This is a genomic window from Streptomyces sp. WMMC500 (assembly GCF_027497195.1).
GTDB lineage: Bacteria > Actinomycetota > Actinomycetes > Streptomycetales > Streptomycetaceae > Streptomyces.
Window position 1 is genome coordinate 461,374 of record NZ_CP114905.1, and the last position, 56,272, is coordinate 517,645.

General features: G+C 73.3%; 51 protein-coding genes (1 of these 51 cut by a window edge). 19 read left to right on the forward strand and 32 right to left on the reverse strand.

From position 1 onward, the window contains the following. Window positions 1–204: 204 nt before the first annotated feature. A complete protein-coding gene (locus O7599_RS01850; protein ID WP_281623245.1) occupies window positions 205–1,431 on the forward strand; it encodes an alginate lyase family protein in 1,227 nt (408 codons plus the stop codon). A gap of 153 nt (window positions 1,432–1,584) precedes the next feature. Here O7599_RS01850 and O7599_RS01855 read toward each other — a convergent pair whose 3' ends face one another. Further along, a complete protein-coding gene (locus O7599_RS01855) occupies window positions 1,585–2,049 on the reverse strand; it encodes a DNA starvation/stationary phase protection protein (protein WP_281620289.1) in 465 nt (154 codons plus the stop codon). Between the two features lie 230 nt (window positions 2,050–2,279). On the opposite strand from O7599_RS01855, the gene O7599_RS01860 reads away from it, so the two are divergent. The 9 genes from O7599_RS01860 to O7599_RS01900 all read left to right on the forward strand — a co-directional run bounded on the left by O7599_RS01860 (window position 2,280) and on the right by O7599_RS01900 (window position 11,737). Next, window positions 2,280–3,416: a M23 family metallopeptidase gene (locus O7599_RS01860; protein WP_281620290.1), complete on the forward strand. Its 1,137-nt coding sequence runs from the start codon at window positions 2,280–2,282 to the stop codon at window positions 3,414–3,416. Window positions 3,417–3,518: 102 nt separating this feature from the next. Next, complete coding sequence (locus tag O7599_RS01865) at window positions 3,519–4,529, forward strand: LacI family DNA-binding transcriptional regulator (RefSeq protein ID WP_281620291.1); 1,011 nt, start codon at window positions 3,519–3,521, stop codon at window positions 4,527–4,529. A 59-nt stretch (window positions 4,530–4,588) separates the two neighbouring features. Beyond that, window positions 4,589–5,890 carry a sugar ABC transporter substrate-binding protein gene (locus O7599_RS01870; RefSeq protein WP_281620292.1) on the forward strand — a complete coding sequence of 434 codons (1,302 nt, stop codon included), beginning with the start codon at window positions 4,589–4,591 and terminating at the stop codon, window positions 5,888–5,890. Between the two features lie 6 nt (window positions 5,891–5,896). Then, complete coding sequence (locus tag O7599_RS01875) at window positions 5,897–6,835, forward strand: sugar ABC transporter permease (RefSeq protein ID WP_281620293.1); 939 nt, start codon at window positions 5,897–5,899, stop codon at window positions 6,833–6,835. Further along, window positions 6,835–7,653 (forward strand): carbohydrate ABC transporter permease, encoded by an 819-nt coding sequence (locus O7599_RS01880; RefSeq protein ID WP_281620294.1) that lies wholly within the window; start codon window positions 6,835–6,837, stop codon window positions 7,651–7,653. Before O7599_RS01875 ends, O7599_RS01880 begins: the two co-directional genes overlap by 1 nt. A 30-nt stretch (window positions 7,654–7,683) precedes the next feature. Beyond that, a complete protein-coding gene (locus O7599_RS01885) occupies window positions 7,684–9,081 on the forward strand; it encodes a sulfatase-like hydrolase/transferase (RefSeq protein WP_281620295.1) in 1,398 nt (465 codons plus the stop codon). A 206-nt stretch (window positions 9,082–9,287) separates the two neighbouring features. After that, window positions 9,288–9,941: a class I SAM-dependent methyltransferase gene (locus tag O7599_RS01890; RefSeq protein ID WP_281620296.1), complete on the forward strand. Its 654-nt coding sequence runs from the start codon at window positions 9,288–9,290 to the stop codon at window positions 9,939–9,941. Window positions 9,942–9,989: 48 nt separating this feature from the next. Continuing rightward, on the forward strand, window positions 9,990–10,712 hold the full coding sequence (locus tag O7599_RS01895) for a transketolase (protein WP_281620297.1): 723 nt from the start codon (window positions 9,990–9,992) through the stop codon (window positions 10,710–10,712). A 98-nt stretch (window positions 10,713–10,810) separates the two neighbouring features. Beyond that, window positions 10,811–11,737 (forward strand): transketolase, encoded by a 927-nt coding sequence (locus O7599_RS01900; protein WP_281620298.1) that lies wholly within the window; start codon window positions 10,811–10,813, stop codon window positions 11,735–11,737. Between the two features lie 18 nt (window positions 11,738–11,755). Here the strand turns inward: O7599_RS01900 and O7599_RS01905 are convergent, their stop codons facing one another. From O7599_RS01905 to O7599_RS01920, 4 genes are all read right to left on the reverse strand, one after another. Continuing rightward, window positions 11,756–12,112 (reverse strand): MmcQ/YjbR family DNA-binding protein, encoded by a 357-nt coding sequence (locus O7599_RS01905; RefSeq protein ID WP_281620299.1) that lies wholly within the window; start codon window positions 12,110–12,112, stop codon window positions 11,756–11,758. Window positions 12,113–12,129: 17 nt separating this feature from the next. Further along, complete coding sequence (locus O7599_RS01910) at window positions 12,130–13,053, reverse strand: alpha/beta hydrolase (RefSeq protein WP_281620300.1); 924 nt, start codon at window positions 13,051–13,053, stop codon at window positions 12,130–12,132. Between the two features lie 85 nt (window positions 13,054–13,138). Beyond that, window positions 13,139–13,987 (reverse strand): GNAT family N-acetyltransferase, encoded by an 849-nt coding sequence (locus O7599_RS01915; protein WP_281620301.1) that lies wholly within the window; start codon window positions 13,985–13,987, stop codon window positions 13,139–13,141. A gap of 55 nt (window positions 13,988–14,042) precedes the next feature. Next, window positions 14,043–15,647, reverse strand: a complete 1,605-nt coding sequence (locus O7599_RS01920; RefSeq protein ID WP_281620302.1) for an alkaline phosphatase D family protein — start codon at window positions 15,645–15,647, stop codon at window positions 14,043–14,045. 352 nt (window positions 15,648–15,999) lie between these two features. Here O7599_RS01920 and O7599_RS01925 point away from each other — a divergent pair, with 352 nt between their 5' ends. Beyond that, entirely contained in the window at window positions 16,000–16,965 is a 966-nt protein-coding gene (locus tag O7599_RS01925) for a hypothetical protein (protein ID WP_281620303.1), read from the forward strand. Window positions 16,966–16,972: 7 nt separating this feature from the next. Here the strand turns inward: O7599_RS01925 and O7599_RS01930 are convergent, their stop codons facing one another. The 7 genes from O7599_RS01930 to O7599_RS01960 form a co-directional block, all read right to left on the reverse strand. Then, window positions 16,973–18,412: a cytochrome P450 gene (locus tag O7599_RS01930; RefSeq protein WP_281623246.1), complete on the reverse strand. Its 1,440-nt coding sequence runs from the start codon at window positions 18,410–18,412 to the stop codon at window positions 16,973–16,975. Between the two features lie 119 nt (window positions 18,413–18,531). Then, window positions 18,532–19,152: an ATP/GTP-binding protein gene (locus tag O7599_RS01935; protein ID WP_281620304.1), complete on the reverse strand. Its 621-nt coding sequence runs from the start codon at window positions 19,150–19,152 to the stop codon at window positions 18,532–18,534. Beyond that, the gene (locus tag O7599_RS01940) at window positions 19,133–19,486 is read right to left on the reverse strand and encodes a DUF742 domain-containing protein (RefSeq protein WP_281620305.1); all 354 of its coding nucleotides are present in this window, start codon (window positions 19,484–19,486) and stop codon (window positions 19,133–19,135) included. Before O7599_RS01940 ends, O7599_RS01935 begins: the two co-directional genes overlap by 20 nt. After that, window positions 19,483–19,869 carry a roadblock/LC7 domain-containing protein gene (locus O7599_RS01945; RefSeq protein ID WP_027770884.1) on the reverse strand — a complete coding sequence of 129 codons (387 nt, stop codon included), beginning with the start codon at window positions 19,867–19,869 and terminating at the stop codon, window positions 19,483–19,485. Before O7599_RS01945 ends, O7599_RS01940 begins: the two co-directional genes overlap by 4 nt. Window positions 19,870–19,888: 19 nt before the next feature. Further along, window positions 19,889–21,577, reverse strand: a complete 1,689-nt coding sequence (locus O7599_RS01950) for an ATP-binding protein (protein WP_281620306.1) — start codon at window positions 21,575–21,577, stop codon at window positions 19,889–19,891. Between the two features lie 166 nt (window positions 21,578–21,743). Continuing rightward, window positions 21,744–22,400, reverse strand: coding sequence for a phosphoribosyltransferase family protein (locus O7599_RS01955; protein ID WP_281620307.1), 657 nt, complete (start codon window positions 22,398–22,400; stop codon window positions 21,744–21,746). Window positions 22,401–22,530: 130 nt separating this feature from the next. After that, window positions 22,531–24,657, reverse strand: coding sequence for an alpha-galactosidase (locus tag O7599_RS01960; RefSeq protein ID WP_281620308.1), 2,127 nt, complete (start codon window positions 24,655–24,657; stop codon window positions 22,531–22,533). 115 nt (window positions 24,658–24,772) lie between these two features. Between O7599_RS01960 and O7599_RS01965 the strand changes: the two genes are divergently transcribed. Continuing rightward, a complete protein-coding gene (locus O7599_RS01965; RefSeq protein WP_281620309.1) occupies window positions 24,773–25,564 on the forward strand; it encodes a tyrosine-protein phosphatase in 792 nt (263 codons plus the stop codon). 32 nt (window positions 25,565–25,596) lie between these two features. On the opposite strand, the gene O7599_RS01970 is transcribed toward O7599_RS01965, so the two are convergent. The 10 genes from O7599_RS01970 to O7599_RS02015 form a co-directional block, all read right to left on the reverse strand. After that, window positions 25,597–26,976, reverse strand: a complete 1,380-nt coding sequence (locus O7599_RS01970) for an aspartate aminotransferase family protein (protein ID WP_281620310.1) — start codon at window positions 26,974–26,976, stop codon at window positions 25,597–25,599. Beyond that, complete coding sequence (dxs, locus tag O7599_RS01975) at window positions 26,973–28,904, reverse strand: 1-deoxy-D-xylulose-5-phosphate synthase (protein WP_281620311.1); 1,932 nt, start codon at window positions 28,902–28,904, stop codon at window positions 26,973–26,975. The genes O7599_RS01970 and dxs overlap by 4 nt, the downstream gene beginning before the upstream one ends. Before the next feature lies 1 nt (window position 28,905). Further along, complete coding sequence (gene hpnH / locus O7599_RS01980; RefSeq protein WP_281620312.1) at window positions 28,906–29,955, reverse strand: adenosyl-hopene transferase HpnH; 1,050 nt, start codon at window positions 29,953–29,955, stop codon at window positions 28,906–28,908. Then, complete coding sequence (locus O7599_RS01985; protein WP_281620313.1) at window positions 29,955–30,665, reverse strand: 1-hydroxy-2-methyl-2-butenyl 4-diphosphate reductase; 711 nt, start codon at window positions 30,663–30,665, stop codon at window positions 29,955–29,957. Before O7599_RS01985 ends, hpnH begins: the two co-directional genes overlap by 1 nt. Continuing rightward, window positions 30,665–32,698, reverse strand: coding sequence for a squalene--hopene cyclase (shc, locus tag O7599_RS01990; protein WP_281620314.1), 2,034 nt, complete (start codon window positions 32,696–32,698; stop codon window positions 30,665–30,667). The genes O7599_RS01985 and shc overlap by 1 nt, the downstream gene beginning before the upstream one ends. A gap of 49 nt (window positions 32,699–32,747) precedes the next feature. Further along, window positions 32,748–33,842: a polyprenyl synthetase family protein gene (locus O7599_RS01995; RefSeq protein ID WP_281620315.1), complete on the reverse strand. Its 1,095-nt coding sequence runs from the start codon at window positions 33,840–33,842 to the stop codon at window positions 32,748–32,750. Window positions 33,843–33,865: 23 nt separating this feature from the next. After that, complete coding sequence (gene hpnE, locus O7599_RS02000; RefSeq protein WP_281620316.1) at window positions 33,866–35,311, reverse strand: hydroxysqualene dehydroxylase HpnE; 1,446 nt, start codon at window positions 35,309–35,311, stop codon at window positions 33,866–33,868. A gap of 217 nt (window positions 35,312–35,528) precedes the next feature. Next, window positions 35,529–36,464, reverse strand: a complete 936-nt coding sequence (hpnD, locus tag O7599_RS02005) for a presqualene diphosphate synthase HpnD (protein WP_281620317.1) — start codon at window positions 36,462–36,464, stop codon at window positions 35,529–35,531. Window positions 36,465–36,471: 7 nt separating this feature from the next. Then, window positions 36,472–37,368, reverse strand: a complete 897-nt coding sequence (hpnC, locus tag O7599_RS02010) for a squalene synthase HpnC (protein WP_281620318.1) — start codon at window positions 37,366–37,368, stop codon at window positions 36,472–36,474. A 321-nt stretch (window positions 37,369–37,689) separates the two neighbouring features. Next, window positions 37,690–38,349: a TetR/AcrR family transcriptional regulator gene (locus tag O7599_RS02015; protein ID WP_281620319.1), complete on the reverse strand. Its 660-nt coding sequence runs from the start codon at window positions 38,347–38,349 to the stop codon at window positions 37,690–37,692. Between the two features lie 85 nt (window positions 38,350–38,434). Here O7599_RS02015 and O7599_RS02020 point away from each other — a divergent pair, with 85 nt between their 5' ends. Then, on the forward strand, window positions 38,435–40,654 hold the full coding sequence (locus O7599_RS02020) for an MMPL family transporter (RefSeq protein ID WP_281620320.1): 2,220 nt from the start codon (window positions 38,435–38,437) through the stop codon (window positions 40,652–40,654). A gap of 64 nt (window positions 40,655–40,718) precedes the next feature. On the opposite strand, the gene O7599_RS02025 is transcribed toward O7599_RS02020, so the two are convergent. The 7 genes from O7599_RS02025 to O7599_RS02055 are packed head-to-tail and all read right to left on the reverse strand — an operon-like array spanning window position 40,719 to window position 47,774. Continuing rightward, window positions 40,719–41,531, reverse strand: a complete 813-nt coding sequence (locus O7599_RS02025; protein WP_281620321.1) for an ABC transporter ATP-binding protein — start codon at window positions 41,529–41,531, stop codon at window positions 40,719–40,721. Beyond that, entirely contained in the window at window positions 41,518–42,429 is a 912-nt protein-coding gene (locus O7599_RS02030) for an ABC transporter permease (protein ID WP_281623247.1), read from the reverse strand. The genes O7599_RS02025 and O7599_RS02030 overlap by 14 nt, the downstream gene beginning before the upstream one ends. Before the next feature lie 58 nt (window positions 42,430–42,487). Then, window positions 42,488–43,411: a glycosyltransferase gene (locus tag O7599_RS02035; RefSeq protein WP_281620322.1), complete on the reverse strand. Its 924-nt coding sequence runs from the start codon at window positions 43,409–43,411 to the stop codon at window positions 42,488–42,490. Window positions 43,412–43,416: 5 nt separating this feature from the next. Continuing rightward, the gene (locus tag O7599_RS02040; RefSeq protein WP_281620323.1) at window positions 43,417–44,196 is read right to left on the reverse strand and encodes a CDP-alcohol phosphatidyltransferase family protein; all 780 of its coding nucleotides are present in this window, start codon (window positions 44,194–44,196) and stop codon (window positions 43,417–43,419) included. Continuing rightward, a complete protein-coding gene (locus O7599_RS02045; RefSeq protein WP_281620324.1) occupies window positions 44,174–45,238 on the reverse strand; it encodes an iron-containing alcohol dehydrogenase family protein in 1,065 nt (354 codons plus the stop codon). Before O7599_RS02045 ends, O7599_RS02040 begins: the two co-directional genes overlap by 23 nt. Further along, on the reverse strand, window positions 45,226–45,963 hold the full coding sequence (locus tag O7599_RS02050; RefSeq protein WP_281620325.1) for a phosphocholine cytidylyltransferase family protein: 738 nt from the start codon (window positions 45,961–45,963) through the stop codon (window positions 45,226–45,228). The genes O7599_RS02045 and O7599_RS02050 overlap by 13 nt, the downstream gene beginning before the upstream one ends. Continuing rightward, complete coding sequence (locus O7599_RS02055; RefSeq protein ID WP_281623248.1) at window positions 45,960–47,774, reverse strand: DUF5941 domain-containing protein; 1,815 nt, start codon at window positions 47,772–47,774, stop codon at window positions 45,960–45,962. Before O7599_RS02055 ends, O7599_RS02050 begins: the two co-directional genes overlap by 4 nt. Window positions 47,775–47,962: 188 nt before the next feature. Between O7599_RS02055 and galE the strand changes: the two genes are divergently transcribed. From galE to idi, 3 genes are all read left to right on the forward strand, one after another. After that, window positions 47,963–48,949: a UDP-glucose 4-epimerase GalE gene (gene galE, locus O7599_RS02060; protein WP_281620326.1), complete on the forward strand. Its 987-nt coding sequence runs from the start codon at window positions 47,963–47,965 to the stop codon at window positions 48,947–48,949. A 158-nt stretch (window positions 48,950–49,107) separates the two neighbouring features. Next, window positions 49,108–50,037: a cation diffusion facilitator family transporter gene (locus O7599_RS02065; protein ID WP_281620327.1), complete on the forward strand. Its 930-nt coding sequence runs from the start codon at window positions 49,108–49,110 to the stop codon at window positions 50,035–50,037. Between the two features lie 108 nt (window positions 50,038–50,145). Next, a complete protein-coding gene (idi, locus tag O7599_RS02070; protein WP_281620328.1) occupies window positions 50,146–50,706 on the forward strand; it encodes an isopentenyl-diphosphate Delta-isomerase in 561 nt (186 codons plus the stop codon). Here idi and O7599_RS02075 read toward each other — a convergent pair. After that, window positions 50,639–51,169 (reverse strand): ATP-binding protein, encoded by a 531-nt coding sequence (locus O7599_RS02075; protein ID WP_281620329.1) that lies wholly within the window; start codon window positions 51,167–51,169, stop codon window positions 50,639–50,641. The genes idi and O7599_RS02075 overlap by 68 nt on opposite strands. 404 nt (window positions 51,170–51,573) lie before the next feature. Between O7599_RS02075 and O7599_RS02080 the strand changes: the two genes are divergently transcribed. Together O7599_RS02080 and O7599_RS02085 are read left to right on the forward strand one after the other, a co-directional pair. Continuing rightward, window positions 51,574–53,199, forward strand: coding sequence for an ABC-F family ATP-binding cassette domain-containing protein (locus tag O7599_RS02080; RefSeq protein WP_281620330.1), 1,626 nt, complete (start codon window positions 51,574–51,576; stop codon window positions 53,197–53,199). A 37-nt stretch (window positions 53,200–53,236) separates the two neighbouring features. Then, the gene (locus O7599_RS02085) at window positions 53,237–54,028 is read left to right on the forward strand and encodes an enoyl-CoA hydratase/isomerase family protein (RefSeq protein WP_281620331.1); all 792 of its coding nucleotides are present in this window, start codon (window positions 53,237–53,239) and stop codon (window positions 54,026–54,028) included. A 36-nt stretch (window positions 54,029–54,064) separates the two neighbouring features. Here O7599_RS02085 and O7599_RS02090 read toward each other — a convergent pair whose 3' ends face one another. Further along, on the reverse strand, window positions 54,065–54,712 hold the full coding sequence (locus O7599_RS02090) for a DJ-1/PfpI family protein (RefSeq protein ID WP_281620332.1): 648 nt from the start codon (window positions 54,710–54,712) through the stop codon (window positions 54,065–54,067). Between the two features lie 55 nt (window positions 54,713–54,767). Further along, on the reverse strand, window positions 54,768–55,718 hold the full coding sequence (locus O7599_RS02095; RefSeq protein WP_281620333.1) for a GlxA family transcriptional regulator: 951 nt from the start codon (window positions 55,716–55,718) through the stop codon (window positions 54,768–54,770). 115 nt (window positions 55,719–55,833) lie between these two features. Between O7599_RS02095 and O7599_RS02100 the strand changes: the two genes are divergently transcribed. Next, window positions 55,834–56,272: the 5' portion of a hypothetical protein gene (locus O7599_RS02100; protein ID WP_281620334.1), read on the forward strand. Its footprint extends 425 nt past the window's final position; the window shows 439 of its 864 coding nt (coding positions 1–439); the start codon lies at window positions 55,834–55,836; its stop codon lies off the right edge, out of view.

Genomic DNA, 56,272 nt, shown 5'->3' on the forward strand with positions numbered 1-56,272 from the left:
GACGCCGGATCCGCCGGGCGGATCCGGCCGCGGACGCGAACCTGGACCGGGACGGGGCGGGACGTGCGCCCCCTCCCGGTCCTTCGCGTGTACGGGTCATGTCCCGGCCCTTGACGCACCGTTGGTACGTACCTAAGGTCACGGGCTGTCACGGTGTTCATGTGAACACTCGCAGTTCATATACGCGAACGGATGGACCCCACCATGCAGGGCACCCCCACACCCGCACGCCATCGGCGCAGACCGCGCGCCGCGCTGTTCGCCACGCTCGTCGCGGCCGTCACGGCCCTGGTGGCCTCGCTCCTCGGCTGGCCGGGCAACGACCGCGCCGACGCGGCCCCCGCGAACTTCACCCACCCGGGAGTCACCGTCTCCCGGGGCCAGTTGGACTTCACCCGGGAGAAGGTCAACGCCGGCGCCCAGCCCTGGAAGGGCGCGTACGACCAGATGATGGGCAGCAAGTACGCGAGCCTCAGCCGCACGCCCAAGCCGCGCGCGATCGTCGAGTGCGGCTCGTACTCCAACCCCAACCACGGCTGCACGGACGAGCGCGAGGACGCGATTGCCGCGTACACCACCGCGCTCGCCTGGTACTTCACCCACGACGAGCGCTACGCGAGGAAGTCCATCGAGCTGATGGACGCCTGGTCCGCCACCATCCGGGACCACACCAACAGCAACGCGCCGCTGCAGACCGGCTGGGCCGGCTCGTCCTGGCCGAAGGCCGCCGAGATCATCAAGTACACGTACGACGGCGGCTGGGCGAACGAGGGGCGCTTCGCGACCATGCTGCGCAACGTCTACCTGCCGAAGATCATCGGCGGCTCCAACTCCAACGGCAACTGGGAGCTGACGATGATGGAGGCGGCCGTCGGCATCGCCGTCTTCCTGGAGGACAAGGGCGCGTACGACCGGGCGATGCAGACCTTCAGGACCCGGGTGCCCGCGTTCATCTACCTGGAGTCCGACGGCGCGCTGCCCCGGACCGTGCCGAAGCAGAACCTCGACACCCGGCAGAAGATCATCAACTACTGGCAGGGGCAGTCCACCTTCGTCACCGGGCTGACGCAGGAGACCTGCCGCGACTTCACCCACACCGGATACGGCCTGGCTTCGATCTCGCACGTCGCGGAGACCGCCCGGATCCAGGGTGAGGACCTCTACCGGACCGACGTCGGCGAGCGGCTGCGGCACGCGCTCGGCTTCCAGTCGCGTTACGAACTCGGCGAGGCACCGCCCGGCTGGCTCTGCGGCGGCAGCGTCGACCGCGGCCTCGGCTCGGTCACCGAGATCGGCTACAACGCCCTGCACCACCGCATGGGCATCGCCATGACCAACACCGGCCGCTACACCGAGCAGAGCCGGCCCGCCGGGTCGAACAACCTGTTCGTCGCCTGGCAGACCCTGACCCACGCGGAGAACCCGGCCTGACACGCCACCGGCCCGCACGCGCGGGGGACGCGTGCGGGCCGGTTCGGGGGGCGGCCGTGGCGGGCGGCGGCGGTGACGGAGCCGCCCGCCGCGGCCGGGATGACCGCGGACCCGACGGGGGAGGCGGATCCGCGGCCGGCCGGGTGGCCGGGGTCAGCCGATGCGGTGCGAGCGGAAGAACCACGCCTGCTTCTCGAGGTCCTGCGTCGCGCTGATGAGCATGTCCTGCGTCATGAGGTCGGTGTCGTCGGTGTCCGCCACGCGCTGCCGCATGCGCGCCGAGGCCTTCTCCAGCATGTCGGTGACGTCGTCGATCACCTTCTGGTCGGAGATCTTCCCGGGGCCGATGTCGGGCAGCGGGCTGCTCCCGGCGATGGTCTTCGCCCTGCCGTCCGGGCTCAGGCCCAGGGCCGCGGCCCGCTCGGCGAGCGTGTCCGCGTGCTCGCGGGCCAGCTTCACCATCTTGTCGAGCTGCAGGTGCAGCTCCCGGAAGAGCGGCCCCGTGAGGTTCCAGTGCGCCTGCTTGCCCTGCAGGGACAGGTCCAGCAGATCGACCAGCGCGCCCTGCAGCGCCTCGCCGGTGACGTCCAGAGCCTTCTTGTCGAGGATCGTGGTCATGTGTGGGCGCCTCCTTGCCTCGTAGCTATGGACCCCATCCTACATTAGACTTTGTCTAACGTCCTGTCGGGCTAGGCCATCCGGGGAGCGGGCGCGGCGGGGCCCGGGAAGCCGTCCGGGGCGGCTGCGGCGTACGAGGTCACGGAGATGGCGGGATACGCCCTCTTGTCCAACCGCATGGGCACTTCTATCGTTCGCTCAGGTCTCGGCGCACGGAAAGTGACTCAGCCATGTCAGAGCGCACAGGGCGCGGACGGCACCGCCGCTACCGCCCCGGCCCGGTGTCGCGGGCCTCCCTCACAGTCACCGCGAGCGGCGCGGGACTCGCACTGCCGCTGGTCGCCGGCGCCGCCACGCCGGCCGCGGGCGCGCCCGCGGACTCCGTGCACAGCCCGGCGAAGGGCCGGGCGCAGGAAGGTCTGACGCCGCCGACCGACGGCGCGTTATCCGACCGCGGTGACGCACGGACGGCGGCCGGAGACGGCGGCACCGCGCCGCAGGGCGGGCGGGCCGGCACGGTCGGCCGGAAGCCCGGGCACCACGAGGTCGTGGCCGGGGAGACCCTCTCCGGCATCGCCGACCAGCACCGCCTGCGCGGCGGGTGGCCCGCGCTGTACGAGCGCAACCGCGGCGTCGTCGGCGCCGACCCCGACCTCATACTCCCCGGCCAGCGCCTCACCCTCCGCGGCGGGGCCGCGGCCCCGCCCGAGCCGCGCGCGGACTCCCCCGCCCCCGGCGCGCAGAAGTCCGGGAACGACGAGGCGAAGCCGGACGGGACGAAGTCCGCGAAGACGCCGGCCAAGGCGAAGACCGGCGCCAAGTCGAAGCCCGAGAAGAGCAAGCCCCGCAATGCCAAGCCGGAGCGGACGAAGCCGGACGCGAAGAAGCGCGCGCCCGCGCCGCAGGCCGAGGCCAGGCCGAAACCCAAGCCGAAGCCCAAGCCGGAGCCCAAGCCCGCCGCGGACTACACCTCGCCGCTCGCCGGCGCTCCCGTCGGCACCCCGTACGGCGCCAGCGGCAGCAGTTGGTCCAGCGGCTACCACACCGGGGTCGACTTCCCCGTCTCGGTCGGCACCGGGGTGCGCTCCGTCGCGGACGGCGAGGTCGTCAGCGCCGGCTGGGCGGGCGCGTACGGCTACGAGGTGGTCATCCGGCACCGCGACGGCCGCTACAGCCAGTACGCGCACCTCTCCGCGATCACTGTGAGCGCCGGCCGGCCCGTCAACGCCGGGCAGCGCATCGGGCGCTCCGGATCCACCGGGAACTCCACGGGTCCGCATCTGCACTTCGAGGTCCGCACCGGGCCCGGCTACGGGTCCGACGTCGACCCGTTGCGCTATCTGCGCGGGCACGGGGTGCGCATCTAGCCCACACGCGCACCGCGCTGACCTGGGACTTGACGATTCGTCACGAGACTTCACGCGCGAAGGCTTGACCCTGCCGCGCCCCGGGTGCTTAAACGTATCATCATGCCGAAGAAGACGCGTCCCACGGTCCGCGACGTCGCCGCCCTCGCCGGGGTGTCCGTCGCGACGGTGAGCTACGTGGTCAACGGGCGGGACAACCGGATCGGCGCCGACACCCGGGAACGGGTGCTGGCGGCCGTGCGGGATCTGGGCTACGTGCCCAACAGCTCCGCGCGCGGACTGCGCAAGCGCCGCACCGAGCGGGTCTGCCTGGTGATCGGCTCGCTGGGCAGCCCGGTGCAGGAGCAACTGGTACGGGACCTGCACGCGGCGGCCGACGCCGACGGCCACGGCGTCCTCACCCTCATCGTCGACTCCCCCGCGCATGCCGCGCACGCCACCCGGCTGCTCCGCCAGGGCCTGGCGGACGGCGCGGTCTTCTTCGACTCCGCCCGCCACTTCGGCGACTTCGGCGAGCTGGCCCGCGGACTGCCGGCGATGGTCGTGGTCGACAACTCCGTGATGCCGGACGGCTTCGACGTCGTGCGCACCCCGGAGTACGAGGCGTGCGGCGAGGCGCTGGACCACCTGCTGGCGGCGGGCCGCCGGCGGGTCGCCTTCCTCGGCCACCGGCACGACCTGGAGCTGGGCGACCGCTCCGCCCGGCTCACGGCCTACCGGGACGCGCTGCAGCGGCACGGCCTGCGGCAGGACGGCCGGCTCGTCGGCGCCGGCGCCGACAGCCGGGTCGAGGGCTACCGCGCCACCGCCGCGCTCATGGCCCTGCCGGAGCCGCCGGACGCGCTGTTCGTGGCCTCCGACCGGGCGGCCATCAGCGCGATATGGGCGGTCCGCGACACCGGCCGCACGGTGCCCGCGGACGTGGCCGTCCTCGGCGTCGGCAACCTGGAGGAGGGGTCGGTGATCCGGCCGGCCCTGAGCACGGTGGGGCAGCGCCAGATCGACTTCAGCCGCGTGGCCGGGCTGCTGTTCGAACGGCTGGCGGCGGCGGAGCCGCCGGCGGCCCGCGAGATCGTCCTGCCCTGGTCCTTCATACCCAGGGAGTCGACGTGAACGAGCGCGTGTCCGGCGAGCGCGTGACCAACCGAATGCACGGCGAGAGGAGCACCCGCATGTCAGCAAAGCCAGCCATCAACGGTCAGTGGATGACCCGGCGCAGGATGCTGGGCGTCGCCGGCGGCGCCGCCGCGGCGCTCCCCCTGGCCGCCTGCGGCTCGGGCGCGCCCGAGGCCGAGTCGGGCGGCGGCGGGGGCGGCGGCACGTTCCTCGCGTACTGGAACAACGCGCACGAGTACGAGGCGTACAAGACCGTCGTGGGGCAGTTCGAGAAGGACCACGGGGTCACCGTGGAGCTGCAGAAGTTCCAGTGGGAGGACCTGCGCACCAAGCTCGTCTCCGACTTCCAGTCCGGCAACGTGCCGGACGTGGTGGAGGAACCGGGCAGTTGGGTGCAGGAGTTCGCGCTCAGCGAGGACGCGCTGTCGCTGCAGAAGTACCTCGACAAGGACGGCGCGAAGATCGGCTTCCCGGACGACTGGCTGGACGTCGCCGTCGCGGACAACACCCACGAGGGCCAGGTGTACGGCATCCAGATGCACTACACCTGCACGCTGCTCTTCTACAACCGCAAGATGCTCGACGACGCGGGCATCGAACCGCCCGCCACCTGGGACGACTTCCTCTCCGCCGCCCGGGAGCTGACCTCCGGCGACGTGACCGGCACCGTACTCAACGACGGGCTCAGCTACTCCTACCCCTGGATGCTGCAGAACGGCGTGCACGAGTACGACGCGGACAGCGGCGAGCTGCTGCAGCCGCGCGCCGCCGCCATGGAGGCGATGGAGTTCCAGCGCGACCTGGTGCACAAGCACAAGGTCTCCCCCAAGCCGACGACCGCGCTCGACGTGACGCGCGCGGCGAAGTTCTTCGCGGCCGAGCGCACCGCCATGATCCTCACCGGCCCCTGGGACATTCCGATCATCAAGCAGTCCAACCCCGATCTGGAGTACGGGATCGCTCCGGCGCTGACGGGCAAGCGGCAGTCGACGATCGCCGGCGGCACCACGCTGTTCATCCCCGCGAAGGCCGGGCGCCCCGACCTGTCCTGGGACTTCATCAAGCGGATCACGGCGCTGAAGACCGAGACGGCGGCGACCGAGGAGGCCAGCATGCTGATGCCGCGCAAGTCGTGGGCGAAGGAGCCGGCCGTTCTGGAGAACCCGGACGTCAAGCCCTTCACCGAGGGGCTCCCGTACGCCGAGGAGTTCCGCACCGGCGTCTACACCACCGGCAAGGCGGGCGAGCTGGAGGACATCTACAAGACCCTGTACGAGAGCATGCTGATCGAGGGAAGCGACGCGGAGGAGGCGTTCGCCGCCTACGACGACGCGGCCGAGAACATCCTCAAGGACTAAGTGCACATGGCAACGCCGGCAGAACTCACCAAGGGCCCGGGGCCCGTGGAGCTCCCGAAGCGCACCAAGCGCACGAAGCGCTCCCCGATCGCCCGGCGCCAGGCACGGACCGCCTATCTGTTCCTGGCGCCGGCGCTCATCTTCTTCGGGATCTTCTTCTACTATCCGATCGCGGACATCCTCAACACCAGCATGCTGACGGGCCAGCGGACCGACGAGTTCGCCGGGGCCGAGAACTACACCAACGCCTTCCGGGACCCGCAGGCGCGCAACGCCTTCACGGTCACCCTGCAGTTCGCCGCGGCCACCACGATCGGCGCCATCGTGCTGGGCATGGGTCTCGCGGTGCTCATCAACCAGCGGCTGCGCGGCAGCCTGGCGTTCAAGCTGGCGCTGCTGGTGCCGTACCTCACCTCGATCGCGGTCGTCGGCCTGATGTGGCGCAACATCCTCGACCCCGAGCTCGGCATCCTCAACCGGGTCCTGTCTGATCTCGGCCTGCCCACCCAGGAGTGGCTGAACACCCACCCGGTGGCCACGATCGTCGCGGTGACGCTGTGGATGACCACGGGCCACACGATGATCCTCTTCCTGGCCGGGCTCCAGGGCATTCCCGACGTGTACTACGAGGCGGCGAAGGTCGACGGCGCCAACCGCTGGCAGCAGTTCCGGCGGATCACGGTGCCGCTGCTCACCCCGACCACCTTGTTCGTCTCCGTGATGGCCGTGATCACCGGGCTGCAGGCGTTCGGGCAGGCGTACATCATCACCCGCGGCGGGCCCGGGGAGGCGTCCGACCTGATGGTCTTCCACATCTTCGAGCTCGCCTTCCGGGCCCGCAACTTCGGCTACGCCTCCGCGCTGTCGGTGCTCCTGCTGTTCGTCATCGTGGCGTTCACGCTGCTGCAGTTGCGCATCGGCCGGAAGCGGGAGGTGCAGTACTGATGACCGCCAGGACGTCCAAGGCCATCGCCTATCTGCTCCTCACCATCGCCAGCCTCATCACGATCGTGCCGCTGGTCTACATGGTCTCGCTGTCGCTGCAGACCGAGACCGAGATGCTGTCCGCGGAGTCGGTGCTGTGGCCGGACTCGCCGCAGTGGGGGAACTACACCACGCTGTTCGAGGAGGCGCCGTTCGGCAACTTCATCGTCAACAGCCTGGTGGTCGCGGGTGCGATCACGGTCTCGCACCTGATCTTCGATCCGCTGGTGGGCTACGTCTTCGCGAAGTTCGACTTCCCGTTCAAGAACACGCTGTTCGTGGCGATCCTCGCCACGCTGATGATCCCGCTGTTCGTCCGCATGATCCCGCTGTACGTGATGATGTCGGACCTCGGCTGGCTGGACAGCTACCAGGGGCTCATCGTGCCGTTCCTGATGGACGGCTTCGGCATCTTCCTCATGCGGCAGTTCATCCAGCCCATCCCCGACGACCTCATCCACGCGGCCCGGGTGGACGGTGCGAACGAGTTCGCCATCTACTGGCGGATCATCCTGCCGCAGTGCAAGCCCGCGCTGGCGGTGCTGGGCCTCTTCACGTTCGTCTTCCAGTGGAACGAGTTCCTCTGGCCGCTGGTGGTGACGACCTCGGAGCGGATGCGGACGATCCCGGTGGGGCTCACCCAGTTCAGCCAGGAGCAGTTCCAGCTCTGGCACCTCACCGCCGCGGGGTCGGTCATCATGTTCGTGCCGACGGCCCTGCTGTTGATCTTCAGCCAGCGCTACTTCGTCCGCGGCATCACCCTGACCGGCCTGAAGTGACCCCCACCCCACCGTGCGGAAAGGACCCCGATGCCCGACCGGCGTCCCCATGTCATCGTCGTGTTCACCGACCAGCAGCGCTGGGACACGACGGGCGCGGGCGGCAACCCGCTCGACCTCACGCCCGCGTTCGACCGGATGGCCCGCTCGGGCACGTACGCGGCGGCGGCGATCACCCCGCAGCCCGTCTGCGCGCCCGCGCGGGCGGCGCTGCAGACGGGCCGGTGGCCCACCGACACCGGCTGCTACCGCAACGGGATCCCGCTGCCGCGCGACGCCCGCACGCTCGCGCACCACTTCGGTGACGCGGGCTACACCACCGGGTACATCGGCAAGTGGCATCTGGCCGGCGCGGACCCGGTGCCGCCGGAGGACCGGGGCGGGTATCAACACTGGCTGGCCTCCAACGTGCTGGAGTTCACCTCGGACGCGTACCGCACGGTGATGTACGACGAGGACGGCGACCCGGTGCGGCTGCCCGGCTACCGCTCCGACGCACTGTTCGATGCGGCGATCCGGTTCGCCGCCGACCACCACGACGAGCCGTTCTTCCTCTTCCTCTCCCTCATCGAGCCGCACCACCAGAACGAGGTCGACGACTACCCGGCCCCGGACGGCTACGAGGAGCGCTACACCGGCCGCTGGCTGCCGCCGGACCTGGCCGCCCTGTCCGCGGAAGGGGGCACCGCGCACCGGCACATCGCCGGCTACTGCGGCCAGGTCCGGCGCGTCGACGAGGGCCTGGGCCGGCTGCTGGACGCGCTGCGCAGCATGGACCTGCTGGACGACACCATCGTCGCGTTCACCTCCGACCACGGCAGCCACTTCCGTACCCGCAACGGCGAGTACAAGCGGTCCTGCCACGACGGTTCGATCCGGGTGCCGCTCGCGCTGCACGGCCCCGGCTTCGCCGGCGGCCGGGTGCTCGACGCCCCGGTCAGCACCCTGGACCTGCCGCCGACCCTCCTGGACGCCGCGGGGCTGGACGTCCCGGAGGAGATGCACGGACGCTCCTTCCTGCCGCTGGTCCGCGACCCCGGCGCCGACTGGCCCGAGGACGTCTTCGTCCAGGTCAGCGAGTCCGAGTGCGGACGGGCCCTGCGCACCTCACGGTGGAAGTACTACGTCGTCGACCCCGCGGCCGACGGCTGGCGCACCCGCTCCGGCAGCAGGTACGTCGAGACGGCGCTGTACGACCTGGCGCACGACCCGTACGAGCTCGACAACCTTGTCGGGCTCGCCTCGCACCGCGCGCTGGCCGACGGGCTGCGGGCGCGGCTGCTGGCGCGGATCACCGCGGCGGGCGAGCCGGAGCCGGTGATCGAAGCGGCTCCGGAGCGGCGGGCGCCGCAGCGCCGGGTCGATCCCACCGTGCACGGATTCAAGCTGGACGGCATGCGCTTCGGGCACCAGCGCAAGCACCCCTGAACCCCGGTGGGGCGAGCCCGTGGCGGCCGCTCAGGCGGCCGCCGCGGGCGGGCAGATGCAGCGGACGCGACCGCAGCGCGGGCACACCGGCACGAGCGCGGTGGCGTGCTGCGGGTGGGGTGGGTGACTGGTCATCTCGGATCCTCCGCCCGGCTGTGAGAACGTGATCTCCTCTTCGTTAGACGCAGCGGGAAGCGATCAGGTTTATGGACAGCGGTGCCTGGGACGAACGTTATGCCGCGAAAGACCTCGTTTGGGGTGGTGAACCGAACCGCTGGGTGGCCCGCGAGGTGGCGGAGATCACGCCCGCGCGGGCCCTGGACCTGGCCGCGGGCGAGGGGCGCAACACGCTGTGGCTCGCCGCCCGCGGCTGGCGGGTGACGGCGGTGGACTTCTCGCGGGTCGCGCTGGAGCGGGGCCGGCGGCGGGCCGCGGAGCTGGCGCCCCGGGCCGCGGAGCGGATCCGGTGGGTACGGGCCGACCTGCTGGAGTACGCGCCGGCGGAGGGCTCGTACGAACTGGTGGTCGTCGCGTATCTGCACCTGCCCGGCGAGGAGCGCCGCCGGGTGCTGCGGCGGGCCGCCGCCGCGCTCGCCGCCGGCGGCGAACTGCTGGTCGTCGGGCACGACTCGGCGAACCTCACCGAGGGCACGGGCGGGCCGCAGGAGCCGCGGGTGCTGTTCACGGCCGAGGACGTGCTGGCGGACCTGGCGGACGCGCCGCTGGAGACCGTACGCGCCGAGCGGGTACGCCGGCCCGTGGCGCAGGAGGAGGGGCCGCCGAAGGAGGCGATCGACGCGCTGGCCCGGCTGCGCCGGACTGCGAGAGGGGTCCCGCGAGACCCCTCGGCACTCGTGTGACCAGCCGTCGTTGACTTGAACCATTGTTCAGGTTGCACGGTGGGGCACATGACGACGACCGCCTCCGCACCGCCCCGACCGCCCGCCGGCTACGCCGACCTGCCGCGCCTCATGGGCCTGATGACCGGCGACGAGAAGCACGGCCCCGCCGCCACCTCCACCCTCGACGCCCTGTGGGTCCTCTACGACCGGGTGCTGCGGGTGACCCCCGCGACCGCGGGGGCGCCCGGCCGCGACCGGTTCCTGCTCTCCAAGGGCCACGGCCCGATGGCGTACTACGCCGTGCTCGCCGCCAAGGGCTTCCTGCCCGTCGACTGGCTGCCCGGCTTCGGCTCGTACGACTCGCCGCTGGGCCACCACCCCGACCGCACGCTGCTGCCCGGCGTCGAGATCGGCAGCGGCTCGCTCGGCCACGGCCTGCCGCTGGCCGTCGGCACCGCGCTCGGGCTGCGCGCCCGGGGGCCGTACGGCCGGCCGAACCAAGACCCGCGCGTGTGGGTGCTGGTCGGCGACGCCGAGCTGGACGAGGGCAGCAACCACGAGGCCATCGCCTACGCCGGCGCGGCGGGCCTGGACTCCCTGCACACCCTCGTCATCGACAACTCCTCCGCGAGCTACGCGCTCCCCGGCGGCATCGCCGCCCGCTTCGAGGCCGCCGGCTGGTCCACCGCCACCGTCGACGGCCGCGACCACGAGGCGCTGTACGCCGCCTTCACCGACCCGCACCCCGGCCGGGCACGCGCCGTCGTCGCCCGCGTCGAGCCCGCCTGACGCCTGCCCCTCACCACCACAGCCCCGCCACCACAGCCCCGCCACCACAGCCCCACCACCCACCGCCGCGCCACCACCGCCGTGAAAGGACACCGACCATGGACACGATGCGTGAGCGCTTCGCCTCCGTCACCTCCCGGCTGCTGGACGAGGACCCCCGGCTGGCCGTCGTGCTCGCCGAGATCGGCACCGACGGCTTCGCCGCCGCGCGCCGGCGGCATCCGGACCGCGTGCTCAACGTCGGCATCCGCGAGCAACTGCTCGTGGGCGTCGGCGGCGGGCTCGCCCTGGCCGGGATGCGCCCGGTCCTGCACACCTTCGCCAGCTTCCTCGTCGAGCGCCCCTTCGAGCAGGTCAAGCTCGACCTCGGCCACCAGGGCGCGGGCGCGGTGCTGGTCAGCGCCGCCGCCTCGTACGACTGGCCGGCCGGCGGCCACACCCACATGGCGCCCGGCGACGTGGCGCTGCTGGACACCCTCGACGGCTGGACGGTGCACGTGCCGGGCCATCCGGACGAGGCCGAGACGCTGCTGCGGCACGCCGCCGCCGCGGGCGACGACAAGGTGTACGTGCGACTGTCCGCGCAGACGAACGCCGCCGGCCGGCCGGTCACCGGCGCGGGGTTCCTGACCGTGCGCGAGGGCCGCGCGGGCGTGGTGGTCGCGGCGGGCCCGGTGCTGGACGACGTGCTGGCTGCGACCGAGGGGCTCGACGTGACGGTGCTCTACGCGACGACCCTGCGCCCCTTCGACGCCGCCGCCCTGCGGTCCGCGGCGGGTGCGGCGCGCAGCGCGGACGTCGTCCTGGTCGAGCCGTACCTCGCCGGCACCTCCACGGCGTACGCGAACGACGCGCTGGCCGACGTGCCGCACCGGGTGCTGGGGCTGGGCACCGCGCGGCGCGAGCTGCGGCGCTACGGCACGATCCGCGAGCACGTGCGCGCCCACGGGCTCGACGCGGCGTCGCTGCGCGAGCGGATCGCGGCGTTCACGGGAGCGCGGGCTGGGGCGCGGGCCGCGGCCTGATCTCCGGGCCCCGGCCCCTCAGGACTCGCCGGCCAGCTCCGGGTGCTCGGCGAGCAGCCGGGGCGGGGCCGCCTGGCGCCAGGAGTCGGCGACGATGATCCGCAGCTCGTCGCGGTCGTCCAGGGCCGCGATCCGCACCCGCACCCAGGCGAACGGCGCCTCGTGGTCGGCGACCCAGAACTTCCCCGGCTCCGCCAGCGCCAGTTCGTCCCGCTCCACCTTGGGGCAGCGCACCGCGAACGACGTCTCGTCCTCCGGCAGAGTGAGGAACATCTTGCCCTTCACCCGGAAGGTGGGCATGCCCCACGCCAGCTTCTCCGCGGTCTGCGGCAGGGCCAGGGCGGTCTTGCGTACGTCCTCGGCGGTGAGGGTCATCGGTGCTCCCCCGTCGGTCACACGTGCTTGTCGAGCCAGTCGAGCAGGTCGGCCTGGACCTCGTCGCGGTTCGTCTCGTTGAGGATCTCATGGCGGGCGCCGGGGTACGCGCGCCAGGTCGGCTCGCGCAGGCCCGCGTAGCGGAAGTCCTCCAGCAGCTCGGCGACGTGCGTGAGGCCCTGGTTGCACGGGTCGCGGTCGCCCACGGCGAGGTGCACGGGCAGGTCGACGGGGATGCGGGCCACGTTGTGCGGGTCGTTGATCTTCCGGGTGCCGAGCACCCAGCCCAGCGACAGCGCGACGTCGAAGGGGAAGCCGCAGCGCTCGTCGGCGACGTAGGCGTCGACCTCGGCGGTGTCGCGGGAGAGCCACTCGAAGCCGGTGCGGTGCTCGTACGGGTCGTTGAACGACGCGAAGATCTCCGGGACGAAGTCCGAGAGCCGGCCGCGGCCGCGCTCGGCGGCCTCGCCCGCCAGCCGGCGCACCGCGGTCTCCGTCTCCACGCCGGGCAGGCTGCGCAGGATGCCGGTGAGGACGAGGCCGGCCAGGCCCTCGCCGTGTTCCTGGGCGTAGTCGCGGGCGAGCATCGAGCCCATGCTGTGGCCGAGGAGGACGAAGGGCAGCCCGGGGTGGTCCGCGCGCAGCCGGTCGCCGACCGCGACCAGGTCGTCGACGACGGCGCGCCAGGGGTCGGCGTCGCCGGTGCCGGTGACGCCGTAGCCGCCGGTGGCGGCGGCGGTGGCGCCGTGGCCGCGGTGGTCGGAGGCGACGACGCCGTAGCCGCGGGCGGCGAGGAGGCGCGCGAACCGGTCGTAGCGCAGGGCGTGTTCCGCGGCGCCGTGCACGATCTGGACGAGCGCCCGCGGCCTGCCGTCCTCGGGCAGCCAGGTGTACGCGGCGACGGGGGTGCCGTCCGCGGCCGGCAGGTGGTCGGAGTGCATGCGGCTCGCCTTCCTCGCGATCTGTCTGCGTCCCGGCCCCAGCCTCTCCCGCCGGGGCGCCGGACACCAGATCCGCGGCCCGGGTTCAGCCGTCGAAGGAGATCACGAGGTGGTCCTCCACGGGCACGTAGCCGAGGCGCTGGTACAGCGCGTTGCTGGTGGCGTTGGCGAGGTCGGTGAAGAGGAGCACCTCGCGCGCGCCGACGGCCGCCGCGGCGCGGCTGACGGCGGCGGTGACGGCCGCCGCGTAGCCGCGGCGGCGCAGCGGCGGCGGGGTGTAGACGGGCGCGACGCGGGCCATGCCGGCGACGGTGCGGGTGATGCCGGCGTACGACACGGGCCTGCCGCCGTCCTCCCACAGCGTCGCGCCGCCGTACGCGAGCCGGTCGGCCACGGCGCGGGCCGGGTCGCCGACGCCGCCGCCGGACTCCACGTGGAACTCCCGGGTCCAGTCCACCAGCAGGTCCCGGTCGTCCGCGGTGGCGGGCCTGGCGCGCCCGGGCGGCGCCGGGTCCGGGGGCACCAGCTCGCCCAGCCGGTACAGCCGGTGCCGCTCCTCGACGGTGCCGGCCGCGCCGGTACGCGCCGTCCAGGCGCCGGCGAACGCCTCGGCCGCCGCCCGCCCGGCGTTGATGCCGGTCACCGGCAGCCCTCCGGCCGCGCGCAGCTCCGCCAGCCCGGCGGCGGCGGACGGGGGCATATGGGCCAGCAGCAGCGGCAGCGGCGGGGTGCCGAGGAACGCGCCGGCCACCCGGCCGTCCGCGCCCCGCCACCAGCCGAACTCCGGCGGCGCGTCGCCGTACCGGTCGAGACCGGCGGCGGCGAGCGAGGCGGCGGCCGTCAGCAGGACGGTGTGCGCCGCGGGCTCCGCCCGCAGGAAGGGCCCGGCGGCGGCGGTGAAGGCGTCGAGGTCGTGCGTCGTGGTCCAGCCCATGCCCCACCCTGCACCGTCACCGCCCCGGCGGGCACCTGTATTTCCGGGCTCCGCGTCAGGGCTGCGGGGTGCCCGGCTGCTCCACCTCCTGGATGCCGGGGCGGCCCGCCGTCACGTGGACGCGGGCGCGGGTGAGGACCGGGGCACCGGGGGTGGAGACGTACGGGACGACGCGGTAGTCGGTGCGCCAGCTCTCGCGGGTCACCTCGCAGACGCCGTAGCCGCGCTGGACGTTGTGGAACTTCATGTGCGGGTTCTCCTGCAGCCAGACCCGGCCCCACTCGTCCTGGTCGGAGCCGTTGCCGCCGGAGGAGACGGAGGTGCCGAGGAACTCGACGCCGACGGTGGCCGAGTCGGGGTCGTCGAAGTCGTGCTTGAGGTCGGCCGCGACGCTGCGGTGGGCGTCGCCGGTCACGACCACGAAGTTGCCGATGCCGCGCTTCTCGACGCCGTCGAAGAGGCGTTGCCGGGCGGCGGCGTAGCCGTCCCAGGTGTCCATGCCGAACGCCTGCTCGATGCCCTCCGCGGAGTCGCCCTGCATGGTCATGATCTGGTTGGCCATCACGTCCCAGGTGGTACGCGACCGGGTGAGCCCGTCGAGCAGCCAGGCCTCCTGCTCGGCGCCGAGCATGGTGCGCTCGGGATCGAGCCGGTCGTCGCAGTCGAACTGGCGCCCGTCGCCGCACGCCTGGTTGTCACGGAACTGGCGGGTGTCGACGACGTGGAACTGGGTGAGGGTGCCGTAAGGCAGCCGGCGGTAGAGCTGCATGTGCGGGCCGGCCGGCAGGGAGGAGCGGCGCAGCGGCAGGTTCTCGTAGTACGCCTGGAAGGCGGCGGCGCGCCGGGCCGCGAACTCGGCGCCGCCGACGTCGTCGCCGTCGAGGCCGTCGGCCCAGTTGTTGGCGACCTCGTGGTCGTCGAGCACCACGATCCAGGGGTGCGCGGCGTGCTCGGCCTGGAGGTCGGGATCGAGCTTGTACTGGCCGTAGCGCACCCGGTAGTCGGCGAGCGAGTAGACCTCGCGGGCGGGCAGGTGGCCGCGGCCGATGGTGCCCTGGGCGCCGCCCTCGTAGAGGTAGTCGCCGAGGTGGACGACGACGTCGACGTTCTCCTCGGCGAGGTGGCGGAAGGCCGTGAAGTGGCCGTCGGGGTAGTTCTGGCAACTGATGAAGGCAAAGGCCATCGAGGCGATCGCGGCGTCCACCGCGGGCGCGGTCCTCGTGCGGCCGACGGCGCTGACGTGCCGGCCGACGCGGAAGCGGTACCAGTACTCCCGGTCCGGCCGCAGCCCGCGGACCTCGGCGTGGACCGAGTGCCCGAGCTCCGGTACGGCCCACTCGACCCCGGCGCGCCGGACCCGCCGGAACCGCGGGTCCTCGGCGACCTGCCAGAGCACCGGCACCCTGAACCCGGGCATCCCGCCCCGGCCGTCCTCCGCGAGCGGCTCGGGCGCGAGCCGGGTCCACAGCACGGCCCCGTCCGGCGCCGGGTCGCCGGAGGCGACGCCGAGGGCGAACGGGTCGCCGCGGAAGCGGGGTTCGGCCCACGCGGGGGCGGCGGACAGGGCGGCGACCGGCAGCGCGGCGGCCAGGGACACCCCCGACGCGAGCGCGAGGAAACGACGGCGGCTGAAACCCGGGGTGCTGGTGAAACGAGACAAGGGGCCTCCCAGTGAGCGGTGCCTGAGTCCTGAGCGACGCGTGGGGGGCCGCCCCAACATAGGGGCGCACGGGCGCGGTGGACACCTGTTGCGGCTATCTCGGCCGAACGGCGGTCGGGCGCGGGTACGCCCTGTCCGATATTGCTCGCCACGTTCCGTCGTAGGTATAGCCAAAGAAGATGCGAACAGGTTGCCGCGGACATGCACACGGGCAGGTTCGGCAGGTCACTGTCGATTCCTGGCTGCGAGGAGACAGAACATGACACCCAAGAAGAACAGGAGTGGCGCAACTTCTCACAGAACGACTCCCGTGAAGGTCATTTTTCCGCCGATCTGGTGTCCGATTCCGGCCTTGCTGCACCCGGAGGCGGCCGGCCTCGACGACCACGTCATCGCCTGGGCCCGCCACGCCGACCTGATCCGCGACGGGTCCGCCGCCGAGCACTTCCACCGCGCCGGCTTCGGCCGGTTCGCCGCCGCCGTCTACCCCCGCTCCGACCGGCTGGAGCTGGTCGCCGAGTGGCAGGTCTACAACTGGATCGTGGACGACCAGCTCGACGAGGGCCACGTGACGCGCACCCCCGCCCAGCGGCTGCACACCGCCGCCGAGCTGCCCGCCCAGCTCGACCCCGACCTCGACGGGCCGGCGCCCACCGGGCCGCTGGCGGCCGCGCTCGCCGATCTGTGGGAGCGTACGGCCAAGCCCCTCTCCCGCGCCTGGCGCGAGCGGTTCGCCGCGCACTACCGCGACTTCCTCTGGTACACCGTCCTCCCGCACGCGGAACCGGCCCGGATCGCCGGCCAGTCGCTCGCCGACTTCCAACGGCGCCGGCGGCTCAACTCCGGCTGCGAGATGAGCTTCGACCTGATCGAGCCCGCGAACTCCGCCGAGATCCCGGCCGCCGTCGTCGCCAGCGACGCGTACCGGGCCGTCCGGGACGCCGCGAACGACGTCATCTCCTGGACCAACGACATCTACTCGGTGGGCAAGGAGACCGCCCGCGGCGATCACGACCACCTCGCGGCCGTGCTGTGGCGCCTGGACGGCGGCACCCGGCAGGGAGCACTCGACCGGGCGGCGGCCATGGTCGCCAGGCGCACCGAGGACTTCGCGTCCGCCTGCCGGGACGTACGCGGCATGCGGGCACTGTTCGGCCTCGCCCCCGACCGGTGGGCGGTGGTCGAGGAGTCGCTCACCGACCTCGGCTCCTGGATCGCGGGCAGCCTGGAGTGGCACGGCTGGTCGCCGCGCTACCGGGAGGTGGCCGCCACGGGAGTCGGCAGCGCGCCCGCGTACATAGAGCCGCACCTCGTCTAGCGGCGCCTCAGTACCCGCGCCACCACGCGACGAGCGTCCGCCACAGCGACGGGCGCCGCCGCCTGCCGGACTCCGTACGCGCACCCGCGGGGAGGCCGCCCGCGTGCGCTTCGGGCTCGGGGGCGGTGGCTTCGGGCCCCGGGGGGCTCGCGCTCGCCACCGCGGCCGGTACGCGCTCGGCCGCGGCCGGCGCCGGTGTCCCGTTGGCGGGCACGGAGGGTCCCGGCACGACGGCGGCCCCCGGCTCCCCGGAAGCGGCGGTCGTGCCCGGCCCGGGCGGGGTGAAGGTGACGGGCAGCTCGACCAGTTCGCGGGAGAGCAGCGACGTGCGGTGCTTCAGCTCCTTCTCCTCCACCGCCAGGCTCAGGTCCGGCAGCCGCCCCAGCAGCGTGTCGATCCCGGTGTCGGCGATGGCCCGGCCGATGTCCTGGCCGGGACACTCGTGCGGGCCGCCGCTGAAGGCCAGGTGCGAGCGGTTGCCGTGCACCGGCACGTCGAGGTCGGGGCGGATCTCGGGGTCGAGGTTGCCCGCGGCCAGGCCCAGGATCAGCAGGTCCCCGGCCTTGATCTGCTGCCCGGCCAGCTCGGTGTCCCCGGTGGCGTACCGCCCGTAGACCGCGGTGAACGGCGGCTCGTCCCACAGCACCTGCTCCAGGGCGTCCGGCAGGGTCATGTGGCCGCCGGCCAGATTGCCGCGGAAGCGGCTGTCGGTGAGCACCATGCGCAGCGTGTTCGCGATCAGGTTGGCGGTGGTGGAGTACGCGGCGATCAGCACCAGCCGCAGGTGCTCGACCAGTTCGTCGTCACCCAGGCCCGAGTCGTGCGCCACCAGCCAGGACGCGAAGTCGTGCCCGGGCGCCGACTTCTTGCGCGCCACGAGGTCGCGCAGCGTCTGCACGATGTACTCGTTGCTCGCGATCGCCGTCTCCGAGCCCTTGACCATGTCCCGTGCGGCCTCGACCAGTTGCGGGCCGTACGACTCGGCCATGCCGAGCGCCTTCGTCATCACCAGCATCGGCAGGTGCTCCGCGAACTGGCTCACGAGGTCCGCCCGGCCGGTGGCCGCGAACTCGTCGACGAGCTGCCCGGAGAAGCGGGTGACGTGGCGCCGGATGCCGTGCCGGTCGAAGCGCTTCATGCTGTCGGTGACCGCGGAGCGCAGCCGCCGGTGCTCGGAGCCGTCGACGAAGGAGCACATCGGCACCCAGGTCACCAGCGGCAGCAGCGGGTTGTCCGGGCCGACCTGGCCGTCCCGCAGGAAGCGCCAGTGGCGCGAGTCGCGGGAGAAGCGGGTCGGGTTGCGGGTGACGTCCAGCAGCTCGCGGTAGCCGAGTACCAGCCAGGCGGGCAGGTCGCCGTGGACGAGGACGGGCGCGACCGCGCCGTGCTCGGCGCGCAGCTTCTCGTACAGGCCGTACGGGTTCGATGCCGCCTCGGGGCCGTGCATCCGCGCCGGGCCGCCCGCACCGCCGGCATGGGCCGGGCAGCCCGGAGGGGGCGCGGGGGCGGCCGGGCCGGTGCTCTGCCGCGGTGGGTCTGCTGCCGGTACGGGGCCGGAATCTGTCGTCACGACGCCTCCGTGGTCAGGGCGATGGAGTGCAGGAAGCGCACGAGGGACTTCAGGACGCCGCGGGAGGAGTCCCGGTCGCGCGCGTCGCAGGTGATGAGCGGCACGTGCTGGGGGAGATCGAGTGCGGCCCGTATCTCGTCGAGGGAGTGGTGCGGGGCGTCCGGGAAGCGGTTGACCGCGACGAGGAAGGGCACGGCGCCCTCCTCCAGCCGGCCCAGCACGTCGAAGCAGGCTTCGAGCCGGCGGGTGTCGACCAGGACCACGGCGCCGAGCGCCCCCTCGAACAGACCCTGCCAGAGGAACCAGAAGCGCTGCTGGCCGGGCGCGCCGAACAGGTAGAGCACCAGCCGCTCGTTGAGGCTGATCCGGCCGAAGTCCATGGCGACGGTCGTCTCGCTCTTGTCCGGCACGCCGACGAGGTGGTCGACGCCCTCGCCGGCCCGGGTCATCGTCTCCTCGGTCGTCATCGGCTCGATCTCGCTGACCGCGCCGACCATGGTCGTCTTCCCGACGCCGAACCCGCCCACGACCACGACCTTGACCGACGTCGTCGCCGAGGCCGGCAGCAGGTCCTCGCTGCGCGGACCCACGACGGCGTCAAAGCTGTTCGAGTCCATCCATTACTTCCTCGAGGAGTCGCAGGTCTGCCACGGGCGGCACGGAGGAGCGGGCCTCGACCGCGCCCTCCGCCATCAGGTCCGCGACGAGCACCGCCACCGCGCTGAAGGGCAGGCGCAGATAGGCGGTCAGCTCGGCGACGGACAGCGGCGCGCGGCACAGCCGGACGATCGCCGCTCGCTCGGGCTGCATCCCGGGCGCCGGCTGCGTCCGGGAGATGACGAGGGTGACCAGGTCGAGTGCGCCCTGGGCGGCGGTGCCGCTGCGCCCGCCGGTGATGACGTAGAGCCGTTCGGGACCGTCGTCGTGCCACTCGTGGTCCGCTTCCTTCATATGGCCTGTCCGTCGCTCCGCGGTGGGCTTGTCAGGTGTGCCCCGATGCGTGCGACGAGATCGCGCATGCGCTGGCCCATCAGGCCCGCGTCGACTCCTTCGTCGGCCGCGACCGCCAGATAAGCGCCGGCGCCCGCGGCCATGAGATAGAAGAAGCCGCCGCTGACCTCGATGACCAGCATCCGCATCTTGCCGTTGCTGTGCGGAAACACGCCGGCGATCGACTTCGCCAGGCTCTGCAGCCCGGCGCAGGCGGCCGCGAGCCGGTCGGCCGTGTCCGGCTCGGTGCCGTGCTGTGCCATCCGCAGCCCGTCGGAGGACAGGACCACGACGTGCCGGGTCTCGGGGACGCTCTCGGCCAGATCCCGGAGCATCCAGTCCATGTCCGCTCGCTGCGCCACGTCAGTCCTCCTCGCCCGATGATGGATTCGACGGTTCCGCTGCTCCGCCGCCGCCCTGCGGGCGGGCGGAGCGTTCCGGCCGTATCTCCCCGGCCGCCGCGTCCTCGCCGCGGGCGGGACCGCCCGGCTCCTTCGTCTCCTCCGCGTCGCCCGGCTCACCCGCCTGCGGCTCGCCCTCCAGCCCGCGGGTGAACTCGCCGAGCCACAGGCCCGGTTCGACGCCGCGGCTCTCCGCGTCGCCGTTCTCGGTCCCGGTCGGGTCCGCGGTGGCCGTACGCCGGCCGGGCGCCTGCCCGCCGGCGGCCGGGGCGGCCGGCGGCACGGCCGGGGCCCGGCGGCGGCGCTGCGGCAGGCTGCCGGCGACCGGCTCGGCGTGCGCGGGCGGCGACGGCTGCGGGCCCGCCTGCCGCGCGGGCGGCACCCGGTCCCGGCTGCGCCGCAGGCCCGCGCGTGCGTCGGCGCTGCCCTCGATCCCGTCCGGCGGCGGCGTGGCGGTGCGCAGCGGGCGCGGCCCGGAGGTGGCGCCGATGCCGTGGGCGGTGCCGGTGGCGGGCGTGGTGGTGAGCAGGACCTGCGGCACGACGAGCACCGCGCGCACGCCGCCGTACGCGGACGGGCGCAGCGAGACCCGGAAGTCGTACGTCTGCGCCAGCCGGCCGACGACCGCGAGCCCGAGCCGCGGGGTCTCACCGAGGTCATTGAGGTCGATGCCGGCCTGGGCCTCGGCGAGCATGTGCTCGGCGCGCTCGCGCGCCTCCTCGCTCAGGCCCACGCCGCCGTCCTCGATCTCGATGGCGACGCCCGACTGCACCTCGGTGGCGGACAGGTGGACCTTGGCGTGCGGCGGCGAGTAGCGCGTGGCGTTGTCGAGGAGTTCGGCGACGGCGTGGATCAGCGGCTCGACGGCCGAGCCCACCACGGCGACCTCGGCCACGGGGTGCAGTTCGACGCGCTGGTAGTCGATGATCCGCGACATGCCGCCGCGCAGCACACTGTAGAGGGCGATGGCCTTGCCCCACTGACGGCCGGGGCGGTCGCCGCCGAGCACGGCGATGCTGTCGGCGAGCCGGCCGACCAGCGCCGTGCCGTGGTCGAGCTTGAGCAGGTCGGCGAAGAACTCGTGCCGGCTGCCGTGCCGGTCCTCCATCTCCCGCAGGCTGCGCGCCTGCTGGTGGATGATGGCCTGCACCCGGCGGGCGATGTTGACGAAGCCGCGCTCGGCGGAGACGCGCAGGTCCTCGGCGTTCTGCACCGCCTCGACCACGGAGCGCAGCGCGGTCGCGTGGGCCGCGCGCACCTGCGGGGTCAGCGAGTTCTCCGCCTCTATGTCGGCGAGCACGTCCTCGGCGTACTCGCCCCGCTGCAGCCGCGCGACCGCCTGCGGCAGCAGGCCCGCGAGGCGCACCATCTCGGCTTCCTGGGCCGCGAGCCGGCGCTCCCACGCGGCCTCGTGGTCGGCGTGTCCGGCGGACCGCTCGCCGGCGGCCCGCCCGCGGCGCTCGGCCTGGGCGGCGGCGAACGCGACCACGAAGGTGGCGACGACACCGCACACGGCGACGGGCGTGCGCGCGTCGGCGGAGACGAGCGGCAGGGCGATGGCCGTGCTCACGACCACGACGGCGGTGGGTATCAGCCACCAGCGGACGAATCCCGTCCGCCGGCCGCCGGAGGCGGGTCCCGCTGGATCCATGAGCATCCTCAGGGTCGAACGACTGTGTGACGCCGAGCGGTCACGCTGAGCATCGCAAGCAGCTTAGTGCGCTCCGCTTGCCGCTGGCATAGGTTCTCTGCATGTCCAACCAACGCCTCTTAGACGTTAGTTGACGGCCACTCGGCAAACGGGTTCCGATCGGTTTTCAGCCAGTACCGAGCAGTTCGAGCACATCGGCATCCGTAAGTTGCTCGAAGTCGTCGTACCAGAGCCCGACCGCCCCGAACTCCCCCGGCGTGTGCAGACACGTCACGTCGTCCGCCTCGCTCCGTACCGTCCGCAGCCCGCCCGGCGAGGCCACGGGCACGGCGAGCGTGAGCCGGGCGGGTCCCGCCGCCCGGGCCGCGCGCAGCGCCGCGCGGGCGGTCGCGCCGGTGGCGAGCCCGTCGTCCACGACGACGGCCCAGCGCCCGGCGAGCGCGGGCGCCGGCCGGCCGCCCCGGTAGACCGCCTCGCGGCGGCGCAGCTCGGCGCGCTCCCGCTCGGCGGCGGGCGCGAGGTCGTCCTCGGTGAGCCCGGCGCCGGCGAGAGCGTCGGGGTCGTAGAGCGGCGGGGCGTCGCCGGCCACCGCGCCGAGACCGTACTCGGGGTGGCGCGGGTGGCCGATCTTGCGGACCAGCAGCACGTCGAGCGGGGCGCCGAGGGCGCGGGCGACCTCGTACGCGACGGGCACGCCGCCGCGCGGCAGCCCGAGCACCACGGCGGCGGGCGGCGGGCCGGCGGCGGGGCCGGCGCCGGGCCGGCCGTCCCGCAGCCGCCGGGCGAGCTCGCGGCCCGCCTCGTTACGGTCCTGGAAGCGCATGATCCCGCTCCGTCGGGGTTCCCCCGGTCACGTCACATTGTGCGACGCCCCGCGCGCTCACGCACCTCGCGCTCGCGCGGGGAGCCCGCCCGGGAAGGCGGCACAGCCCCGCGTACGGGCTCCGCGGCCGTCAGCGGCGGCGCAGGTGCACCACGGTGGCGTCGAGATCGCCGGCCAGCCCCGTGTGCAGCCCCCGGTGCGCGAGCACCGCGCCGCGCAGCACCTCGCCGGGCGCGCCGCCGGCCAGCACCTCGTACTCGGCGGCGGTGTCGAGCGCGGCGAGGCGCAGCGGCGGCAGCGGCTCGTTGTAGCGCTGCGCCTGCAGCCAGGCCAGGACGACGACCTCGTCGGCGCGGCCGGGGTCGTCGCCGAGGACGTACTGCACGGCGCTCAGGCCCTCCTGCGGCTCACGCAGCCGGTGGAGCCGGCCGAGCTGGACGGCGGGGCGGATCCGCTTGTACAGCTCCACCCAGCGCCCGGCCTCGGCCAGCTCCTCGTCCGACCAGTGCGCGAGGTCCCCGCCGACGCCGAGCACGCCGGCCATGGCGCTGACGAAGCGGTAGCGCAGGCTGCTGGCGCGGTCCTGCATCTGCACATTGGGGCTGTCGGTGACCCAGGCGGCCGTGACCCGGGCGGGGTGGATCTGGCCGATGCCGTGCTGGATGGGCAGCCGGTCGAGCGGATCGGTGTTGTCGGAGGTCCACACCTGGTCCGTGCGGGACAGGATGCCGAGGTCGATCCGGCCGCCCCCGCCGGAGCACGACTCGAAGGCGACGTGCGGGTGCGCGGCGCGCAGCCGGTCCAGCAGGTCGTACAGCCCCTGCACGTGCGGGACGGAGGGGTCGGCGTGCGCGCCCGGCTCGGTGAGGGAGCGGTTGAAGTCCCACTTGACGTAGTCGATGGGCGCGGAGCGCAGCAGCTCGTCGAGCTGCTGCCACAGATGTGCCCGGACCTCGGGCCGGCCGAGGTCCAGCACGAGCTGGTGGCGGAACTCGGTGCGCCGGCGGCCCGGCCGGTGGTGCACCCAGTCGGGGTGGGCGCGGTAGAGGTCGCTGTCGGGGTTGACCATCTCCGGCTCGACCCAGATGCCGAAGTGCATGCCGAGGGCGTGGACTTCGTCCGCGAGCGGCTTCAGGCCGTCGGGGAAGCGGTCGGGGTTGGGCGTCCAGTCGCCGAGCCCGGCCCTGTCGTGGGTACGCGCGCCGAACCAGCCGTCGTCGACCACGAACAGCTCCACGCCCATCGCCGCGGCCCGCCGCGCCAGCTCGCGCTGGTGGCCCAGCTCGACGTCGAACTTGGTGGCCTCCCACGAGTTGTAGAGGACGGGCCGGGGGATGTGCGCGTCCGGTACGACGTGCGCGAGCTGCCAGGCGTGCCAGGCGCGGGACGCGGCGCCGAAGCCGCCGGCGGTGTAGAGCCCGGCGAAGACGGGCGCGGTGTACGACTCGCCGGGCGCGAGCCGGACCAGTCCGGAGTCGTCGTGCCCGGCGCCGCCGACGGCCTGCACGACCCCGTCGGGGAGCTGCTGCACGGCGATGCGCCAGGATCCGGACCAGGCCAGCGCGCAGCCGTAGACCTCGCCGTGCTCCTCGCCCGCGGTGCCGTCGTCGAGGGCGATCCAGGGCAGGTGGCGGTGCGAGGTGTGGCCGCGGCCGCTTCCGAGGACGGTCTCGCCGGGGGTCAGCTCCGCGCGTGCGAGCACGCTCTCGGCTGCCCAGCGGCCGTGCAGGTGGGAGAGCCTGCGGCGGTCGGCGCGGGGCAGGGTCCAGGCCGCGGAGTCGAGCCGCAGCAGGTCCAGCGCGGGGTCGCCGGGGCCGCCCTCGTGGGCGGCGGTGGCCCAGCGCTCCAGCACGTCGGCGCCGGCGCGCATGCGGTAGTGCAGGGTGAGGGCGAGGCGGTGCACGGGGTCGTGGAAGGTGAGCCGCAGCACGTCGTCCGTGGTCTCGGCGTCGCGGAACTCCCACTCGCTGCCCCGGCCGCCGGGTCCGGGGGCGCCGTCCGCGGTGCGTACGGCGAGCGCGGGCCGGACGAAGCGGGGGCCGCCCTCGACGGGGTACTCCTCGCGGCCGTCGAGCCGTGATTCGAAGGACCGGGTGCGCGGTGGCCGTTCGGCGGCCAGCGCTTCCGCGTCGGCGAGGGTGAGCCGGGGTCCCCAGTGGAGGTGCAGCAGCTCGTCGTGGCGGTTCAGCCGCAGGGCGTAGCTGCTGTGCGGGCCCGACAGCAGCCAGATCCGACCGTTCCCACCGACCTCGACCATCTCATCTCCCATAACTCAACAGAGATACACAACATCGCAGCCGGGGGGATCCTTGTCCAGCGTGCAATTGTCGTACTGTCGAAGTGCCGCGCCCGCCCGACGCTACGGAGCCCCGATGACGCAGACCACCGAGCCTGAGCTGACCGGTGTCCGCAACTTCCGCGACGTCGGCGGTCTGCCCGCCGCCGGCGGCGCGCAGACCCGGCACGGCCGGCTCTACCGCAGCGGGCACCTGGCCCACGCCACCGCCGAGGACACCGTCTTCCTCGGCTCGCTCGGCCTGCACACGGTCTTCGACTTCCGCAACGCCGCCGACATCCGCCTGGACGGCCCCGACGTCGACCTGCCGGGCGTACGGAACGTCAACCTGCCGCTCAACGACCCCGCGGAGGGCAAGGAGTTCTGGAAGCTGGTCCGCGACGGCGACATACCGACGCTCCGCTCGCTGCTCGGCGACGGCCGCGCGGCGGCCCGCATGGAGTACTCGTACCGGGACATAATCCTCAACCGCAACGCCGAGCACTCCAGGGTCCTCCACTCGCTGGCCGACGGCGGCACGCCCGCCCTGCTGCACTGCGCGGCGGGTAAGGACCGGGCCGGGCTGACCATCGCGCTCGCGCTGCTGGCCGTGGGGGTCGAGCGGGAGGCGATCGAGACGGACTACCTGGAGTCCAACGCGCAGCACCGCCGCTACCGGGTCCAGCGCGGCGAGGGGGCGCAGGGCGGCACGTCGCCGGAGGTGATGGAGCTGCTCAGCCCGCTGTTCGACGCCCGGGCGAGCTACCTCGGCGCGGCCTTCGCCACGATCGCCGAACGCTGGGGCACCGTCGAGCGCTACTTCCGCGAGGCCCTCGACCTGAGCGACGCGACCCGCGAGCGCCTGCGCGCCCACCTGCTGACCGTCTGAGCACCACCGCCCGGGCACCGCCCGCCCGCCGGTCAGCGGGCGGAGACCGCCTGCTTGGCCAGGGTGCGGCCGAACTCCCAGATGAGTCCCCCGCCCGCGTGCGCCTCGTCCATCACCGACGTGAACGCGTCCAGGAACCGCCGCACCTCCGCCTCCCCGATCACCAGCGGCGGCAGGAGCTTGATGACCTCCTGCCGGTCGCCGGAGACCTGGGTGAGGATGCGGTGGCGCTGCAGCAGCGGAACCACGATCAACTGCGCGAACAGCCCCTTGCGGGCGGCCTGGAGCAGCGTCCAGCGCCCGCGCAGCTTCAGCGACGCGGGCTTGCCGAACTCGATGCCGACCATCAGCCCCCGCCCGCGCACGTCGTGCAGCAGTTCGTACCTGTCGACCAAGTCCGCGAGCCCGGTGCGCAGCAGGTCACCGGTGCGCCGCGCGTTCTCGACGAGCCGCTGGTCCTCCAGGACGTGCAGGGTGGCAAGCCCGGCGGCCATCGCCGGCGCGTTGGTGCCGAAGCTCGCCGAGTGCACCAGCACGCGGTCCATGGAGGAGTAGACCTTCTTGAAGATCCACTCCCGGCCGAGGGTGGCCCCGACGGGCACGTACCCGCCGGAGAGCGCCTTGGCGAGGCACACGAGGTCGGGCTCGGCGCCCTCCTCGTGCTCGTAGGCGAAGAACGCGCCGGTGCGCCCCATGCCCGTCTGCACCTCGTCGGCGACGAGCAGCCCGCCGTGCTCGTGCAGCAACTCCCGCGCCGCGCGCAGGTACCCGGGCGGCGGCGCGTGCACGCCCTTGCCCTGGATCGGCTCGACCACGAGCGCCGCGACGTCCCCGGCGCGCAGCTCCCGCTCCAGCGCGTCGAGGTCGCCGAGCGGGACCGCGGTGTCCGGCAGCAGCGGCGCGAAGCCGGCGCGGAACGCCTCGACGCCGTTGACCGACAGCGAGCCGGTGGTCAGCCCGTGGAACGCCTGGTCGCAGTAGAGGACGCGCGGCTTCCCGGTGGCGTAGCGGGCGAACTTCAGCGCGGTCTCGACGGCCTCGGTGCCGCTGTTGGAGAAGAACACCCGGTCCAGGTGCGGCGCGTAGCCGAGCAGCTTCTCCGCCAGCAGCCCGGGCAGCGGCTGGCAGTCGAAGCGGGTGAGGTCGGGGAGGTCCAGGTCGAGCACGTCGTGCAGGGCCCTGCGGACCACGGGATGGTTGCGGCCGAGGCCCATGACGCCGAAGCCGGCGAGGAGGTCGAGGTAGTCCCGGCCCTCCTCGTCGTAGAAGTACGCTCCCTGACCGCGGACGTACGTCTTGTCGAAGCCCAGCGTGTGCAGCATCCGCGGCAGTTGGTGGTTGAGGTGCCGGGCGTGCAGGTCGTAGCGCTCTCCCCCGCGCTCGGCCAGCAGCGCCCCGATGTCGAAGCTCATCGGGTGCTTTCTTCCCTCTCCCTCGTGACGACCGGCTGCCCGGCCCGGGCTGGCTCCTCCGCCCGGGCAGCGGGTACCCCGCCGACGGCGGCGGCGATCCGGGCCGGCGTCAGCCCGGCCTCGGCGAGGACCTCGGCCCGCTTGCCGTGCGGCAGGAACCTCTCCGGCAGACCGAACGTGCGCAAGGGTACGTCGACTTCGGCGTCCCGCAGCGCCCGCGCGACGGCGGAGCCCACGCCCGAGCCGACGCAGTTGTCCTCCACCACGGCGGCGACGCGGAACCGGTCCGCCAGCGGCGGCAGGTGGCCGTCGACGGGCTTGACCCAGCGCGGATCGACGACGGTGCAGCCCAGCCCCCGCCCGGCGAGCAGGTCCGCGGCCTCCAGACAGACGGAGGCCATGGCGCCGACGCCGACGAGGAGCACGTCCTCGCGCTCGTCGCGGCGCAGCACGTCCATGCCGCCGACGCGCGCGGTCGCGGGTATCGGCTCGGACACCGTGCCCCGGGGGAAGCGGACGACGGTCGGCGCGTCGTCGACGGCGACCGCCTCGCGCAGTTGGGCGCGCAACTGGTCGGCGTCGCGCGGCGCGGCGATCCGCAGCCCGGGGACGACCTGGAGGAGCGACATGTCCCACATGCCGTGGTGCGAGGCGCCGTCCGGCCCGGTGACGCCGGCCCGGTCGAGCACGAAGGTCACCCCGCAGCGGTGCAGCGCGACGTCCATCAGCACCTGGTCGAACGCGCGGTTGAGGAAGGTGGCGTAGACCGCGACGACGGGGTGCAGCCCGCCGGTGGCCAGGCCCGCGGCGGAGACCGCGGCGTGCTGCTCGGCGATGCCGACGTCCCACGTCCGCCCGGGGTACGCCGCGGCGAACGCGGCGAGCCCGGTCGGGTGCAGCATGGCGGCGGTGATCGCCACCACGTCGTCGCGCTCGGCCCCGATGCGTACCAGCTCGTCGGAGAAGACCGAGGTCCACGACGGCGCGCTGGGCGGCGCGACCGGCTCGCAGGTGAACGGGTCCATGACGCCGACGGTGTGGAAGTGGTCGGCCTCGTCGTCCAGCGCGGGCTGGTAGCCGCGGCCCTTCTCGGTCAGGCAGTGCACGAGGACCGGCCCGCGGAACCGCTTGGCGCGGCGCAGCGCGGACTCGACGGCGGCGATGTCGTGCCCGTCGACGGGCCCGACGTACTTCAGCCCCAGGTCCTCGAACATGCCCTGCGGCGCGAAGGCGTCCTTGAAGCCCTTCTTCGCGCCGTGCAGCGAGTCGTACAGCGGCTTGCCCACCACCGGCGTGCGGTCGAGCAGGTCCTTGCCCCAGGACAGGAAGCGCTCGTAGCCGTCGGTCGTGCGCAGCGTCGCCAGGTGGTCGGCGAGACCGCCGATGGTCGGCGAGTAGGAGCGTTCGTTGTCGTTGACGACGATGACGAGCGGCCGGTCGCGGGCGGCGGCGATGTTGTTCAGCGCCTCCCACGCCATGCCGCCGGTCAGCGCGCCGTCGCCGATGACGGCGACGACGTGGTCGCCGCTGCCGCGCAGCTCGCTGGCCTTGGCCAGGCCGTCGGCCCAGCCGAGGACCGTGGAGGCGTGGCTGTTCTCGATCACGTCGTGCGCGGACTCGGCCCGCGACGGATAGCCGGACAGGCCGCCCTTGCCGCGCAGTCCCGAGAAGTCCTGCCGCCCGGTGAGGAGTTTGTGGACGTAACTCTGGTGGCCGGTGTCCCACAGGATACGGTCGGCCGGCGAGTCGAAGACCCGGTGCAGGGCGAGGGTCAGCTCGACCACGCCCAGGTTCGGCCCGAGGTGCCCGCCGGTGCGCGCGACCGCGTGGATGAGGAACTCGCGGATCTCCCCGGCCAGTTCGCCGAGCCGCTCCGGCGCCAGCGACTTCAGGTCGCGGGGGCCGCCGATGCTCTCCAGGAGCGCCATCTCATTCTCCTCCCCCTCGCACTCCGCCTCGGCGATTGCCTCCCACGGTCTCCCGCGCGGCCCGCAGCGACTCCTTCAGCGAGGCCGTGGTGGCGAGGATGGAGGTGGGCTCGTAGCCGCAGTGGGCCATGCAGTTGGCGCACCGGGGGTCCCGGCCGCGGCCGTACTTCTCCCAGTCGGTCTCCTCGATCAGCTCCCGGTACGTCGGCACGTAGCCGTCGCTCATCAGGTAGCACGGCCGCTGCCAGCCGAAGAGGGAGTAGTTGGGGATGGCCCAGGCCGTACACGGGAAGTCGACCTTGCCCTCCAGGAAGTCGAGGAACAGCGGGCTGTGGTTGAGCCGCCAGCGCTTGCGGTTGCCGCCGGCGAACGCCTTCCTGAACAGCTCGCGGGTCTGCTCGACGCCCAGGAAGTGCTCCTGGTCGGGCGCCTTCTCGTAGGCGTACGCGGGCGAGATCATCATCTCGTCCACCTGGAGGTCGTCGTTGAGGAAGTCGAGGACCTCGACGACGGTCTGCGGGGTGTCGGTGTTGAAGAAGGTGGAGTTCGTGGTGACGCGGAACCCGCGCTTCTTCGCCTCCTTCATCGCGGCCACGGCCTCGTCGAAGACGCCTTCCTTGGCGACCGACTCGTCGTGCCGCTCGCGCAGACCGTCGATGTGCACGGCGAAGGCGAAGTACGGCGAGGGCTCGAACTTGTCGAGCTTCTTGCGCAGCAGCATGGCGTTGGTGCACAGGAAGACGTACTTCCTGCGGGCCACGAGCTGGCGCACGATCTCGTCGATCTGCGGGTGCATCAGCGGCTCGCCGCCCGCGATCGAGACCATCGGCGCCCCCGACTCCAGCACGGCGCCGACCGCCTGGGCGACCGGCATGCGCTGCTTGAGGACGCCCGCGGGGTGCTGGATCTTCCCGCAGCCCTCGCACTTGAGGTTGCAGGCGAAGAGTGGTTCCAGCTCCACGATCAGCGGGAACTTCTCCCGCCGCTTGATCGTCCGCTGCGAGAAGAGATAACCGGCAACCTTGAGCGACTGGCGCAGTGGCATGGCCATCAGCTTCGCCTCCTGGGGATCATCACTTGACGGTGCCATTCGAAAAATGCGGGAAGAACCGAGCTGAGCACGCGGTACGCGGCGATACCACCGCGCAGCGTTCCGAAACGGACGAGTTCATGCTGGGGAGCGTCCACGACCACCCGGACGGCGGCCACGGGCCGGGTCCCGGAGGCCGCGGCGGCCGCAGAGAACCCGGAGGCCGCGGCGGCCCCGGCGGTCGCGGCGGCCGTGTGCAGGGTGACGGCCGACTCCATGTCGACGGCGACCGCACCCCGCTCGCGCAGCCGGGCCCGGCCGGCCGCGCCGCGTACGACGTGGTCGGTGCCCAGCAGCAGCCCGGTGTGCACCCGGGCGCCGAGGAGCGCGAGGGCGTCGAGCAGCGGCCCGTTGTCCGGGCAGCCGGTGGTCCCGGCGCCCTCGCGGTCGGCCCGCACGGCGTCGGCGACGACGACGTCGCCGGGGCGCATCTCCGGCAGCAGCCCGGCGCAGAAGCCGGCGGCGATCACGGGGGCCGCGTGGTACGGCTCCTCCGCGAGCCGGCGGGCCACGGCCCGTTCGGCCCGCTCGGGACCCATGCCGGTGCGCAGCACCTCGACCGGACCCGCGTCGCCGGCCCCGCCCGCGGCGGAGCCGGTGCCCGAGGCCAGCGCCCGGCGCTCGATGCCGAGCGCGCAGACGACGAGCAGCGGCGCGGGTGCGTCGGGCATCAGGCCTCCCGGCCGTCACCGGCGGCCGGCGTCAGGCCGGCTGTCGCGGACAGATAGCGGCCGAGCGCGGTGAGCGGGAAGACCATCCGGTACAGGTGGTAGTTGATGGAGAAGTCCCACGGGAAGCCGGTGCCGGTGAACTGCGGCTCGTCCCAGGACCCGTCGGGCAGTTGGGTACGGGCCAGCCAGGCCACGCCGCGTTCGACGGCCTTGCCGGCGTGCTCGCCGGCGGCCAGCAGCGCGAGCAGCGCCCAGCCGGTCTGCGAGGCGGTGGAGTCGCCGCGGGCGATCCACTCGGCGTCCGGGTACGAACGCAGGTCCTCGCCCCAGCCGCCGTCGTCGTTCTGCACGCTCTCCAGCCACCTGACGGCCCGCCGGATCGCCGGGTGCGACACGGGCAGCCCGGCGGCGACGAGCGCGGGCACCGCGGAACCCGTGCCGTACACGTAGTTGACGCCCCAGCGGCCGAACCAGCCGCCGGCCGCCTCCTGTTCGGCGAGCAGCCAGGCGACGCCGCGGCGCGCGTGCGGGTCGTCGCCGAGCTTCTCGCCGGCGAGCATCTCCACGACGTGCGCGGTGACGTCGGCCGACGGCGGGTCGATTACCTCGCCGAAGTCGCAGAACGGCAGCTTGTTGGGGAACGCCGAGGTGTTGTCCACGTCGAACGCGCCCCAGGCGCCGTTCTTCGACTGCATGCCCGCCAGCCAGCGCACGGCCCGCTCGACGGCGGCGTCGACGCGCGCCTGGTCGGGGTGGGCGACGCGGCGCAGGGCGAGGACCACCTCGGCGGTGTCGTCGGTGTCGGGGTAGTTGTCGTTGTGGAACTCGAACGCCCAGCCGCCCGGGGTGAGTCCGGGCCGGCGTACCGACCAGTCGCCGGTGGTCAGCACCTGCTCCGCGAGCATCCAGTCGGCGGCCTTGACGAGCTGGGGGTGGTCGGCCGGCACGCCCGCGTCGACGAGCGCGATGGTGGCCAGGCACGTGTCCCAGACCGGGGACTGGCACGCCTCGATCATCCGGACCGGGCCGTCGTCGCGCGTGTCTCCCGTGTCACGCGCGCCGTCGGTGTCCGCCGCGGCCTCGGCCGCGCCGTCGGTCCAGACCGCGAAGCGGTCCAGCGATTCGAGACCGGCCTTCAGCACCGGGTGGTCGAGGTCGTAGCCGAGCAGGTGCAGCGCGATCACCGAGTAGACGGCGGGCGGCTGGATGCCACCCCAGCAGCCGTCGCTCTCCTGGCGCTCGATGATCCAGCGGGCGCAACTGCGCAGCGCCGCCTTGCGCAGCGGGCGCAGCGCGACCCTGCGGTACGCGTGCAGCGCCCGGTCCAGCCGCTGGAAGAATCCGTCCCACGTCGTCAGCGACGCGTGCGGCCGGGGCGGGTTGGGCACGGCGGGGTCGGTGTGCAGCTCGTCGAGGGTGAACGGGCCCGGGCGCACCGGGCGCTTGGCGGAGACGACCGTGAGCGGCACGATCGTCTGCCGGGCCCAGCAGCCGAAGTCGTAGATGTTCAGCGGGAACCAGGACGGCAGGTAGATCAGCTCGGGCGGCAGCTCGGGCAGGTCCTCCCAGCGCCACCAGCCGAACAGCGCGAGCCAGATGCGGGTGAAGACGCGGGTCGCGGCGATGCCGCCGTGCGCGCGCACCCACTCCGCGGCCCGCGCCATGTGCTCCTCGCCGGGCGCGTCGCCGGCGAGGCGGAGCGCGACGTAGGCCTCGACGGTCGCGGAGACGTCGCCGGGGCCGCCGTGGAACGTCGCCCAGGCACCGTCCGGGCCCTGCCGGCCGCGGACGAAGCGGGCGGCGGCGCGGGTGGTGTGCTCGTCCCGTACGCCCAGGAACTCGCGGAGCAGCAGGTCCTCGGCGTCCATGGTGACGTTGGTCTCCAGGTCGCCCTTCCACCAGCCCTCCGCGTCCTGCCGGCCGAGCAGGTTGGCGCTCGCCCGCTCGACCGCCTGCCTCGCCGCCAGTAAGGCAGCCGCCGCCCCCGCGGGGGCGGTGTCGGTTGCGTTGCCGCCATCGGCAGTGGCTTTCATGCACACCCCTTTCGAAGGGACGTCCGGACGCGGGGCCCGGGCGTCGGTGTCAGTGCCGGCGTACGACGACGAAGTCGGCCAGTGCGACGAACCGTTCGCGGATGTCGTCGGGCATCTTCACCCCGTCCAGCGAGACCAGAGCGCTCTCGTGCTGCCTTCGTGCCTCCTCCTGAGTCCACCGGCGCCCTCCGGCTTCTTCGATCAACGCGGCCCGGGCCGCGAATTCTTCCTCGTCGAAGTCGTTTTCCGCACCGGTATTCCGGAGGTCGGCACCCTTGGCGTCGGCGGCCAGCGTCTTCGCCAGTTCCGCGGAGGCCGGTCCCCCGGCGGCGAGCGCCGCGCACACCGGCAGGGACTTCTTGCGCTGGCGCAGGTCGCTCCAGGTCTGCTTGCCGGTGACGGCGGGCTCGCCCCAGATCCCGAGCACGTCGTCGACGGCCTGGAAGGCCAGGCCCAGATGGCGGCCGTAACGTTCCAGCCCGTCGGCGACCTCGTCGCCCGCACCGCCGAGCACGGCGCCGACGGAGCAGGCGCACGCGAGCAGCGCCCCGGTCTTGTTGCCCTCCATCTCCAGGCACTCGGCGACGGTGACGCTCTCGCGGTGCTCGTATGCGATGTCCTGCGCCTGGCCGTCGATGAGCTTGCGGGTGGCGCTGCTCAGCCGGCGGGCGGCGCGCGCCGCCTCGGGCGTGTCCAGGTCCAGCAGCAGTTCGCAGGCGAGCGCGAAGAGGGCGTCGCCGACGAGGATGGCCTGCGCGGGGCCGTGCACCTTCCAGACGGTGTCGCGGTGGCGCCGCCGCTCGTCGCCGTCCATCAGGTCGTCGTGCAGGAGGGAGAAGTTGTGCACCAGCTCCACGGCGACGGCGCCGGGGACGCCGGTCTCCGCGGAGGCCCCGGCGGCCTCGGCGGCGAGCAGCGTGAGGAGGGGGCGCACGGCCTTGCCGCTGTCTCCGGCCGTGGGGTTGCCCTGCGCGTCGATCCAGCCGAAGTGGTAGGCGGCAACGATGTCCATGGGGGGTACAAGCCGGTCGACGACGGTCCGTAGCACGGGGTTGGTCAGCTCCCGGGCGTGGTCCAGCAGGCGCAGGACTTCGGCGGCGCCGGGGTCGGCCGCGGTGTCGGTGTCCGGTTCTGGACGGGGCACGTTCTCTCCTCCGATGACGGCTCTCACACTGCTTCCAGCAGGTTCCGCGGCACTTCCCGACCCAGGGCGCCGAGGGTCTCGCGGACCGCCGCGCGACCGCTGAGAACGGCGCTCTCCATGGTCGCGGGCCAGCCGGTCGCGGTCCACGCGCCCGCCAGTGCGAGGCCGGGCGCGTGGGTCCGGGAACCCGGGCGCAGCCGGCCGACGCCCGGTGCCGGGGCGAAGGTCGCGGTGCGCTCGCGGGTGACGAAGAAGTCGCGTACCCGGGCGCCGCGCGCGTCGGGCAGCAGCTTCGCCAGCTCGGGGAGGTAACGCTCGCGCAGCTCGCCGACGGGCCGCTCGATGTCGTCCTGCGCGGCGGACTGGGAGACCGCCACGTACTGGCAGCCCCGGCCCCGGGGGGTGTCGGCGAGGCCGGAGGTGTCCGTGCGGTCGAAGATCCACTGCACGGGGGTGCCGATCGCGGCGACGAACGGGGCGTCCAGCACCCGTCGGTCGTACACGACATGGAGGTTGAGGATGGGCGCGGTGCCGATCTGCAGCAGCCGGTCCTTGTGGTCCAGCGCGCCGGCCGGCAGCAGTCCGTGCGCCTCGCGCTGCGGTACGGCGAGGACCACGGTGTCGGCGTCGAGCGACGTGGCGGGGGCGTCGGCCCGCCCGGGTCCGGTCGCCACGTCGACCTGCCAGCCGCCGGCGGGGGTGCGGCGCAGCCCGGTCGCCCGGGTGCGCAGCAGGATGCGGGTGCCGGACCGCTCCAGCCGGCGGCGGGCGAGGGTGTGGTGCAGCTCGCCGAGCGGGACGCGCGCCCAGCCGATGTCGGCGGCACCGCGCTCGGTGAGCAGCCCGGTCCTGAACACCTTCGCGGCCAGCCCGAGGGAGACCTCCGGGGCGAAGGCGTTGAGGGTGGCGACGCCGATCATGTCCCACAGCGCCGAGACGGCCCGCGGCGACTGCCCCTGCCGGTGCAGCCAACTGGCGAAGTCCACGCCGTCCAGGGCCGGGTCGGCGGGGTCGAGCCGCCGCATCGCCAGCGCGGCGCGGGCCACGCCCGCCCGCTCGGCGAGCGACAGGTGCGGGTAGCGGGCGAGGCCGGCGGCGAGGTGCAGGGGCACCGGCAGGTCGGTGCGGCCGAGCCGCCCGGCGCGCGGCCCCGCGCCCTTGCGGGCCGGGGTGGCGGCGTCCAGCACCCGCACGTCCAGGCGCTCCTGCAGCGGGGCGAGCCCGCTGCCGCCGACCTCGTCGAGGAACCAGCGGTACGCCGTACAGCAGCGCAGGTAGACGTGCTGGCCGTTGTCGACGGAGAGGTCGCCGCGGCGGAAGGAGAAGGCGAGCCCGCCCAGGCGCGGCCGGCCCTCGAGAAGTGTGACGTCGACTCCGGCGTCGGCGAGTCCCATCGCGGCGGTCATCCCGGCGAGTCCGCCGCCGACGACCACGGCCCGCGGCCGTCGCTCCGGGCCGGAGTCAGCCATCACCGGCCACCTCCCCACCCGTATCGACACGCACTATGTCTGGCCCGCGGCGCCGGGGGCAACACCTTCCGGGGTTGCGGCGCGCCCTCCTGCGCCCGGTGCGCCTCGGCGCACGCCGAGAGCGCCTCCGAGCGCTCCCGATCCGTCCCGCGCGCCGCGTTTGCGGGATTGTCGGACCGTACGCCCGGCGGCGCCGCGGGGGTGGTGGGCGCGGGGGTCACCGGAACCTCCGGCTCGCCTGCCGGGCGTCGACGCCGGCCAGGCCGCGGACCGCGACGTACGCCTTCTCCCGGCCCGGCAGCGACACCCGCCCGCGCAGCACCGCCCCGGGGTCGGCGGCGATCCGCTCCAGCAGCCGGTGGTAGATCCCGGCCATCGCCGCGACGCAGGCGCCGCTGCGCCGGTCGAGCATGGGCAGCAGCCGGTAGCCGTCGGCGAAGAGCGCGCGGGCGCGGCGCACCTCGAACTGCACCAGTCCGGGGAAGTCCGAGCCGGGAGGCGCCGTGTCGCTGTGGAAGCCCGCGGAGCAGCCGAACTTGGCGAGGTCGACCGCCGGCAGGTAGCTGCGGCCCTCGGCGGCGTCCTCGCGAAGATCCCGCAGGATGTTCGTCAGTTGGAGCGCGAGCCCGAGCGTGTCGGCGTACGCAGGGGCGCGCTCGGAGTGTCGCGCGCCCGGCACGGTGCCGAACACGCCGAGGGAGAGCCGGCCGATCGCGCCGGCCACGCAGCGGCAGTACTCCTTCAGGTCCTCCCACGTCTCGTACTCCCGGCCGCGTACGTCCGCGAGGACGCCGTCGATCAGCTCGTCGAGCCCGCCCAGCGGAATCGGGAACCGGCGCGCGGCGTGGGCGAGCGCCACGGCGACGGGGTCGGTGTCGTCCTCGGCCACCCGGCCGGCCCGGATGCGGTCGAGCTGGCGCCGGGTGTCCTCCAGCCGGGTGCGCTTGGTCCCGGGTGGCAGATTGCCGTCGCCGATGTCGTCCACGCGGCGCGAGAACGCGTACAGCGCGGACATCGCCAGCCGCTTGTCGTGCGGCAGGAGTCTGATGCCGTACGCGAAGTTCCGGGCCTGCCTGCCGGTGACGGCCTCGCAGTACCGGTACGCGGTGAGCACCTGTGCGGATGCGTAGGCCGCGCGCGACGGTGTGGTCACGGTGCGGTTACCCCTCTCGTCGCAGGGTCGACCCCACCTCGCGCAGCAACCTGCGCCGGGTGGGCTTCGGGGGTCCGGGGAGCACGTCGTGGCCGGCGGCGGCGACGGCGGCGAGCGCCGCGCGTCCGCCGGCCACGAAGCCGGCGAGCAGCAGCCGCAGCCGGCCGCGCACGCTGGCGACGAGGGGCGCGCCCTCGTCGAGGAGCCGTGCGGCGCAGTCGGCTTCGTACCGGATCAGGGCGCGCACCGGCTCGCCGGCGCGGGGCCGGGCGAGGTCCGCTTCGGTGACGCCGAAGCGGCGCATGTCCTCGGCCGGAAGGTAGATGCGGTCCCGGCCGAGGTCCTCGGCGACGTCCTGGATGTGCTCGACGATCTGCAGAGCGGTGCAGATCGCGTCCGAGCGCCGGATGCGCTCGGGACTCTCGGTGCCGGTCACGGCGAGGACGAGACGGCCGACCGGGTTGGCGGACAGCTCGCAGTAGCCCTCCAGCTCGGCGTACGTCTCGTAGCGCCGGACCTTCTGGTCCTGCCGGTTGGCCTGGAGGAGGCCGTGGAACGGCTGCGGGGACAGCCGGTGGCGGCGGACGGTGGGCCGCAGCCGGCGCAGCAGGGGGTGGCCGGGCGTGGCGCCGGGGGTGAAGACCCGCTCGAGGTCGGCTTCGAGCGCGTCGAGGAGCGCGAGGGGGTCGTCGGCCTCGTCCGGGCCGAGACCCAGCGCGGCGGCGTCGGCGCCGCCGGGGGCGAGGTCGCCGTCACCGATGTCGTCGACGAGCCGGGCGTAGCCGTAGAGCGCCATGAGGTCGGCGCGCCAGGCACGGGGCAGGAAGAACGGGGCCACGGGGAAGTTCTCGTCGGCGGCCTGGCCGAGTACGGCGCGCGACGGAGCGTCGTCCGCCGCGGTCACCGGCGACTGCCCTGGGCCGCCGCCCCCGGGGCGCAGACGGCGGGCGCTCCTTCGAGCTGGAATGTCGTCTTCGCCATAGCCGTCACGCCTCCCGTTCTACACCGCGCACCCAGATGTGCCCATTCCGGACACGCCGCCGCCGGCGTCGTGACCCCGAGCAGGTCCGGGGCGCCCCCAAGCTCCCTAAACGCCCACATGCCGCCAAACAGCACCGGTCCAGCGTACGCCGTACAGGACGAAGACGCGGCATGCGGTGGTCACCTCAATCCGCACGCGCCCGAGGACGCGCGAAACGCCGTCGTACGCACCGAATCCGCCGCGTCACACGGTGAGGCCGTCCAAGATCATGGTGAGCGTGCGGGTGACGATCGCGTCCCGCTGCGGGGGCGGCACGTCGCGCAGCGGCCCATCGAGGAGGAGCATGGCCAGCCCGTGCACCGAGGACCAGGCGGCGAACTCCGCGCCCGCCCGTACGCCCGGTCGCATCACACCGGCGGCTTCGACGGTGTCCATGGCGCCGGTGAGCAGCCCGAAGGAGCGGACGTCGCCGGGCCGGAGGTCTTCGATGCCGCCACCCTGGGTCCACGCCTCCGCGTCCGTCTCGACCCGGCAGAAGGCCGTGCGGTACATCCCGGGTTCGGTGACGGCGAAGCGGATGTAGCCGAGGCCGAGAGCCGTCAGCCGGTCCTTGGCGGCCCGCGCCGGGTCGCCGTCCGGGGGCGGCCCGGTCTCCGCGATCACCTGCTCCATGGACTCCGCCAGCCGCCGCTGGCCCTCGTCCTTGACCGCCTGCAGCAGGTCTGCCTGGTTGGCGAAGTGGCGGTACGCGGCCGTCGGCGACACGCCGACGCGCCGGGCCGCCTCGCGCAGCACGACCGCCTCGGGCCCGCCGCCGCGGGCCAGCTCCGACGCCGCGTCGACCAGCGCGTTCCGCAGGTCGCCGTGGTGGTATCCGCCCTTCGCGCCCCTGACCTCGCTCATAGTCGCATCATGCCTCATGTTGACAGCATTAACATCGCCTGGAAGGCTCAATGTTAACGCCATAAACATGGGAAGGGGGAGCACCGTGCTGACACGCATCGCGGAGCTCGTACTGCGCAGGACCCGCCTCGTGCTCACACTCGCCGCCGTCGCCGTCGTCGCCATGGCGGCGCTCGGCTTCGGGGCCTTCGGCAAGCTCAGCCCCGGCGGCTTCAACGATCCGGGGTCGCCGTCGAGCAGGGCCCAGGAGGTGATCGACGACAGATTCGGGGGCGATACGAACCTGGTCCTGCTCGTCTCCGCCGAGTCCGGGGGTCTCGGCGGCGACGCGGTGCGCGAGCGCGGGCAGGAGGTGACCGAGGGGCTGCGGGCCGAGTCCACCGTCGGCAACGTCGTGTCGTACTGGGACCGCGGCGGCGAGGGGCTGACCTCCCGGGACGGCAGCCAGGCGCTCATCCTCGCGCACGTCGCCGGCGGCGACGACAAGGAGGCCGAGCACGCCGAGGAGCTGACCGGCGCGTACGCCGGCACCCGGGACGGCGTCACCGTCAGGGCCGGGGGCGGGGCCGCGGTGGGCAACGACGTCTCCTCGCAGGTCGCCGCCGACCTCGCGCTGGCCGAGTCGATCGCCGTACCCGTCACCCTCGTGCTGCTGGTCCTCGCCTTCGGCAGCCTCGTCGCGGCGCTGCTGCCCCTGGCGATCGGCCTGGTCGCCGTCTTCGGCACGTTCGCGGAGCTGTGGGTGCTGGGCAGCCTCACCGACGTCTCGGTCTTCTCGGTCAACCTCACCATCGCGCTGGGCCTGGGCCTCGGCATCGACTACGGGCTGCTGCTGGTCAGCCGGTTCCGCGAGCAGTTGGCGGCGGGCGACGAGGTGCCGGCGGCGATCCGGCACACGGTGGCGACGGCGGGCCGCACGATCGCGTTCTCCTCCGCGACGATCGTCGCCGCGCTCGCCGCGCTGCTGGTCTTCCCGCAGTACTTCCTGCGCTCCTTCGCCTACGCCGGCATCGGCGTGGTGGCCATCGCCGCCGTCAGCGCACTGGTGATCGTCCCCGCGCTGCTCGCCGTCCTCGGCCACCGCGTCAACCGCGGCCGGATCCCGGGCGCGCGGGCCATGCGGCGCACCGACGCACCGCTGTGGGGCCGGATCGCCGGCGCCGTCATGCGCCGGCCCGCCCTGACCACGCTGCCGGTGCTCGGCGTGCTGCTGCTGGCCGCCTCCCCGCTGCTGGGCGTCAGCTTCGGCACCCCGGACGAGCGGGTGCTCCCGGAGAGCGCCCAGAGCCGGCAGGTGGCCACCGCGCTGCGCGAGGACTTCGCCGTCGACGACAGCACCGCCGTCGACGTCGTCACCACCGGCGCCGTCGCCGGGCCCGACCTCGCTCGTTACGCCACGGAGCTGTCCCGGCTGGACGGCGTCGCCCGGGTCGACGCGAGCAACGGCTCGTACGCCGACGGCGCGGCCGGCCCCGCGAGCCCCGCCGCCGCCGGACTCGGCCGCCCCGACGCCCAGCGGCTGACGGTCTCCGTCGAGCCGGCGCCCCACTCGGGCGCGGCGCAGCGACTGGTCGAGGACGTGCGCGCGGTGCCCGCGCCCGGCGGGGTGGAGACCCTGGTCGGCGGCACCGACGCGGAGCTGGTCGACGCCAAGGACAGCATCGGCGGCCGGCTGCCGCTGGCCGTCGGGATGGTCCTGCTCACGACGTTCGTGCTGCTGTTCCTCTTCACCGGCAGCGTCGTCCAGCCGCTGCGCGCGATCGTCCTCAACGCCGTCAGCCTGGCCGCGGCCATGGGCGCGATGGTGTGGATCTTCCAGGACGGCCATCTCAGCGGGCTGCTGGGCTTCACGCCCCAGCCGATGGACACGGCGATGACCGTGCTGATGTTCTGCATCGCCTTCGGCCTGTCGATGGACTACGAGGTCTTCCTCACCAGCCGCATCAAGGAGTTGCACGACGCGGGCGCCGACCCGGCCACGGCGGTGACGAACGGGCTGGCCCGCACCGGCCGGATCGTGACGATGGCCGCCGGGCTGCTGGCCGTCAGCTTCTTCGCCTTCGCCACCGGCGAGGTGAGCTTCCTGCAGATGCTGGGCCTGGGCACCGGGCTCGCCATCCTCGTCGACGCCGTCGCGGTGCGCGGCGTGCTGGTGCCGGCCGCGATGCGGCTGCTGGGCGAGCGGGCCTGGTACGCGCCGCGCCTGCTGCGCCGGGTGCACGCCCGCGTGGGCCTGAGCGAGACCGGGCCCGGCTCCGGCGCCGCGCCCGAGCGGGAGTCCGCGCACACCCCGGCCGGGGTGTAGCGGCCGGCACGTGCGGCAAGGGCCCCGCCGCGGCACGGCGGGGCCCTTCGGTGCGTACGCGCGGCTACCGCTTGGAGAACTCCTGATACTCCTTCAGGACCTCGTCCGTCGGCCCGTCCCTCACCAACTCGCCCTTCTCCAGCCACAGCACCCGGTCGCAGGTGTCGCGGATGGACTTGTTGGTGTGGCTGACCAGGAACACCGTGCCGGCCTCCTTGCGCAGCTCGCGCAGCCGGGCCTCGGAGCGCTTGCGGAACCTCAGGTCGCCGGTGGCCAGGGCCTCGTCGATCATCAGCACCTCGTGGTCCTTGGCCGCGGCGATGGAGAACCGCAGCCGCGCCGCCATGCCCGAGGAGTAGGTCCGCATCGGCAGGGTGATGAAGTCGCCCTTCTCGTTGATGCCGGAGAACTCGACGATGCTCTGGTACCGCTCGCGGATCTGCTCGCGGGTCATGCCCATCGCCAGCCCGCCGAGCATCACGTTCCGCTCGCCCGTCAGGTCGTTCATCAGCGCCGCGTTGACGCCGAGGAGCGAGGGCTGGCCGTTGGTGTACACCTTGCCGCTGTGCGCGGGCAGCACGCCCGCGATGGCCTTCAGCAGCGTCGACTTGCCGGAGCCGTTCGACCCGATCAGGCCGATGGCCTGGCCCCGGTACGCGGTGAAGCTCACCCCGCGCACCGCGTGCACCTCGCGCACCCGGGTCCCCTTGTCCCGGCGCAGGATGCGGTTGAGGGCGGCGGCGCCGCTGCCCTTGCCGCGGCCCCCGCCCTGCACCCGGTACACGATGTGCAGGTCGTCGGCGATGACCGTCGGCACCCGCCCGTCCTGCGGGGTGTCGGCCTCGGCGCGGCTCGTCGGATGTTCAGCCACGGCCATATCGCTCCTCAGCCTTCCAGAAGAACACGAAACCGAACGCACCCACCACCACGGCCCAGCCCGCCGCCAGCAGCCAGACGTACGGCGGCAGATAGGCCATGGGGAAGTCCCCCATGAGTGCGTAGCGCATGAGGTCCATGTATACAGCGGCCGGGTTCATCGCGACGAGGTCGGCGGCCCACTGCGGCGCATCCGCCCGCTGCACCATCATGAACTGCAGCGGGAACATCACGCCCGAGCCGTACATCCAGGCGCGCAGGATGAAGGGCATGAGCTGCGCCAGGTCAGGGGTGTCGCTGCCCAGCCGGGCGAAGACCATCGCCAGGCCGGTGTTGAAGACGTACTGGAGCGCCAGGATCGGCACTATCAGCAGCCAGGTCCAGTCCGGGTACCAGCCGAAGGCGATCAGGATGACCGCCAGCACCGTCATCGAGTACAGCAGTTGCTGCAGTTGCTGCAGCGAGAACGAGATCGGCAGCGCGGCCCGCGGGAAGTGCAGCGCCCGCACCAGGCCCAGGTTCCCGGAGATCGACTTCACGCCCGACATCACCGACTGCTGGGTGAACGTCCATACGAACACCCCCGTGACCAGGAACGGGATGTAGACGTCGTTGCTCATCCCGGCCCGGCCACCGAGCAGCACGCCGAAGATGAAGAAGAAGACCGTCGCGTTCAGCAGCGGTGTCAGCACCTGCCACAACTGGCCCAGCTTCGCCTTGCTGTACTGCGCGGTGAGCTTGGCGCGCGAGAAGGTCATGATGAAGTGGCGGCGCGCCCAGAGCTGCCGCACGTACTCGGGCAGTCCGGGGCGCGCGCCGCTCACCGAGAGGCCGTACTTGGCGGCCAGCTCGGCCGCGGACAGCCCGTCGTCGGGATGGCGCTTGGGCGGAGCGCCCACTGCCGTATCGCTCACAGTCGGTAACTTTCGTCCTCAGACACTCAACGGTACGAGCTTGTCAGATCACGGGCGGTCGTCCCAGCCGGGTCAGCCGCCACACCGTACGCCACTTCATGGGCCTGCGCGGCCCGCACGGTGCGCGCCAGCCCTCTCGAAAGCCTACGAGCCATGATTTCAGCACAGCTCGCGAGGGGCTGCGTGCCACTGTGAGCAGGAACCAGACACCGAGATAGACGGGGACGAGGGGCGCGGGGAGGTTCCGGCGGGCCAGCCAGACCCGGTTCCGGGCCACGTTGTGGTGGTACGCGGCATGTCTGCTGGGCGGCATCGTCGGGTGGTGCAGCACCATGTCGGCGCGGTAGTCGATGTGCCAGCCGGCGTCGAGCGCCCGCCAGGCGAGGTCGGTCTCCTCGTGGGCGTAGAAGAAGTCGTCCGGCAGCCCGCCGACCTCCTGGAACACCGTCGTGCGCACCGCGTTGGCGCCGCCGAGGAAGGTGGTGACGCGCGAGGAGCGCATCGGGTCGGAGGCCCGCAGCCGGGGCACGTGCCGGCGCTGCGTGACCCCGGTCTCGGGGTCGGCGATGCGGAAGCTGACGATGCCCAGCCGCGGGTCGGCGGCGAACGCCTCGCGCACCAGCCGGGCCGTGTCCTGTTGTGGCAGAAGACCGTCGTCGTCGAGGAAGAGCAGCACGTCGACGTCGCGGCCGCCGTCGCCGAACGCCTCGATCCCGACGTTGCGCCCGCCGGGGATGCCCAGGTTCTCGGGCAGCTCCACGACCCGTACGCCCTGCGGGATGTTCGGCACGGTCACGCCCTGGGCGACGACGACCACCTCGACCGGCGCGCCGTCCTGCTTGGCGACGGACTCCAGCAGCGCGCGCAGCTCCTCGGGGCGCTGGCCCATCGTGATCACGACCGCGCCGACCCGGACGTCCTCCGGACTCCGCGCCTGAGGCAGCCGGGGCTGGTGTTCATATGTCATTCGGCTCACCGCAACCTACTGGAGGCCAGAATGCTGACCAGGTGGAGGAGGGTCTGCAGCATCGCTATCGCGGCGAGGACGACGACGCCGAGCCGGGAGAAGTACAGGTCCCCCTTGATGAGGTCGAGGATCGCCAGCAGGAGGATGACGAGTGACGCCTCGATCCCCAGGATCAGCCGGTGGAACTTCAGCGCCGACGCTGCCTTGCGGGCCACGGCGACTCCCGACGAGCGCGGCTCGGCCGCGGACTCCTTGACCGGCGGCAGGCCCTGCTGGTGGCGGGCGACGCCGACGAGGTCGGTCTCCGCCTTGATCAGCACGGCGCCCAGCGCGGCGAGGGTGCCGAGGAAGGCCCAGAGCCAGTCGGCGGAACCCTCGCCCCACGGGTCGGCGGCCCGCAGGCCGAAGCCGACGAGCACCGCGGCGTCGCAGAGGTACGCGCCGACCCGGTCGAGGTACACGCCGCCGATGGAGAACTGCTGCTTCCAGCGGGCGACCTCCCCGTCGACGCAGTCGAGCAGCAGGTACAACTGGACCATCAGCACGCCCAGCAGGGCCCCGGTGATCCCGGGCACCAGCAGCGCCGGGGCGGCCAGGACGCCGGCGAGGGTCATGACGTACGTCAGTTGGTTGGGCGTCACCCGGGTGTTCACCAGGTGCCGGTCCACGCGCAGCGAGACCTCGCGCATGTACAGGCGGCCGGCCCAGTGCTCCCCGCTGCGCCGGTCCTTCACCCCCGGCGGGTGGACCACGGGCCGTAGCTCAGCTACCGATGGCTTTGGCATAGTCGGCGTACGCGTCCCTGATCTGGTCGGTGGACAGGTCGAGGTGTTCGAGGATCGTGTACCGGCCGGGCCGGGTCTGCGGCGCGAACTCGACCGCCTTCACGAACTCGTCATCCGTGAAGCCCATCTCCCCGGGCAGCACGGGCAGGCCGTGCCGGCGCAGCACCTCGGCCATGAGCAGCGCCATGGCGCGGTCGCCGCGCAGGAAGGTCGCGAAGGTGCCGCCGAAGCCGCACTGCTCGCCGTGGAGCGCGTTGCGCCGCGGGTAGAGCAGGTCGAAGGCGTGGCTGATCTCGTGGCAGGCGCCGGACGCGGGCCTGGTGTCGCCGGTGATGGACATCGAGATGCCGCAGAGCACCAGCGCCTCGGCGAGGATCGTCAGGAAGCTGTCGTCGCCGATGCCGCCGGGGTGGCGCAGCACGGAGTCGCCGGCGCTGCGGGCCATCGCCGCGGCCAGGCCGTCGACAGGCTCGCCGGTTTCGCGGTGCGACAGCTCCCAGTCCGCGATCGCGGAGATCTTGCACGTGACGTCGCCGATGCCGGCCCGTACGAAGCGGGCGGGGGCGTCGCGGATGACGTCCAGGTCGATGACGATCGCGATCGGGTTCGGCACGCCGTACGAGCCGCGGCCCGCGTCGTTGTCCAGCGTGGACACCGGCGAGCAGAGGCCGTCGTTCGCCAGGTTGGTCGCCACGGCGACCATGGGCAGCCCGACGCGGGCGGCGGCGTACTTGGCGGAGTCGATGACCTTGCCGCCGCCGAGGCCGACGACCGCGTCGTACCTGCCGCTCTTCTTGATGGAGTCGGCGAGCCGAACGGCGCCGTCGATGGTGCCGTCGGCGTCGACGAACCAGTCGGCGCCCGGGAACGCGGGCGCGAAGCGGTCGCGCAGCGCCTGCCCGGAGCGCGGGCTGATGGCGAAGGCCAGCCGGCCCGTCGGCGCCACGCGCTGGTCGGACAGCAGGTCGCCGAGGTGGTCCAGGGCCCCGGCGTGGATGTCGACCGTCAGCGGGGACGGGATCAGTCGGCTCAATACCGGCACGCGATCTCCCTGCCCTTGGCGAGGTCGTCGTGGTTGTCGATCTCGACCCAGGCGATGTCCCCGATGGGCGCGACGTCGATCTTGAAGCCGCGGTTGACCAGCTCCTGGTAGCCGTCCTCGTAGTAGAGGTCCGGGTCGCGCTCGAAGGTGGTCTTCAGCGCGTCGGCCAGCTCGTCCGCGGCGGCGCTCTCGATGAGGGTGACGCCGATGTACTCGCCGGTGGCCGTGGCCGGGTCCATCAGCTTGGTGATCTGCCGGACGCCCTTGTCGGGGTCGGCGACGACCTTCATCTCCTCGTCGGCGAGCTGCTTGACCGTGTCGAGGGCGAGGATGATCTTCCTGCCGTCGCCGCGGGCGGCGAGCAGGGTCTTCTCGACGGAGACGGGGTGGACGGTGTCGCCGTTGGCGAGGATCACGTCGTGCCTGAGCGAGTCCCGGCCGCACCACAGGGAGTAGGCGTTGTTCCACTCCTCTGCCTTGTCGTTGTCGATCAGGGTGAGCTTCAGTCCGTACGCGCGCTCCAGGGCGTCCTTGCGCTCGTACACGGCCTCCTTGCGGTAGCCGACGATGATCGCCGCCTCGGTGAGCCCGATCTCGGCGAAGTTGCCGAGGGTGAGGTCGAGGACGGTGGTCTCCCCGTCGACGGGCACCAGGGCCTTCGGCAGGGTGTCGGTGTAGGGGCGCAGACGCCGTCCGGCGCCGGCCGCCAGCACGAGGCCGATCATGCGGGTTCTCCTGTTTCGTCGTGTACTGCGGGGGCTCCGGAGGAGACCCAGAAGCGGATGCTCTCGGTGAGCACCACCAGCGCCACGGCCACGGCGATGGCCGCGAGCGCGAACGTGAAGCCCGTGCCGGTCAGCAGAGCCGCCGCCAGCGTGACCGCCAGCGCCCGTCCCTCGTGCCCGCCGATCGCCCGCACCAGCCGGCGCGGGGGCGCACCCGTGCCGCCGCGGATGCGGTACACGGTGTCGTAGTGATGGTAGGCGACGGCGGCCACCAGTCCGAAAGCTGCAGGAAGTGCTCCGTTCACCTCGGAGCGGGCGGCGAGCACCAGGACGAGCCCGTACTCGGCGGCCCGGAAGACCGGCGGCACGAGCCAGTCCAGCGGCCCGGCGAGCGGCCGGGAGACGGCGAGTGCCGAGGTCAGGACGTAACCGACGGCGCCTATCAGGGGCCACCAGGTGCCGTACGGGGTGAAGAGCGCCAGCGCCACGAGGAGCGCGCCGCCGGCCGCGGCGAGCGCGGGCGCCATGCCGGTCACGCCCCACGGGAGGGAGCGCGCCGGGGCGCGCAGGGAGCGGGCGGCGGCCTCGGCGAGCGGGCCGGTGTCGGTCAGCTCGTCGAGGGCCTTGAGCGCCTGCTCGCTGCGGGGGACGCGGCGCCTGAGGGAGCGCAGCACCCGGCCCGCGGTGGTGTAGGAGGCGGCGAGCCCCATGCCGACGAGCAGGACGACGAAGACGACGCGCGGCGTGGTGACGGCGGTGAGCACGGCGATCAGCGCCCAGCGTTCGCCGATCGGCAGCACGATCATGCGGCGCAGCCACACCGTCCAGCCGAGCCGGTCGAGCCGCTCGGACAGCGCGGCCGTGGGACTGGTGTCGGCCGCCGCCGCGGTGGTGCCGGCGAGGGACTCGTTGAAGGCGAAGTCGACGACGTGCCGGCAGGTCTGCAGCACCATGGCGGCCAGCGCGAGGGCCCACACGTCGTCGCCGTCGGCGTTGGCCGCGCCGAGGGCGAGGCCCGCGAAGTAGGCGTACTCCTTGGCGCGGTCGAAGGTGGCGTCGAGCCAGGCGCCCAGCGTGGAGTACTGCAGCGAGTAGCGGGCGAGCTGGCCGTCGGTGCAGTCCAGCACGAACGACAGCAGCAGCAGCGCGCCGGCGGCGACGAAGCCGGCGCGGGTGCCCGTGGCCGCGCAGCCGGCGGCGAGCACGGCGGTGGCCAGGGAGGCGGTGGTGACCTGGTTCGGGGTCAGGCCGCGGTTGGCGCACCAGCGGGCCAGGTAGCGCGAGTAGGGGCTGATGAAGAAGGTGGTGAAGAACCCGTCGCGGCTCTTGACCGCGGCGCGCAGCCGGGCCTTCTCCTCGTCCACGGCGGCGACCGCGTCCGTCGCCTTCGCCCGGGCCAGGGCGTCCTCGGGTACGGCCGCCACCAGCACGCCCAGCTCCGGCCGGGCCAGCGGGCCGTCGGCGTCGGCGAGTTGCGCGGAGGTCTGCTCGGCGACGCCGTCGAGGGTCCGGCTGCGCATCACCGCGCGGGAGAGCGCGGTGCGGGCCGCGGGGGTGCGCACCGCCACCACCCCGGGCACGGCCGCGCCGGGGAAGCGGGGGTCGGCGAGGGTGAGCCGCAGGCTGTGCCGGTGGCCGACGAAGCGGCTGTCGACGAGCGCGACCCCGCCGTCCCCGGGCAGCAGCGCGAGGACGGTGGCGGCGTCTGCCACGTCCGCGGCGGTACGCACGTCGTCGTAGCCCAGCGACCTCAGGTCGCTCTCCAGGGGGGACCCGGGAACGGGCGGGCCGATCAGGATTGCGGTCCGCAGACGAACTCACTCCTTGGCAGGCGGGACGACAGGCGGGACCGCCCCTCCCCCGTCCGGCCGGGCGGCTGTCGGCAGAGGTTAGCGGATCCCTGGAACCCCGGGTTCACCGCCCGTTCGCCTCGACCGGGTGGCGATCATCATTTCGCAGCTCGCACCCGTGCTCCAAACCGGGGCGGTAGTGTTCCGCCATGACGTGGTTGATCACCGGCGGGGCCGGTTACATCGGCGCGCATGTCGTGCGGTCCATGGCGGGTGCCGGGGAGCGGGTCGTCGTGCTGGACGACGGGTCCACCGGCAATCCGGCCCGGCTGCCCGCGGACGTACCGCTGGTGCGCGGCACGTTCCTGGACCGGCTGCTGCTCGACCGGACCTTCGCCGAGTACGGCGTCACGGGCGTGGTGCACCTGGCGGCGAAGAAGCGGGTCGGCGAGTCCGTGGAGCAGCCGCTCTCGTACTACCGGGAGAACGTGCACGGCCTGGGCGTGCTGCTGGAGGCCGTGGTGGCCGCGGGCGTCCGGCGCTTCGTGCTGTCCTCCTCCGCCGCCGTCTACGGCACGCCGGACGTCGCTCTCGTCACCGAGGACACCCCCTGTCTGCCGATCAACCCGTACGGCGAGACCAAGCTCGCCGGCGAGTGGCTGCTGCGGGCCACCGGCCGCGCGCACGGGCTGGCCACCGCCTGCCTGCGCTACTTCAACGTCGCCGGTGCGGCCGCCCCCGAGCTGGCGGACACCGGGGTGTTCAACGTGATCCCGATGTTCTTCGAGCGGCTGACGGCGCACGAGCCGATGCGGATCTTCGGCGACGACTACCCCACCCCCGACGGCACCTGTATCCGCGACTACGTGCACGTGGTCGACCTCGCCGACGCCCACCTGGCGGCGGCCCGCCGCGTCGCCGCCCCGGCGGTCTCCGGCGACCTGACGGTGAACCTCGGCAGCGGCACGGGCGTGTCGGTGCGGGAGCTGACCGAGGTCGTCGCCGACGTCACGGGGCGGCGCGAGCACGCCCCGGTGGTCCGCCCCCGGCGCCCCGGGGACCCGGCCCGGGTGGTCGCGTCGTACGACCTGGCGGCCAAGGAGCTGGGCTGGCTCCCCCGGCTGGACGTGCGCGCCATGGTCGAGTCCGCCTGGGCGGGCTGGCTGCACAGCCGTCCGGCGGCGCGGCGCGGCTGACCAGCCGAGACGCTCGCAGGAGCGTTTCCGCAGGTCAGACGATGAAAACCGACTTCATGTCAGGGTTTGGCGAATACCCCCTGCCCGTAGTTCACTGAGATCGTCGGGCGGGCAGGAGGGCTGTCCGCGACCGTCTCGGGAACCGGAGGGCACGCGGCATGGGCGCTGGGCACGACCACTCCCACGGACCGGCCGCCGGCACGGCCTCCGCCGCGCACCGCGGCCGGCTGCGCGTCGCCCTGCTCCTCACGCTCTCGGTGCTGGGGCTGCAGGTGGTCGGCGGGGTGATCACGGGTTCGCTGGCGCTCGTCGCGGACGCCGGGCACATGGCGACCGACGTGGTCGGGCTGTCCATGGCGCTGCTGGCGATCCACTTCGCGAACCGGCCGACGAGCGAGCGGCGCACCTTCGGCTTCGCGCGGGCCGAGATCCTGGCGGCGCTGGCGAACTGTCTGCTGCTCTTCGGCGTCGGCGGCTACATCCTCTACCAGGCGGTGCGCCGCTTCATGGACCCGCCGGAGATCGAGGGCGGGCTGACGTTCGCGTTCGGTGCCGCGGGCCTGGTGGTCAACCTGATCTCGCTGGCGCTGCTGATGCGCGGCCGGCAGGAGAGCCTGAACGTGCGCGGCGCCTTCCTGGAGGTGCTGGCGGACGCGCTCGGGTCGGTCGCGGTGATCATCTCGGCGCTGGTGATCGTCACCACCGGCTGGCAGTACGCGGACCCGGTCGCCTCGCTCGCCATCGGCTCGATGATCATCCCGCGGACGTTCCGGCTGCTGCGGGAGGCGCTGGACGTGCTGCTGGAGGCGGCGCCCAGGGACGTGGACGTCTCCGAGGTGCGTACGCACATCCTCGCGCTGCCGGGCGTGGTGGAGCTGCACGACCTGCACGTGTGGACGATCACCTCGGGGATGCCCGTGATATCGGCGCACGTCGTGGTCAGGGAGGACGTGCTGCAGGCCGTGGGGCAGGAGCGGCTGCTGCACGATCTGCAGGGGTGCCTCGGCGACCACTTCGACGTCGACCACTGCACGTTCCAGATCGAGCCCGTCGGACACGCCGAGCACGAGGCACATCTCTGTCATTGAGCCGTCGCCGGTAGGGCAGACTGAACGAGGCGTTCCGTCGTCTCCGCCCGCCGCGGCACCCGGGGCGGCGCTGCACCGGACGCCGTAGATCGGACGCGAAGGATGGGCATGCCGGCCGCTACCACCGAAGAGATCATGCTGGAGCTCGTCGACGAGGACGGCACCACCGTCGGCACCGCCGAGAAGCTGTCCGCGCACCGGGCGCCCGGCCGGCTGCACCGCGCGTTCTCCGTATTCCTCTTCGACACCGCCGGCCGGATGCTCATCCAGCAGCGGGCGCTCGGCAAGTACCACTCCCCCGGCGTGTGGTCCAACTCGTGCTGCGGCCACCCCTACCCGGGCGAGTCGCCGCTGGCCGCCGCGGCCCGCCGGACGTTCGAGGAGCTGGGTGTCTCGCCGGCGCTGCTGGCCGAGGCGGGGACGGTGACGTACCACCACCCGGACCCGGAGTCGGGACTGGTCGAGCACGAGTACAACCACCTCTTCGCCGGGCTGCTGCGGGCCGAGCCGCGGCCGGCCGCGGACGAGGTCGGCGCGGTCGCCTTCGTCACGGCGGAGGAGCTGGCCGAGCGGCACGCCGAGGACCCGTTCTCGGCGTGGTTCATGACGGTGCTCGACGCTGCCAGGCCGGCCATCCGGGAACTGACGGGGCCGGCGTCCGGCTGGTGAAGCCGGGCAGCGGGAGGGAGGCCCAGATCACCTTCCCGCCGTCGACGGTGTGCTGGACGTCGCAGGCACCGCCCGCCTCGTGCGTGAGCGTCTTGACGAGCAGCAGGCCCCGGCCGCCCGTCTCCGCTTCGTCCGCCTGCAGGGCCTTCGGGCGGTACGGGTGCTGGTCCCGGACGGCGACGCGGACCCAGCCGGCGCTGACCGACAGCTCGACGCCGATCTCCGGGGAGAGCACACCGGCGTGCCGGACCGCGTTCGTCACCAGTTCCGAGACGATCAGCAGCACGCTCTGCAGCAGTTCGTCGCCGATGGGCACGCGCCGGCGGACGAGGAGCTCGCGTACGGCGTGCCGGGACTGGGGCACGGAGGAGTCGAGCGCCGGGGCGTCGAACTTCCAGGTGCCCTCGTAAGCCGCCGGGACGACCTGCCCCGGCTCGGGTCTGAGTCTTCCGCCGTCGTTCACCGCCGGCACCTGCTTTCACTACCGCTCACCCTCCGAGTGTTGGCAATCACCGTCAGCTCACCCCCCATCGCGCAGAACTTGACTGGCTTTCGTCACCTTCCGACCGGCTGCGCCATGACCGGCCTGCGTTGAGATCGAAATAATCGGTTGCCGATTCCCGTTGAGCCGTCGTACGTTCCCAGTGCCCTGCAGTCGACGATTGGAGAAGGTGTTGCTCGTCTGAGGTCTCTTCGGCACCGTGCCCGCGGCGTTTCCCGTGTGCGGCACGTGCGACCTCATGGCTCGAGCCACCTCTCCCTCCTGCAGGGCACCCAGCCCCGCTCCCGTTCCACCCGGCTCTCCCAGGTCGCCGTCCGGTGCCGACGCCGCCCCGTCGCACCCCTACGAGCCCACCGGGAGACGCCATGTCATTTCCCTCCACGCCGCACACCGCGGCCTCCGTCATCTGCTCCGGGCTGGCCTTCACCTGGCCCGACGGCACGACCGTCTTCGAGGGCTTCGACCTCGCGGTCGGCCCCGGCCGCACCGGGCTGGTCGGCCGCAACGGCACGGGCAAGTCCACGCTGCTGCGGCTGATGGCCGGGGAGCTGAGCCCGGCCGCCGGCACGGTCAGGGCCGCGGGCTCGGTCGGCTACCTGCCGCAGAACCTCGTCCTCGACACCGCCGCGCGGGTCGACGCGGTGCTGGGCATCGCCGGTGTGCGGCGCGCGCTGCACGCGATCGAGGCGGGGGACGCCGCCGAGGAGCACTTCACCGCCGTCGGCGACGACTGGGACGTCGAGGAGCGTGCCCGCGCCACCCTCGACGAGCTCGGCCTGGCGCACGTCGGCCTCGACCGCACCATCGGCGAGGTCTCCGGCGGCGAGTCGGTGCTGCTGCGGCTGGCGGCGCTGCTCATGCGGCGGCCGGACGTGCTGCTGCTGGACGAGCCGACGAACAACCTCGACCTGACGGCCCGCCGCCGGCTGTACGCGGCCGTGGAGTCGTGGCCGGGCGTGCTGGTGATCGTCAGCCACGACCGCGAACTGCTCGACCGCGTCGACCAGGTGGCAGACCTGCGGGACGGCGAAGTCGCCTGGTACGGCGGCAACTTCACGGCGTACGAGGAGGCGCTGGCCGTCGAGCAGGAGGCCGCCGAGCGGACGGTGCGCTCCGCGGAGGCCGACCTCAAGCGGCAGAAGCGCGAGCTGGCCGAGGCCCACGAGAAGCTGAGCAAGCGCAAGCGGTACGCCGACAAGCAGTTCGCGAACAAGCGCGAGCCGAAGATCGTCATGAACGCGCGCAAGCGGGAGGCCCAGGTCTCCGCCGGCAAGCACCGCATCATGCACGAGGAGCGGCTGAAGGACGCCGGCAAGCGGCTGGACGAGGCGGAGGCGGCGGTACGGGACGACGACGAGATCCGCGTCGACCTGTCGTACACCGCCGTGCCCGCGGGCCGGGAGGTGTTCACGTTGCGCGGACTGGAGCTGCGCTACGGCGCGCGGGTCGAGGCGCTGCAGGTGCGCGGCCCGGAGCGGATCGCCCTGACCGGGCGCAACGGCGCCGGCAAGTCGACGCTGCTGCGCACGGTCGCCGGAGAGCTCGCCCCGCGGGCCGGTGAAGCGGCGGTGCACGTGCCGCTGCGCTATCTGCCGCAGCGGCTCGACGTGCTCGACGACGCGCTGAGCATCGTCGAGAACGTGGCCCTGCTGGCGCCCGCGGCGACCAACCAGCAGATCCGCGCCCGGCTGGCCCGGTTCCTGTTCCGGCAGGGCAGGGCGGACCAGATCGTGGGCACGCTGTCGGGCGGAGAGCGGTTCCGCGCCACGCTGGCGGCCCTGATGCTGGCAGAGCCGGCACCGCAGTTGCTGATGCTGGACGAGCCGACGAACAACCTGGACCTGGCGAGCGTGCGGCAGTTGGTCCGCGCGCTGGAGTCGTACGCGGGGGCGCTCGTGGTGGCCAGCCACGACGTGCGGTTCCTGCGCGACATCGGGATCACGCGCTGGCTGGCGCTGGACGGGGAGGTGAGCGACATCGAGCCGCTGTAGATCCGGGGCTCCGCCCCGCCGTGAGAGGCTCCCGGGCATGAGCGAAGGTGAGCTGCGGTGCAGCACCGACGGGGGCGTGGCGACGCTGGTCATCAGCAACCCGGCCAAGCGCAACGCGATGACGCCGGACATGTGGCGCGCGCTGCCCGGACTGCTGGCGGGGCTCGCCGCGGACCGGGCGGTACGCGCGGTGGTGCTCACCGGCGCGGGCGGCACGTTCTGCGCGGGCGCCGACATCGGCTCGCTGCGGGCGGGCAGCGAGGGCACGCAGGGCCTCGCCGAGGCCGCGGAGGAGGCGCTCGCCGCCTTCCCCAAGCCGACGCTGGCCGCCGTACGAGGGCACTGCGTGGGCGGCGGCTGCCAGCTCGCGGCGGCCTGCGACCTGCGGTTCGCCGCCGAGGACGCGCTGTTCGGGGTCACCCCGGCCAAGCTGGGCATCGTCTACCCGGCGGGCGCGACGCGCCGGCTCGTGCGGCTGGTGGGCCCGGCGACGGCGAAGTACCTGCTGTTCTCCGCCGAGTTGATCGACGCCGCGCGGGCGCTGCGCACCGGCCTGGCGGACGAGGTGCTGCCCGCGCCGGAACTCGGCGCGCGGGTGGCGGAGTTCACGTCGGTGCTCGCGGCGCGCTCGCAGCTCACGCAGGCGGCGGCGAAGGACTTCGCGGACACGGCCGCGGTGTACGGGGACGACGGCTCGCCCGCCGGCGCCGGTTCGGACGCGGCACGTGTCGCGCACTGGGCCCGGCAGGCGCGCGCGGCCGGCGACACCGCGGAGGGCGTGGCCGCGTTCCTGGAGCGCCGCGAGCCGCGCTTCACCTGGACGGTCTGACCGCCGTCGCCCCGGCCCCCGGACCCCGCCGCGCGGTCAGTCCCGTACGCCTTCGAGGACGAACCGGCTGCGGGAGCGCAGCAGTCGGACGATCTCCGCCGGCGCCTTCTCCGGTGCGCCCGCGTCGTAGGGCGGCTGCGGGTCGTACTCGGTGGCGAGCTGAACAGCCTGCCCCCTCGCGTCCCCCTGGAGCCGCCCGACCAGTGTCAGGCTCATGTCGATGCCGGCGGAGACCCCGGCGGCGGTGACGTACTTGCCGTCGAAGACCACCCGTTCGCCGGCCGGCTCGGCGCCGTGGGCGCGGAGCTGCTCGCGGGCGAGCCAGTGCGAGGTGGCGCGGCGCCCGCGCAGCAGGCCGGCGGCGGCGAGGACCAGCGAGCCGGTGCACACGGAAGTGGTCCACCGGGTGTGCTCGTCCACGGCCCGCAGCCACTCGTGCAGCGGCCCGTCGGCCATCTGCTCCGACTGGCCGGGCCCGCCGGGGACGACAACGATGTCCGGCCGCCCGACCTCGTCCAGCGCGGCGTCGGCGACCACGGCGAGGCTGCCGACGTCGTTGCGTACCGGGCCGCGGGCCTCGGCGACGGTGACGACATCGGCGCCGCTCATGCGGCCGAGCATCTCGTACGGGCCGACGGCGTCGAGGGCGGTGAAGCGGTCGAAGAGCACGATGGCGATCTGCATGGTTCCTCTTCCTCTTTCGTTCGGGTCGGTGGACCGCGCTGGCGGTACGGACGGTTCAGGCGGCGGCGAAGCGGCGGCGGTACTCGGCGGGCGAGGCGCCGAGGCTCCGGACGAAGGCGCGCCGCATCGCCTCCGGGGTGCCGTAGCCGCAGAGCCGGGCGACCTCCTCGACGCCGTACGCGCTGTCCTCCAGCAGCCGGCGGGCCGCCTCCAGGCGCACGCCGTCGACGTACCGCCCGGGCGTCACGCCCGTCTCGGCCCGGAAGGCGCGCGCGAAGTGGCGCGGCGAGAGGCCCGCCCGGCCGGCCAGCGTGTCCACGGACAGGTCGCCGCCGGGGTGTTCGTCGATCCACTGCTGCACCGCGCGCAGCGGCTCCCGCTGCGCGGTCTGGGCGGCGAGATGGGTGCTGAACTGCGCCTGGTTCCCCGGGCGCCGCAGGAACACCACGAGGTGGCGGGCGATGCGCAGCGCGAGGTCGCGGCCCAGGTCCTCCTCGACGAGCGCGAGCGCGAGGTCGATGCCGGAGGTGACGCCGGCGGAGGTGGCCACGTCGCCGTCGCGGACGAAGATCGGGTCGGGGTCGACGTCGACGGCCGGGTGGCGGCGGGCGAGTTCTTCGCAGTACGACCAGTGGGTCGTGGCCCGGCGCCCGTCCAGCAGCCCGGCGCCGGCGAGCAGTTCTGCGCCGGTGCAGACGGAGACCACCCGCCGGGCGGCGGGCGCCCGGTCGCGCAGCCAGCCGGTGATCTCCGGCTGCGGGCGGCGGGCGCCGTGGCCCCCGGGCACGACGAGGGTGTGCGGCGCGGGGGCGCCGGCCAGCGGGCCGTCGGGCGTCAGCGTGAGCCCGGAGGAGGCGCGCACGGGCCGGCCGCCGACGGAGGCGGTGCGTATCCGGTACGTGCCGGGGGTGGCCCGCTCGGCGCCGGCGAACACCTCCAGCGGGCCGGTGAGGTCGAGGCTCTGCATGTCGTCGAAGAGGACGAAGAGGACGGTGCGCGCTGCCATGGCTCCATCGTGGGCTCCGGCCGCGCCGGCAGCAATGACGAAGATCCCACCTTTCCTGCCATGCCACCGCACCGCCCCCTTCTCTTGCTAAGCGTCCGCTCAGTAGCCTGGCCGCATGACGTCACTCCCGCCGCGCGCCGGCCGCCGCTGCCAACAGGTCCTCAATCCGCTGCACTCGGCGATCTACTTCGCGCCGGAGTTCACCGAGGAGTTCGCGGGCATCGGCATCGACGGCTGGCACGCCGCGTACTTCACCGCCCGGTCCGCCGCCATGGGTCCCGTCGGTCCCGGCGTGGTCACCGCCACCTTCTACAACTACAGCCACCGACTGGCCGCACAGCACCTGCCCGCCGCCTGGACGGCCGCGGACCCGGACACGGTGCTGGCGGCCCGGCTGCGCGTCGCCGACGCCGTGCTGCGGCGGCTGCTCGGCGAGGAGACGATCGCCTCGCCGGAGCTGGCCGAGGCCGCGGAGCTGGCGCAGCGGGCGGCGGCGGGCGGCGAGCGCGCCGGCCGGGCGCTGTACGCGGCCGAGGAGGAACAGCCGGTGCCGG

Excerpts from the sequence above, each read along its gene's own strand:
- O7599_RS01850 (WP_281623245.1), top strand. The coding sequence starts at position 205 with ATGCAGGGCACCCCCACACCCGCACGCCATCGGCGCAGACCGCGCGCC.
- O7599_RS01855 (WP_281620289.1), bottom strand. The coding sequence starts at position 2,049 with ATGACCACGATCCTCGACAAGAAGGCTCTGGACGTCACCGGCGAGGCG.
- O7599_RS01860 (WP_281620290.1), top strand. The coding sequence starts at position 2,280 with ATGTCAGAGCGCACAGGGCGCGGACGGCACCGCCGCTACCGCCCCGGC.
- O7599_RS01865 (WP_281620291.1), top strand. The coding sequence starts at position 3,519 with ATGCCGAAGAAGACGCGTCCCACGGTCCGCGACGTCGCCGCCCTCGCC.
- O7599_RS01870 (WP_281620292.1), top strand. The coding sequence starts at position 4,589 with ATGTCAGCAAAGCCAGCCATCAACGGTCAGTGGATGACCCGGCGCAGG.
- O7599_RS01875 (WP_281620293.1), top strand. The coding sequence starts at position 5,897 with ATGGCAACGCCGGCAGAACTCACCAAGGGCCCGGGGCCCGTGGAGCTC.
- O7599_RS01880 (WP_281620294.1), top strand. The coding sequence starts at position 6,835 with ATGACCGCCAGGACGTCCAAGGCCATCGCCTATCTGCTCCTCACCATC.
- O7599_RS01885 (WP_281620295.1), top strand. The coding sequence starts at position 7,684 with ATGCCCGACCGGCGTCCCCATGTCATCGTCGTGTTCACCGACCAGCAG.
- O7599_RS01890 (WP_281620296.1), top strand. The coding sequence starts at position 9,288 with ATGGACAGCGGTGCCTGGGACGAACGTTATGCCGCGAAAGACCTCGTT.
- O7599_RS01895 (WP_281620297.1), top strand. The coding sequence starts at position 9,990 with ATGACGACGACCGCCTCCGCACCGCCCCGACCGCCCGCCGGCTACGCC.
- O7599_RS01900 (WP_281620298.1), top strand. The coding sequence starts at position 10,811 with ATGGACACGATGCGTGAGCGCTTCGCCTCCGTCACCTCCCGGCTGCTG.
- O7599_RS01905 (WP_281620299.1), bottom strand. The coding sequence starts at position 12,112 with ATGACCCTCACCGCCGAGGACGTACGCAAGACCGCCCTGGCCCTGCCG.
- O7599_RS01910 (WP_281620300.1), bottom strand. The coding sequence starts at position 13,053 with ATGCACTCCGACCACCTGCCGGCCGCGGACGGCACCCCCGTCGCCGCG.
- O7599_RS01915 (WP_281620301.1), bottom strand. The coding sequence starts at position 13,987 with ATGGGCTGGACCACGACGCACGACCTCGACGCCTTCACCGCCGCCGCC.
- O7599_RS01930 (WP_281623246.1), bottom strand. The coding sequence starts at position 18,412 with ATGCACGGCCCCGAGGCGGCATCGAACCCGTACGGCCTGTACGAGAAG.
- O7599_RS01935 (WP_281620304.1), bottom strand. The coding sequence starts at position 19,152 with ATGGACTCGAACAGCTTTGACGCCGTCGTGGGTCCGCGCAGCGAGGAC.
- O7599_RS01940 (WP_281620305.1), bottom strand. The coding sequence starts at position 19,486 with ATGAAGGAAGCGGACCACGAGTGGCACGACGACGGTCCCGAACGGCTC.
- O7599_RS01945 (WP_027770884.1), bottom strand. The coding sequence starts at position 19,869 with ATGGACTGGATGCTCCGGGATCTGGCCGAGAGCGTCCCCGAGACCCGG.
- O7599_RS01950 (WP_281620306.1), bottom strand. The coding sequence starts at position 21,577 with ATGGATCCAGCGGGACCCGCCTCCGGCGGCCGGCGGACGGGATTCGTC.
- O7599_RS01955 (WP_281620307.1), bottom strand. The coding sequence starts at position 22,400 with ATGCGCTTCCAGGACCGTAACGAGGCGGGCCGCGAGCTCGCCCGGCGG.
- O7599_RS01960 (WP_281620308.1), bottom strand. The coding sequence starts at position 24,657 with ATGGTCGAGGTCGGTGGGAACGGTCGGATCTGGCTGCTGTCGGGCCCG.
- O7599_RS01965 (WP_281620309.1), top strand. The coding sequence starts at position 24,773 with ATGACGCAGACCACCGAGCCTGAGCTGACCGGTGTCCGCAACTTCCGC.
- O7599_RS01970 (WP_281620310.1), bottom strand. The coding sequence starts at position 26,976 with ATGAGCTTCGACATCGGGGCGCTGCTGGCCGAGCGCGGGGGAGAGCGC.
- dxs (WP_281620311.1), bottom strand. The coding sequence starts at position 28,904 with ATGGCGCTCCTGGAGAGCATCGGCGGCCCCCGCGACCTGAAGTCGCTG.
- hpnH (WP_281620312.1), bottom strand. The coding sequence starts at position 29,955 with ATGGCCATGCCACTGCGCCAGTCGCTCAAGGTTGCCGGTTATCTCTTC.
- O7599_RS01985 (WP_281620313.1), bottom strand. The coding sequence starts at position 30,665 with ATGCCCGACGCACCCGCGCCGCTGCTCGTCGTCTGCGCGCTCGGCATC.
- shc (WP_281620314.1), bottom strand. The coding sequence starts at position 32,698 with ATGAAAGCCACTGCCGATGGCGGCAACGCAACCGACACCGCCCCCGCG.
- hpnE (WP_281620316.1), bottom strand. The coding sequence starts at position 35,311 with ATGGCTGACTCCGGCCCGGAGCGACGGCCGCGGGCCGTGGTCGTCGGC.
- O7599_RS02015 (WP_281620319.1), bottom strand. The coding sequence starts at position 38,349 with ATGAGCGAGGTCAGGGGCGCGAAGGGCGGATACCACCACGGCGACCTG.
- O7599_RS02025 (WP_281620321.1), bottom strand. The coding sequence starts at position 41,531 with ATGGCCGTGGCTGAACATCCGACGAGCCGCGCCGAGGCCGACACCCCG.
- O7599_RS02035 (WP_281620322.1), bottom strand. The coding sequence starts at position 43,411 with ATGACATATGAACACCAGCCCCGGCTGCCTCAGGCGCGGAGTCCGGAG.
- O7599_RS02040 (WP_281620323.1), bottom strand. The coding sequence starts at position 44,196 with ATGCCAAAGCCATCGGTAGCTGAGCTACGGCCCGTGGTCCACCCGCCG.
- O7599_RS02050 (WP_281620325.1), bottom strand. The coding sequence starts at position 45,963 with ATGATCGGCCTCGTGCTGGCGGCCGGCGCCGGACGGCGTCTGCGCCCC.
- galE (WP_281620326.1), top strand. The coding sequence starts at position 47,963 with ATGACGTGGTTGATCACCGGCGGGGCCGGTTACATCGGCGCGCATGTC.
- O7599_RS02065 (WP_281620327.1), top strand. The coding sequence starts at position 49,108 with ATGGGCGCTGGGCACGACCACTCCCACGGACCGGCCGCCGGCACGGCC.
- idi (WP_281620328.1), top strand. The coding sequence starts at position 50,146 with ATGCCGGCCGCTACCACCGAAGAGATCATGCTGGAGCTCGTCGACGAG.
- O7599_RS02080 (WP_281620330.1), top strand. The coding sequence starts at position 51,574 with ATGTCATTTCCCTCCACGCCGCACACCGCGGCCTCCGTCATCTGCTCC.
- O7599_RS02085 (WP_281620331.1), top strand. The coding sequence starts at position 53,237 with ATGAGCGAAGGTGAGCTGCGGTGCAGCACCGACGGGGGCGTGGCGACG.
- O7599_RS02090 (WP_281620332.1), bottom strand. The coding sequence starts at position 54,712 with ATGCAGATCGCCATCGTGCTCTTCGACCGCTTCACCGCCCTCGACGCC.
- O7599_RS02095 (WP_281620333.1), bottom strand. The coding sequence starts at position 55,718 with ATGGCAGCGCGCACCGTCCTCTTCGTCCTCTTCGACGACATGCAGAGC.